At 73.2% G+C, this 55090-nt stretch carries 53 protein-coding genes (2 of these 53 running past the window's edge); 26 read left to right on the top strand and 27 right to left on the bottom strand.

The genetic code is table 11. From position 1 onward, the window contains the following. The 5 genes from ACSNOA_RS20700 to ACSNOA_RS20680 all read left to right on the top strand — a co-directional run. Positions 1-704: the 3' portion of a peptidase M23 gene (locus tag ACSNOA_RS20700; RefSeq protein ID WP_436660629.1), read on the top strand. The gene continues 472 nt to the left of window position 1, outside the view; the window shows 704 of its 1176 coding nt (coding positions 473-1176); its start codon lies beyond the left edge, outside the window; the stop codon is at positions 702-704. Positions 705-799: 95 nt separating this feature from the next. Continuing rightward, positions 800-1369, top strand: a complete 570-nt coding sequence (locus ACSNOA_RS20695) for a hypothetical protein (protein WP_436660627.1) — start codon at positions 800-802, stop codon at positions 1367-1369. Positions 1370-1472: 103 nt separating this feature from the next. Further along, entirely contained in the window at positions 1473-2369 is an 897-nt protein-coding gene (locus tag ACSNOA_RS20690; RefSeq protein ID WP_436660626.1) for a PHP domain-containing protein, read from the top strand. Positions 2370-2531: 162 nt separating this feature from the next. Then, positions 2532-3623 carry a winged helix DNA-binding domain-containing protein gene (locus ACSNOA_RS20685; RefSeq protein ID WP_436660624.1) on the top strand — a complete coding sequence of 364 codons (1092 nt, stop codon included), beginning with the start codon at positions 2532-2534 and terminating at the stop codon, positions 3621-3623. 170 nt (positions 3624-3793) lie between these two features. Then, positions 3794-3994: a DUF5708 family protein gene (locus tag ACSNOA_RS20680; protein ID WP_436660622.1), complete on the top strand. Its 201-nt coding sequence runs from the start codon at positions 3794-3796 to the stop codon at positions 3992-3994. A 124-nt stretch (positions 3995-4118) separates the two neighbouring features. On the opposite strand, the gene ACSNOA_RS20675 is transcribed toward ACSNOA_RS20680, so the two are convergent. Continuing rightward, positions 4119-4565 (bottom strand): hypothetical protein, encoded by a 447-nt coding sequence (locus tag ACSNOA_RS20675; RefSeq protein WP_436660620.1) that lies wholly within the window; start codon positions 4563-4565, stop codon positions 4119-4121. Positions 4566-4961: 396 nt separating this feature from the next. On the opposite strand from ACSNOA_RS20675, the gene ACSNOA_RS20670 reads away from it, so the two are divergent. Beyond that, on the top strand, positions 4962-6314 hold the full coding sequence (locus tag ACSNOA_RS20670) for an NAD(P)/FAD-dependent oxidoreductase (RefSeq protein WP_436660618.1): 1353 nt from the start codon (positions 4962-4964) through the stop codon (positions 6312-6314). Positions 6315-6326: 12 nt separating this feature from the next. On the opposite strand, the gene ACSNOA_RS20665 is transcribed toward ACSNOA_RS20670, so the two are convergent. The 3 genes from ACSNOA_RS20665 to ACSNOA_RS20655 form a co-directional block, all read right to left on the bottom strand. Next, on the bottom strand, positions 6327-7046 hold the full coding sequence (locus ACSNOA_RS20665; RefSeq protein ID WP_436660617.1) for a VOC family protein: 720 nt from the start codon (positions 7044-7046) through the stop codon (positions 6327-6329). Positions 7047-7270: 224 nt separating this feature from the next. Next, the gene (locus tag ACSNOA_RS20660) at positions 7271-8164 is read right to left on the bottom strand and encodes a CU044_5270 family protein (RefSeq protein WP_436662392.1); all 894 of its coding nucleotides are present in this window, start codon (positions 8162-8164) and stop codon (positions 7271-7273) included. Between the two features lie 7 nt (positions 8165-8171). After that, positions 8172-8750 carry an RNA polymerase sigma factor gene (locus ACSNOA_RS20655; RefSeq protein ID WP_436660615.1) on the bottom strand — a complete coding sequence of 193 codons (579 nt, stop codon included), beginning with the start codon at positions 8748-8750 and terminating at the stop codon, positions 8172-8174. Between the two features lie 132 nt (positions 8751-8882). On the opposite strand from ACSNOA_RS20655, the gene ACSNOA_RS20650 reads away from it, so the two are divergent. After that, positions 8883-9230 (top strand): hypothetical protein, encoded by a 348-nt coding sequence (locus tag ACSNOA_RS20650; protein WP_436660614.1) that lies wholly within the window; start codon positions 8883-8885, stop codon positions 9228-9230. 15 nt (positions 9231-9245) lie between these two features. Here ACSNOA_RS20650 and ACSNOA_RS20645 read toward each other — a convergent pair. Both ACSNOA_RS20645 and ACSNOA_RS20640 read right to left on the bottom strand, forming a co-directional pair. Beyond that, positions 9246-10111 (bottom strand): IS5 family transposase gene (locus tag ACSNOA_RS20645; RefSeq protein WP_436662391.1). Its coding sequence is split into 2 segments (ribosomal slippage): positions 9246-9778 and positions 9778-10111, totalling 867 coding nucleotides; the frame shifts between segments, so codons are not numbered across the junction. A gap of 613 nt (positions 10112-10724) precedes the next feature. Continuing rightward, positions 10725-11258: a hypothetical protein gene (locus ACSNOA_RS20640; RefSeq protein ID WP_436660612.1), complete on the bottom strand. Its 534-nt coding sequence runs from the start codon at positions 11256-11258 to the stop codon at positions 10725-10727. A 150-nt stretch (positions 11259-11408) separates the two neighbouring features. Here ACSNOA_RS20640 and ACSNOA_RS20635 point away from each other — a divergent pair, with 150 nt between their 5' ends. Beyond that, a complete protein-coding gene (locus ACSNOA_RS20635; RefSeq protein WP_436660610.1) occupies positions 11409-11876 on the top strand; it encodes a DIP1984 family protein in 468 nt (155 codons plus the stop codon). Between the two features lie 332 nt (positions 11877-12208). Here ACSNOA_RS20635 and ACSNOA_RS20630 read toward each other — a convergent pair whose 3' ends face one another. The 3 genes from ACSNOA_RS20630 to ACSNOA_RS20620 all read right to left on the bottom strand — a co-directional run bounded on the left by ACSNOA_RS20630 (position 12209) and on the right by ACSNOA_RS20620 (position 13880). Beyond that, positions 12209-13078: an AraC family transcriptional regulator gene (locus ACSNOA_RS20630; RefSeq protein ID WP_436660609.1), complete on the bottom strand. Its 870-nt coding sequence runs from the start codon at positions 13076-13078 to the stop codon at positions 12209-12211. A gap of 86 nt (positions 13079-13164) precedes the next feature. Next, on the bottom strand, positions 13165-13356 hold the full coding sequence (locus tag ACSNOA_RS20625; protein WP_436660607.1) for a DUF1737 domain-containing protein: 192 nt from the start codon (positions 13354-13356) through the stop codon (positions 13165-13167). Positions 13357-13400: 44 nt separating this feature from the next. Continuing rightward, complete coding sequence (locus tag ACSNOA_RS20620) at positions 13401-13880, bottom strand: nitroreductase family deazaflavin-dependent oxidoreductase (RefSeq protein WP_436660606.1); 480 nt, start codon at positions 13878-13880, stop codon at positions 13401-13403. A gap of 317 nt (positions 13881-14197) precedes the next feature. On the opposite strand from ACSNOA_RS20620, the gene ACSNOA_RS20615 reads away from it, so the two are divergent. Beyond that, complete coding sequence (locus ACSNOA_RS20615) at positions 14198-14785, top strand: GNAT family N-acetyltransferase (RefSeq protein ID WP_436660603.1); 588 nt, start codon at positions 14198-14200, stop codon at positions 14783-14785. Positions 14786-14789: 4 nt separating this feature from the next. Here the strand turns inward: ACSNOA_RS20615 and ACSNOA_RS20610 are convergent, their stop codons facing one another. After that, positions 14790-14972 (bottom strand): GNAT family N-acetyltransferase, encoded by a 183-nt coding sequence (locus ACSNOA_RS20610; protein WP_436660601.1) that lies wholly within the window; start codon positions 14970-14972, stop codon positions 14790-14792. Positions 14973-15207: 235 nt separating this feature from the next. Further along, positions 15208-15750 (bottom strand): dihydrofolate reductase family protein, encoded by a 543-nt coding sequence (locus ACSNOA_RS20605; protein ID WP_436660600.1) that lies wholly within the window; start codon positions 15748-15750, stop codon positions 15208-15210. Positions 15751-15942: 192 nt separating this feature from the next. Between ACSNOA_RS20605 and wrbA the strand changes: the two genes are divergently transcribed. After that, positions 15943-16548 (top strand): NAD(P)H:quinone oxidoreductase, encoded by a 606-nt coding sequence (wrbA, locus tag ACSNOA_RS20600; protein WP_436660598.1) that lies wholly within the window; start codon positions 15943-15945, stop codon positions 16546-16548. A gap of 62 nt (positions 16549-16610) precedes the next feature. Here the strand turns inward: wrbA and ACSNOA_RS20595 are convergent, their stop codons facing one another. The 3 genes from ACSNOA_RS20595 to ACSNOA_RS20585 are packed head-to-tail and all read right to left on the bottom strand — an operon-like array spanning position 16611 to position 19801. Continuing rightward, positions 16611-18353, bottom strand: a complete 1743-nt coding sequence (locus ACSNOA_RS20595; protein WP_436660597.1) for a multicopper oxidase family protein — start codon at positions 18351-18353, stop codon at positions 16611-16613. Continuing rightward, positions 18350-18802: a DUF6220 domain-containing protein gene (locus tag ACSNOA_RS20590; RefSeq protein ID WP_436660596.1), complete on the bottom strand. Its 453-nt coding sequence runs from the start codon at positions 18800-18802 to the stop codon at positions 18350-18352. The genes ACSNOA_RS20595 and ACSNOA_RS20590 overlap by 4 nt, the downstream gene beginning before the upstream one ends. Positions 18803-18811: 9 nt before the next feature. Then, the gene (locus ACSNOA_RS20585) at positions 18812-19801 is read right to left on the bottom strand and encodes a carboxymuconolactone decarboxylase family protein (RefSeq protein ID WP_436660594.1); all 990 of its coding nucleotides are present in this window, start codon (positions 19799-19801) and stop codon (positions 18812-18814) included. A 144-nt stretch (positions 19802-19945) separates the two neighbouring features. On the opposite strand from ACSNOA_RS20585, the gene ACSNOA_RS20580 reads away from it, so the two are divergent. Together ACSNOA_RS20580 and ACSNOA_RS20575 are read left to right on the top strand one after the other, a co-directional pair. After that, on the top strand, positions 19946-21076 hold the full coding sequence (locus ACSNOA_RS20580) for a sensor histidine kinase (RefSeq protein ID WP_436660592.1): 1131 nt from the start codon (positions 19946-19948) through the stop codon (positions 21074-21076). After that, positions 21073-21735, top strand: a complete 663-nt coding sequence (locus ACSNOA_RS20575; protein ID WP_436660590.1) for a response regulator — start codon at positions 21073-21075, stop codon at positions 21733-21735. Before ACSNOA_RS20580 ends, ACSNOA_RS20575 begins: the two co-directional genes overlap by 4 nt. Before the next feature lie 70 nt (positions 21736-21805). On the opposite strand, the gene ACSNOA_RS20570 is transcribed toward ACSNOA_RS20575, so the two are convergent. After that, a complete protein-coding gene (locus ACSNOA_RS20570) occupies positions 21806-22222 on the bottom strand; it encodes a DUF4259 domain-containing protein (protein ID WP_436660589.1) in 417 nt (138 codons plus the stop codon). 320 nt (positions 22223-22542) lie between these two features. Between ACSNOA_RS20570 and ACSNOA_RS20565 the strand changes: the two genes are divergently transcribed. Continuing rightward, entirely contained in the window at positions 22543-23661 is a 1119-nt protein-coding gene (locus tag ACSNOA_RS20565; protein ID WP_436660587.1) for a glycosyltransferase family 2 protein, read from the top strand. Further along, a complete protein-coding gene (locus tag ACSNOA_RS20560) occupies positions 23648-24826 on the top strand; it encodes a glycosyltransferase (protein ID WP_436660585.1) in 1179 nt (392 codons plus the stop codon). Before ACSNOA_RS20565 ends, ACSNOA_RS20560 begins: the two co-directional genes overlap by 14 nt. Here the strand turns inward: ACSNOA_RS20560 and ACSNOA_RS20555 are convergent. Both ACSNOA_RS20555 and ACSNOA_RS20550 read right to left on the bottom strand, forming a co-directional pair. After that, complete coding sequence (locus ACSNOA_RS20555) at positions 24812-26395, bottom strand: hypothetical protein (protein ID WP_436660583.1); 1584 nt, start codon at positions 26393-26395, stop codon at positions 24812-24814. The genes ACSNOA_RS20560 and ACSNOA_RS20555 overlap by 15 nt on opposite strands. Further along, positions 26392-27261 carry a hypothetical protein gene (locus ACSNOA_RS20550; RefSeq protein WP_436660582.1) on the bottom strand — a complete coding sequence of 290 codons (870 nt, stop codon included), beginning with the start codon at positions 27259-27261 and terminating at the stop codon, positions 26392-26394. The genes ACSNOA_RS20555 and ACSNOA_RS20550 overlap by 4 nt, the downstream gene beginning before the upstream one ends. Before the next feature lie 195 nt (positions 27262-27456). On the opposite strand from ACSNOA_RS20550, the gene ACSNOA_RS20545 reads away from it, so the two are divergent. Continuing rightward, entirely contained in the window at positions 27457-30795 is a 3339-nt protein-coding gene (locus ACSNOA_RS20545; RefSeq protein WP_436660581.1) for a S8 family peptidase, read from the top strand. Here ACSNOA_RS20545 and ACSNOA_RS20540 read toward each other — a convergent pair. The 3 genes from ACSNOA_RS20540 to ACSNOA_RS20530 all read right to left on the bottom strand — a co-directional run bounded on the left by ACSNOA_RS20540 (position 30773) and on the right by ACSNOA_RS20530 (position 36408). Further along, on the bottom strand, positions 30773-32827 hold the full coding sequence (locus ACSNOA_RS20540; RefSeq protein ID WP_436660580.1) for a BTAD domain-containing putative transcriptional regulator: 2055 nt from the start codon (positions 32825-32827) through the stop codon (positions 30773-30775). The genes ACSNOA_RS20545 and ACSNOA_RS20540 overlap by 23 nt on opposite strands. 130 nt (positions 32828-32957) lie before the next feature. Then, on the bottom strand, positions 32958-33482 hold the full coding sequence (locus tag ACSNOA_RS20535; RefSeq protein ID WP_436660578.1) for a sigma-70 family RNA polymerase sigma factor: 525 nt from the start codon (positions 33480-33482) through the stop codon (positions 32958-32960). Positions 33483-33594: 112 nt separating this feature from the next. Further along, positions 33595-36408 (bottom strand): BTAD domain-containing putative transcriptional regulator, encoded by a 2814-nt coding sequence (locus tag ACSNOA_RS20530; protein ID WP_436660577.1) that lies wholly within the window; start codon positions 36406-36408, stop codon positions 33595-33597. A 77-nt stretch (positions 36409-36485) separates the two neighbouring features. Between ACSNOA_RS20530 and ACSNOA_RS20525 the strand changes: the two genes are divergently transcribed. Further along, complete coding sequence (locus tag ACSNOA_RS20525) at positions 36486-37052, top strand: QsdR family transcriptional regulator (protein WP_436660576.1); 567 nt, start codon at positions 36486-36488, stop codon at positions 37050-37052. Between the two features lie 99 nt (positions 37053-37151). Beyond that, the gene (locus ACSNOA_RS20520) at positions 37152-38540 is read left to right on the top strand and encodes an alpha/beta hydrolase domain-containing protein (protein WP_436660575.1); all 1389 of its coding nucleotides are present in this window, start codon (positions 37152-37154) and stop codon (positions 38538-38540) included. 42 nt (positions 38541-38582) lie between these two features. Here ACSNOA_RS20520 and ACSNOA_RS20515 read toward each other — a convergent pair whose 3' ends face one another. Next, the gene (locus tag ACSNOA_RS20515) at positions 38583-38726 is read right to left on the bottom strand and encodes a hypothetical protein (RefSeq protein ID WP_436660574.1); all 144 of its coding nucleotides are present in this window, start codon (positions 38724-38726) and stop codon (positions 38583-38585) included. A gap of 18 nt (positions 38727-38744) precedes the next feature. Between ACSNOA_RS20515 and ACSNOA_RS20510 the strand changes: the two genes are divergently transcribed. The 3 genes from ACSNOA_RS20510 to ACSNOA_RS20500 all read left to right on the top strand — a co-directional run bounded on the left by ACSNOA_RS20510 (position 38745) and on the right by ACSNOA_RS20500 (position 41748). Continuing rightward, positions 38745-38897, top strand: coding sequence for a hypothetical protein (locus ACSNOA_RS20510; RefSeq protein ID WP_436660573.1), 153 nt, complete (start codon positions 38745-38747; stop codon positions 38895-38897). A gap of 208 nt (positions 38898-39105) precedes the next feature. Next, positions 39106-41250, top strand: a complete 2145-nt coding sequence (helR, locus tag ACSNOA_RS20505) for an RNA polymerase recycling motor ATPase HelR (RefSeq protein WP_436660571.1) — start codon at positions 39106-39108, stop codon at positions 41248-41250. A 129-nt stretch (positions 41251-41379) separates the two neighbouring features. After that, positions 41380-41748, top strand: a complete 369-nt coding sequence (locus ACSNOA_RS20500; protein WP_436660569.1) for a hypothetical protein — start codon at positions 41380-41382, stop codon at positions 41746-41748. A 45-nt stretch (positions 41749-41793) separates the two neighbouring features. Here ACSNOA_RS20500 and ACSNOA_RS20495 read toward each other — a convergent pair whose 3' ends face one another. Continuing rightward, on the bottom strand, positions 41794-42639 hold the full coding sequence (locus tag ACSNOA_RS20495; protein WP_436660568.1) for an NAD(P)H-binding protein: 846 nt from the start codon (positions 42637-42639) through the stop codon (positions 41794-41796). 214 nt (positions 42640-42853) lie between these two features. Between ACSNOA_RS20495 and ACSNOA_RS20490 the strand changes: the two genes are divergently transcribed. From ACSNOA_RS20490 to ACSNOA_RS20480, 3 genes are all read left to right on the top strand, one after another. Further along, positions 42854-43321, top strand: coding sequence for a MarR family winged helix-turn-helix transcriptional regulator (locus tag ACSNOA_RS20490; protein ID WP_436660566.1), 468 nt, complete (start codon positions 42854-42856; stop codon positions 43319-43321). 110 nt (positions 43322-43431) lie between these two features. Beyond that, entirely contained in the window at positions 43432-44583 is a 1152-nt protein-coding gene (locus ACSNOA_RS20485) for a hypothetical protein (RefSeq protein WP_436660564.1), read from the top strand. Positions 44584-44600: 17 nt separating this feature from the next. Then, positions 44601-45968 carry a pyridoxal phosphate-dependent decarboxylase family protein gene (locus tag ACSNOA_RS20480; RefSeq protein ID WP_436660562.1) on the top strand — a complete coding sequence of 456 codons (1368 nt, stop codon included), beginning with the start codon at positions 44601-44603 and terminating at the stop codon, positions 45966-45968. 73 nt (positions 45969-46041) lie between these two features. Here ACSNOA_RS20480 and ACSNOA_RS20475 read toward each other — a convergent pair whose 3' ends face one another. Continuing rightward, a complete protein-coding gene (locus ACSNOA_RS20475) occupies positions 46042-46173 on the bottom strand; it encodes a hypothetical protein (RefSeq protein WP_436660560.1) in 132 nt (43 codons plus the stop codon). Between the two features lie 367 nt (positions 46174-46540). On the opposite strand from ACSNOA_RS20475, the gene ACSNOA_RS20470 reads away from it, so the two are divergent. Next, a complete protein-coding gene (locus ACSNOA_RS20470) occupies positions 46541-49156 on the top strand; it encodes a M14 family zinc carboxypeptidase (RefSeq protein ID WP_436660559.1) in 2616 nt (871 codons plus the stop codon). A gap of 124 nt (positions 49157-49280) precedes the next feature. On the opposite strand, the gene ACSNOA_RS20465 is transcribed toward ACSNOA_RS20470, so the two are convergent. The 3 genes from ACSNOA_RS20465 to ACSNOA_RS20455 form a co-directional block, all read right to left on the bottom strand. Next, positions 49281-49898, bottom strand: a complete 618-nt coding sequence (locus ACSNOA_RS20465; RefSeq protein ID WP_436660558.1) for a hypothetical protein — start codon at positions 49896-49898, stop codon at positions 49281-49283. 65 nt (positions 49899-49963) lie between these two features. After that, a complete protein-coding gene (locus ACSNOA_RS20460; RefSeq protein ID WP_436660556.1) occupies positions 49964-50665 on the bottom strand; it encodes a hypothetical protein in 702 nt (233 codons plus the stop codon). A 251-nt stretch (positions 50666-50916) separates the two neighbouring features. Beyond that, positions 50917-51927, bottom strand: a complete 1011-nt coding sequence (locus ACSNOA_RS20455) for a hypothetical protein (RefSeq protein WP_436660555.1) — start codon at positions 51925-51927, stop codon at positions 50917-50919. A gap of 194 nt (positions 51928-52121) precedes the next feature. On the opposite strand from ACSNOA_RS20455, the gene ACSNOA_RS20450 reads away from it, so the two are divergent. After that, positions 52122-53078 (top strand): cation diffusion facilitator family transporter, encoded by a 957-nt coding sequence (locus ACSNOA_RS20450; protein WP_436660553.1) that lies wholly within the window; start codon positions 52122-52124, stop codon positions 53076-53078. Positions 53079-53288: 210 nt separating this feature from the next. After that, positions 53289-54665, top strand: a complete 1377-nt coding sequence (locus tag ACSNOA_RS20445; RefSeq protein ID WP_436660552.1) for an FAD-dependent oxidoreductase — start codon at positions 53289-53291, stop codon at positions 54663-54665. 32 nt (positions 54666-54697) lie between these two features. On the opposite strand, the gene ACSNOA_RS20440 is transcribed toward ACSNOA_RS20445, so the two are convergent. Then, positions 54698-55090: the end of an acetamidase/formamidase family protein gene (locus ACSNOA_RS20440; protein WP_436660550.1), read on the bottom strand. It continues 534 nt past the right edge of the window; the window shows 393 of its 927 coding nt (coding positions 535-927); its start codon lies off the right edge, out of view; the stop codon is at positions 54698-54700.

The raw sequence follows: 55090 nt of genomic DNA, 5'->3' as shown, positions 1-55090 counted from the left end.
AGTCGTGGTACCTCACCGGCGGCCCGCACGGCTGGGGTGGCAGCGAGAGCCCGTGGAGCGCCGTCGACCTGTCCGGTGGCGACCAGCGGGTGCTCGCGGCGCGCGGCGGCACGGCGTACACCATGTGCCAGGGCTGGATCCGGGTGATCCACGACCGTGGCTACGCCACCGACTACTACCACCTCTGGAACAACGTCAACGTCAACGGCGCCGCGGTCGGCGAAGGCGCCTACCTCGGCGACACCGGCACGGACGTGACCTGCGGCGGCGCCGCGAGCGGCCGGCACGTCCACTTCGCCCTGCGGCAGAACAACGCGTACGTGCCGGTGCACGGCCACAACCTCGGCAAGTGGGTCCTCATGCCCGGCGGCGCCACCTACCAGGGGTACGCGCTGCACGGCTCGGCGCAGGTCAACGTCGGCGGCGCGCTCTACAACCACGGCGCGCTCGGGCTCACCCAGGGGGTCGTGGACGCCAACGGCGGAGGCTCCGTGAACAAGCGCTCCGGCCCCGGCACCGGGTACGCCGTCGCCGGCTCGGTCGCCGACGGCGCGACGGTGAGCATCGCCTGCTCCGCGAACGGCACGACGCACTCGGGCCGGTGGGGCACCACCGCGCTGTGGAACCGGCTCACCGACGGCACCTGGGTGTCCGACGCCTTCCTGTGGACGGGGGTGGGCGGTGCGGTCAACGGCTACTGCTGACACCCACCAGACCGGGCATTCTCTGATTCGCCACTCAGTGGCCGGTCGCCGGGGCCCTCGCGAGGGATCCACCATCGACCGGCATCATGTCCGGCGTGAGTTCGACCGTCGCCGCTCTGCTCGGCTCCGCGATCACCGCTGTCGCCTCGCTGTCCGCGCTCACCGTGCAGGGCCGGTGGAGACGACGACAACGACGGCGGGCCGAGCTGCGGCGCGCGTACGTCCTCATGCTCTCCGGCGCCCTCCGCCTCGCGCACAAGGCCGAGGCGCTGCGGCAGGCGACGCAGTGGCGCTCCGGTGTGCGGGAGCTGGGCAACCCGCTGCTCGGCGGCCACAAGCCGCCGGACCCGATGGTGCTCCACGACTGGCTGGCCCGAGACATGTCGACGGTGGAGACCGCCTGGTCGGAGATCTGGACCAGCGGCGACCAGGACGGCATCGCCCTCGCCAACGGCCTCATGGCGGCGTTCGACGCCGTGTTGGACGCCGCCATGAGATCCGGTGGTGTGGAGGCGTTCGACGCCGCCGACGAGATGCTGGTCGCCGGCCGCCGCCTCGGCGAGGCGCGCCGGCAGCTCGCCCTGCACGCCCGCCGGGTGGCCCGGCTGGGACCCCGGGACGTGGACCTGTTCACCGCCCGCGAGTACGGCCCGCAGGCGGGCTGACGCCAGCGCGGGGCGCGCAGTTGGGCAGGCACACCGACCGCAGCCACCTTGACGTCCCATCAGGACCGATTACTTTGGGACACGTGACCGACGGGCGATTCAGGTGACCGCTCTGCCCTTCAACCGGCCCGGCCGCTTCTGGCGGGGCAATCTCCACACCCACTCCGACCGCTCCGACGGGGCCCTGTCTCCCGAGGAGATCGGACGCCGCTACCAGGAAGCCGGATACGACTTCCTGGTCATCACCGACCACTTCCGAGCCAAGTTCGGATTTCCTCTGACCGACACCCGGCCGCTGCGCACGCCCGGGTTCACCACCCTCCTGGGCGCCGAACTGCACCCTCCGCGCACGGAGTTCTCCTCCGAGTGGCACATCCTCGCGGTGGGCCTGCCACTCGACTTCCCACCACCCCGGCCCAGCGAGACCGCACCGCAGCTGGCGCGGCGGGCACGAGCCGCTGGCGCGTTCATCGGCATGGCCCATCCCGCCGCGTCCCTGCTCACTGCCGTCGATGCCGAAAGCCTGGACGCGGCCCACGCGATCGAGGTCTACAACGCACTGTCGGCACGCGAGGACCGGGGCGACAGCTGGCACCTGACCGATGTCCTGCTCAACCGGGGACGCCGGTTGAGCACCTTCGCTGCCGACGACGCCCACTTCCAGCCCCAGGACCCGCCCGGTTGCGCGGCCTGGGTCCAGGTACGCGCCGAATCCCTCGCTCCCGAGGCGCTTCTCGCCGCGTTGAAGGGTGGCCACTACTACTCGAGCACCGGCCCGGAACTGCACGACATCCAGCTCGATGACGGATTCATCACGGTGCGCTGCTCGCCCGTCCGGAAGGTGTTGATCACTGGTGGTGATCCGGGTGCGCAGGTGGTCCAGGGCGAGGCGCTGAAGGAATGCTCCCTACCGGTAGCGATGTTCAGGCGTGGCTGGTGCCGGGTCACGGTCGAGGACATGGACGGTAAGCGCGCCTGGAGCAACCCGATCTACCTGTGAGCGGGCGCTCGCCGCTTCTACGGTCCGGCAGCGTCATGACCGAACGGCGCGGTGGGCAGCCGCCCGTCCACCGTGCCACACCGGCGTCTCGCCTCGTCTCAAGCCGCCACGCCGTCGACAAGGCTCGTGGGCAATGTCGGGGGTGCTGTCTAGGGTGTCGGGATGGTCGATCCGCGCCAGGTGACACACTTCCGCGCTCGGGCCCAGCAACTCGACCGGGCCGAGGGCACGCTCGACGACACCGCCGTGCTCGACATCGGGGTGCAGGACACCGGCCCGGACGGCGGCCGGTGGGCGCTCGCCGCGCGCGGGGTCGACGTGGCGGCGTTGTCCGCCGAGCACCTGGTCCTGCTGTGGACCGTGCGGGGCGCTCCCCACCTCTACCGCCGGGCCGACGTGGGCCGGGTGGCGGCCGCCGTCGAGCCGTTCTCCGACGCGGACGCGGGCAAGCGCATCTACGACGCCGCCCGGCCGCTGAAGGCTGCCGGCATCGGCAACCTGGCCGCCCTCGACGAGGTGGCCGCGCGCATGCGCGCCATCGTCACCGAGCCGACGGTCAAGGGCGACGTCTCCGGCCGTCTGGCCGAGGTGATGCCGCAGCCCTATCTACGGTTCTGCCGGCCCTGCGACGCCACCCACCTCTACGAGATGCCGTTCCGGCTGGCCGCCGTTCGGGCCGGCCTGGAGTTGCGACTCGACACGTCGCCGCCGGTCCTGGAGCGCATCCCGGGGTTCACGAAGGCCGGCGCCCCGGGTGACGCGTTCGACCTCGTCCGCGCGTACCTCCGGCTCCTCGGCCCGGCCACCCCCAAACACGTGGCCGACTACCTCGACGCCCCGGTCAAGGACGTGAAGGCGCGCTGGCCCGACGACGCCGTCGAGGTGAGGGTCGCCGGCGAGTTCCGTTGGCTCCTAGCCGCGGACGCGCCGGCGCTGGAATCCGCCGAGGCCAAGGCGACCCGCCTGCTCGGCCCGTTCGACCTCTTCCTCCAGGCCCGGGACCGGGCGACCCTGGTGCCCGACGCGGCCCACGCCAAGGAGTTGTGGCCGGTGCTGGGTCGCCCCGGCGCGGTCCTGGTAAACGGGCAACTGGTCGGCGCCTGGCGCCCCCGCAAGTCCGGCAGGACCATGACGGTCACCGTCCGACCGTGGCAGAAGCTGTCCGCCGCCGCGCGTACCGCCATCGGCGAGCAGGCCGAACGCCTCGCCGCACACCGGGCGGCCTCCCTGGCCGGGGTCGAATTCACCGCCTGACGACCGCCCGGGCCCCCTCGGCAACCGCGCCGTTTCGGCCCGGAGCACGGGGGAGTAGGGCGAAGGATGTAGCGCGATCTCCTCAGCCGGCAGGACGCCTCAGGGCGAGGGCCTGACTAGCGTCCTTTCCGATCGAGTGCGCCTGCGTCCCCTCATCCAGGAGGTTTCTCATGGCCCCTGCCCGTAAGAGGCTGCTGACCGGTTCGATCACCTTCGTGGCCGGCCTGGCGCTCTGGCTGTTCGGCTCGGACGAGCACGTCCTCGTCCTCACGCCGTCCAAGCTCGGCGTGGTCCTGATGATCATCGGCGGTGCGGAGACCCTGTACGGCGCCTACACGAGCGTTCGCGGCCGCGACGCGACGCGCGGCTAGGACGGCCGCCCGAAGCTCCCTGAGCAGCCCGCCCGGGTCCTCGTGCCCCATCACTTGTCCCACTGGCCGTCGTCCGGGTGGTGCCGCCGACCTCGTGTCGCCCGGTCGCGCTGCTATCGGTCGATCATCCGCCGGCGGTTCCGTTCTGCGGCGGTTCGGCGCCGCGCCGTCGGCGCTGCCCGGTGTCGCGGACAAGCGTGAGAACGATGACGAGAAGGCCGAGTAGGGCGACGACGGCGTTGCCGGTCGTGAGGAACACGGCCTCGCCGACGGTGGCGTGGTCGAGGTGCGTCAGGTGGAAGAAGAAGTGCGGTATGGCGAAGGTCGAGAACGCGGCGGCCGCCGGAATGGTGAATGCGGCGCGCGGCACGGCGAGGGCGATGCCGAGGACCACGGCGAGGCCGAGGGTGGCTCCGCCGAAGTCGCGCGCGTAGTGCTCGCTGAACGGCGGGTTGAGGGTCACGGTGGGGAAGTTGTCGTAGAAGCTCCTCGGGAAGGCCTGGTTCCAGAACCCGACGAGGAGTTCGTCGAGGAAGAGGATGGCCAGGGCGATCCGGATCAGCGTCGTCACCAGAGGGCCTCGTCTGCGGTCTTTCGTGCGTCCTGCCCCGCGGTGGGCACGACGCTGCCTGCGACGCCCGTCGTGTCCGCCGGAGAAGGGGCCGGCTCGACGGACCCGTGGCGGGTGGACCGCACGGCGCCGACGACGAGTCGGCCGCTCGAGGTCGGGTGCGGGCGCGAAGAGGGTATGAACCGCTGTGCCATCACTGTCGGTCCTACCCATCGGGTCGCCCCAGCACCGGCCGGATCTCGGCAAATCGCCCAAAGGGGTAGCCGGAGATGCGAACGCACGTGGCAGAACGCACCCCTCGATCACCGGGAGTGTGTCCGATCACCATCGCGCCGCGCGTGGCACAAAGCCCGACCTCACCTGGTTGTACCGAGTAGCGGTTGGTTGGAGGTTGCCATGCGCAGGATCCTGATCGTCGGGGGCGGTTACGCCGGTTTCTACACCGCCTGGCGGTTGGAGAAGAAGCTCCGTCGCCACGAGGCCGAGGTCACCCTCGTCGACCCTCGGCCGTACATGACGTATCAGCCGTTCCTGCCCGAGGTCTCCGCCGGCTCGGTCGAGGCGCGCCACGTCGCCGTCTCGCTGCGCGGCCACCTGCGCAGGACCACCGTCATCCCCGCGAGCGTGACCGAAATCGACCACGCCCACCGGACGGCCACCATCCGGCCGCTGGACGGCCCGGACCGCCAGCTCGAGTACGACACCATCGTGGTCACGGCCGGTGCCGTGACACGCACCTTCCCTATCCCCGGGGTCACGGAAGGCGCGATCGGCCTCAAGCACGTCGAGGAGGCCGTCGCCATCCGGGACCGTCTCCTCACCGCGTTCGAGCGTGCCTCGGCCCTCCCGCCGGGCCCCGAGCGCACCCGGCTGCTCACCGTGACCGTCGTCGGCGGCGGGTTCACCGGCGTCGAGGGCTTCGGCGAACTGCTCTCGCTCGCGACGGCGCTGCTCAAGCGGTACCCCGAACTCACCTTCGCCGACCTCAACTTCCACCTCGTCGAGGCGCTGGGTCGCATCCTTCCCGAGGTCACCGACGACGTCGGTCGCTGGGTGGTGCGCCACCTCGAGGAGCGCGGCGCCCACGTCCACCTCCACACGCAGCTCGTGTCGGCCGAGAACGGGCACATCGTCCTCTCGACCGGCGAGGAGTTCGACACCGAACTGCTGATCTGGACCGCGGGCAACGGCGCCAACCCCGTCGTCGCGAGGCAGACCGACCTGCCGGTCGACGAGCGGGGCCGGCTGCTGGTGCGGGCGGATCTGCGGGTCGGCACGGCGGAAGCCGCGGTACCCGACGCCTGGGGCGCGGGCGACAACGCCGCGATCCCCGACCTCGCCTCCGGGGTGCCGGGCGCACTCACGGTGCCGAACGCGCAACACGCCGTACGACAGGGAAAGCTGCTCGCCGCGAACCTCGTCGCCGACATGCGCGGGCGTCGCGTCAAGCAGTACGTGCACCACAGCCTCGGCGTGGTGGCGACCCTCGGTCTCGGTCGCGGGGTGTTCCAGTACCGCCGCCTGGTCATCAAGGGCTTCCCGGCCTGGTTGATGCACCGGGGCTACCACGTGCTCGCGGTGCCGACCTGGGAACGCAAGATCCGCGTCCTGCTGGTCTGGCTCAGCGCCGCCGTGTTCGGCCGCGACATCATCTCGTTGCAGTCGGTGCAGCAGCCCCGGGCCGCGTTCACGGCCGGCGGCACACCCCGCCCGGCCACCGGTGGCGTGCTGCGCTGGTCGAGGGGGTAGCGAGCCCGAGAGCTAGGCGAGTGCTGCCGCGATGTCGGCCGCGCCCTGGATCGCGGCCGAGGCCCGCACGGTCTCGTCCGTGCTGAGCACGACGCGGTCGATGCGCGTCAACATCTCGGCGGCGATCTGCGGCTCGTGCAGCGCCATCGCCACCTCGGCGCGATAGGCGAGCACCTCGACCAGCGCCACCGCGTCGTCGTCGGGGCGGAGCCGAGCCAACGCGCTGTCGAGGATCCGGGCGGCCTGCCGGTGGTCGCCCCGGGAATCGCCCTGCACCACGGCGTTCGCCAGGGCCTTGGCCAACGGCCCGGACGGCGTCGGTTCGGGCGCCGGCCCGGCAGCCGCGGCGTGGACGACGCGGATCCAGTTGCCGCCCGGGTCGACGATGCTGAACCCGCTCGAACCGCCGCCGTTCCTGCGGGCCCGCGGTCGCGTCATCCGCGGCGTCCCGGAAACCAGCACCTTGCCGTACGCGGCCCGCATGCCCGCTGCGAACGCCCGGTGCAGCTCGCCGATGTCCGGTGTCAGCACCAGGCAGGAGCCGTACGACTGCTCCGGATCGAACCCGGGCATCGCGAAGAAGTGCAGCTGCAGGTCCTCCCGCTGCAACGCCACGTACGGGTTGGGCCTGCGCTGCCGGTACGTCGTCCGGAAGCCGAGCACCTCGTAGAAGGCGACGATGTCGTCGATGGACGCGCAGGGCAGCAGGGGAACGGTCACCTCGTTGGCCATGGGTCCTTCGTAGCGGCCGTCGATGGGCGCCCGCACATGGAAGTGGCCGACCATCGGCGGAGGCCGTCCGAAGGGTTGACCCCGGAGGACGACAGCCCGGACGCCCCCGGACCGGGGCGACCGCGGCTGCCGGCTCGGCCCCGCGCCGGATGTTCCGGCGCCTCTGCCGGGGCCGAGCCGACACCGCGGGTGGGAAGCCCGGTTCGCCGCGCCGGAGGAGGCGGTCAGGGCCGCTGGCCCGCCTCGTCCACGACGGCGACCTCCAGGGTGGCCGAGGTGTCGGCCGTGCCGAGGAAGGCGTAGGTGTCCCGGTCGAAGACGAGCACCCCGTCCTTGCCCTCCGACGACCAGTTGATACCGATGCCCGGCCTCCCCGCGCCGTCCTTCACGTCCGGCACGGCCCTGAGCCCGGGAATCTTGACCGCCGCCTGGAACAGCGCGGCCCGCGCCGGGGGACGGAGATACTTCTCCGCGATCAGGTCGTGGACGGTCTTCCCCATCGCGTTCGGATCGCCCGGCTCACCGCCGAGGTTCTGCTTGAGGTAGTCGAGCATCGCGTCGGCGTCGGTCGGCAGATCGGGCAGGTACGCGGGCGTCGGCGTACACGGCTCCGTCTGCCGCGGAACTACCTGGTTCCCCTTCACCACGACGGCCCGCCCCCCACGGCAACCCGGAAGCGGGGTGGTGCCCCACTCCTCGGCGGGCGTCTCCTGCAACTGCCCGTCGCGAGTGCCGTCGACCGACAGCCAGATCTCTCGCGTCATTCCGGCGGACCGGCTCTTCGTGTAGACGAACTGGTTCGGGCGTGGCTCGACATCCGGCAGTCGGAGCGCCGCGGCCGCCGCGTTGTGCAGCACCTGGGCGGCGTCCGCACTGGCGGCGGGAACCTGGCCACCGATCCGGTCGGGGGCGAGGACGAGCACGGCGGCGACCGCAGCGGCGAGGCCGGCAGCCGCCCAGCTCGCCAACACGACACGTCGCGCCGGCCGGTGACGTCGTACCACGCCTCGCTCCTCCCCGGAGTGCGCGGAGTTCATGGCTGCGAGGAGCCGAGCGCGGGCCGGTGCCAGTTCGTCGGCTGACGGGAGAGGCGTCTCTCCATTCAGCTCGCGGACCATTCGCATGTCATCCATTGCTGGGGCTCTCCTCGATCGTCGTGCTGGGATCGGTTTCACCCAGCGTTTCGCGGACCTTCCTGCGGGCTCGGTTCAGCCGGGAACGAACGGTGCCGACGGGAATGCCGAGTGCCGTGGCCACCTCCTCGTAGGTGAGCCCTTCCCAGGCGATCAGGAGCAGCACGTCCCGGTCGCCGGGCGACAACGCGGCCAGGGCCTCGGTCAGCAACCGGTGAAGGGCCTGGGCCGTCACGTCGGCGGCGACCTGATCAGCGGGGGAGGCCTCGTCCCGCTCCGCGACGAGAACCTGCCGAAGGCGGTACTCGCGCAGCTCGTCCCGCCGGTGCTGGCCGACGAGGTTGGTGGCTATCCCGTACAACCAGGGCCTGGCGTCGCGCCGCCGCGGGTCGTACTGCCGCCGTTTGCGGAACGCGGTGAGGAACGTTTCCGCCACCAGGTCGTCGGCGGCTTCCCGGCCCAGGCGGCGGGCCAGGTACCGGTGAATATGGGAAGCGTGCCGATCGAAGATGGCGGCGAACTCCTCCGGCTCCTGGGCCGACTTCCCGATGACGGTCGCGTCGTCCTCCATCTCGTCGAGGATCCTGCCTTGACCTGTCCGATTCATACGCGGCCTTTCGTGGGGCGCAGAGAGGGTCCACGCTGTTATCAGCAGGACGGCCGCGGAAGGTTCACGGCGGAGCTTCGCCCGGTGGGGAGACCGATGGAGCAGGGACTTGTGGCCACGATCGTGATCCTCGGCGTCGTGTGCCTCGTCTGGCTGGCGTACGTCTCCTTTCGCACCTTCTGCCTGGGGGCCGGCGCCGCCCTCGCGGCCTTCGGCGCGATCTACCTCGCCGGCCCACTCGGCGCCGCCCACACGCGAGCGTCCACCATGCTCGGTGTCGTGTGCGGCGAAGCGGTGTTCCTGGTCGTCTGCCCCGTCGTGGAGCGCCGGCTGCGACGGCAGGGGAGGGAACGGGCGAGGAGGTACGCCGAGGACCTTGTCGACGAGGCGAAACGCCGGAGACGTTCCCCGGATGAGATGCGTCGCTACCGGACGCCGGACTAGGGCCTGTCCTGCCGATCATGGAAGCCAGATGACAGTGGCGATGAGGACCAGGCTGGACCGGTATAGGGATGCGCGTTTGGCGTAGCGGGTGGCCAGGTCGCGCCATTGCTTGAGTCGGTTGAAGCAGCGTTCCACGACGTTGCGCTTGCGGTAGGTCGCCTTGTCGAAGGCTGGTGGTCGCCCTCCGGTGCTGCCCTTGACGGCACGGCGGGCGACCTGGTCGGACCGTTCGGGGATGACGTGCCGGATGCCGCGTTGGCGCAGGGCTCGGCGGGTGGAGTCGTGGGCGTATCCCTTGTCCGCGATCAGCACGTCGGGACGCTTGCGGGGCCGGCCGGGTCCCGGCTCGTTGACGCGGATCGCGTCCAGCAGCGCCAGGAGTTGAGGGTTGTCGCCGGCCTGACCTGGAGTGAGCAGGATCGACAACGGCCGACCCCGTCCGTCGACGGCGAGGTGGATCTTCGTGCTCAGCCCGCCGCGGGATCGGCCGATGGCCTCGCCATCTTGCGCACCAGGCGTCGCCGGACTTGTCGGGGAGCCCCCTTTTTGCGGGCGCCAGCGGCATGCTGGTGCGCCCGCACGATCGACGAGTCGATGCTGATCGTCCACTGCACCGGTGTGCCGTCGTCATGCACCTGCGCCGCGGCGAGGATCCGATCCCACGTGCCGTCGGCAGTCCACCGTCGCAGCCGCTCGTGGCAGGTCTTCCACGGCCCGAAGCGTTCCGGCAGGTCACGCCACGGCGCACCCGTACGCAGCTTCCACAGGATCCCGTTGATGACTTGACGGTGATCCCGCCACCGCCCCCGGGCACCACCCGGCTCCGGCAGCAGCGGTGCGATCACCGCCCACGCCTCATCGGTCAACTCGCCACGACGCACCACCGGCACATCGTCAACGATCAACCACTACAAGATCGGCAGGACACGCCCTAGGCGCAGTCCTGCGGATTATGGCGAGGACCGCAAGGGCCGCCGTCTTGCGCGCCACTTCATCGCGGTGCCTCCTGTGAGGAACAGCGCGGCGTGGCTCCTGCCGGTCGAGGATCACGAAGGGCGCGGCCGTCTGGCCGTGCCCTTCGTCGTCGGGGGTGCGGCGAACGGTCGCTCACAGTGAGACTAGGCCCCGCGAGAGGGAAACTTACTCTCCGTTGTCAGGATCGCCGTCGACGCCGGGTCACCCTGGCTCGCGGCCGCTGACCAGCGGGTCTCTGCCGAGGCCGGTCAAGGCCGACATACCCGCCTCTCGTCCTTTGCTCTGCACCCCTATCTGCACCGGTCACGGGCTGTGCCTGGTGCGCATGTGGGTGCAGAGCAAAAGACGCGAACGGGTGGGTCGCTCATTCGCTCGTTGGTTACGCTCAGTAGCCGATGCCGCCGGTCGGGTCGAGCCGGCCGCGGCTGTGAACCTGCTGGGCTTCGCGGCCGCGCGGCGTCCCCGCCCGGCACCGCGGGGCGGTCGTCGGCCGGGGTCAGGCGCCAGCGGCGTACGCGGTCAGGCGGTCGTTTCCGGCGGCGGGGGGAGCGTCTGCAGGCTCCGGCGGTAGGTCGCCTCGGGCGATGCGGCCGGGTTCAGCAGCAGGACGAAGTCCGGCAGCGCGTGGAGAGCCGGATCTCCCGACGGCGTCTGCGATCCCGGCTCGCTCTCCCAGTCGATGAGGTTCACGGTCACCGCGTAGCGCCCGGCGGGCGCCGTCACGCGGAGCGCCTGGTCGTCCGGTGTCGCCGACACGTGCTCCAGGCCGGTCAGGTAGAGCTTCTCGCCGGAGATGATGAGGTACGGATCCGAGGTGACGAGCAGTTGCGTCCGCTCGCGCTCGGTCAGCTCCGCGCTCTGGTCGGCGTCGCCGACCCGCACGACGAACTCGAACGCCGCGTCGCCCAGGTTGATGGGTACGAGCTGCCCGGCCACGACGTGCCGAAGGATGTCCGCGTCCTCGATCAGCGCCTCCTCCCACGAGTCGTAGTCGACCACGGAGGTGAACGGGTCGGGAGTCCAGAGCACCTGCATGCCGGCATCCGTCGCCACGCAGCCCGCTGCCTCGAACAAATCCGCCCCCCACGTCGATTGGTGCGATCCCAGCCGAGAGCGTAGGCGCGGCCAGACCGTCGGCTTCCACCCGCCGCGTACGACGAAAAGGGGAAGCCACGGTGATCTTCGTCGACGATACTGGGCGGCATGAAGCTTGCCGAGGCCCTTGCGCTGCGCGCGGACGCGGCGCGCCGCGTCGAACAACTCCGCGCCCGCGTCGCGGCGAGCGCCCGGTACCAGGAGGGCGAGGCGCCGGCCGAAGACCCGACGGCCCTCCTCACGGAGGCGGGGGAGGTGCTGGGTGAGCTGGAGGTGCTCATCCGGCGAATCAACCGCACCAACGCCGCCACCGTCGTCGACGGCGGCGGCACGCTCACCGACGCGCTCGCTCGCCGTGACGTCCTGCGGCTGCGGCATCATCTGGTCACATCCGCCGCCGACGCGGCGGCCGGAGAGGGGCAGCGTGGCTTCCGGCAGCTGCGCTCCGAGCTGAAGATGATCCCGGCGCTGCCGGTGGCCGAACTACGCGGGCAGGCCGACGACCTCTCCCGTCAGCTCCGCGAGGTCGACACGCTCGTCCAGCGCACGAACTGGGAGGTCGACCTGCTGGACTGACGGACGGGTGTGGAGCAGGTAGCCGACGTGGAGGCGTGCGCGAACCCGAGAGCCGGCGGGTGAAATCCGGTTCCCTCCTGGCGCGTCGAGGGCAGGCGCAGGGGTTCGACTCCCCAGCACACATCGCATGCCCAGCACGGCACACCAGTGAAGGCGCACAGGTAACGGCACACCACCAAGCGCAGATCCACGGCGGTGAGGGAGGGACAGGGGACCTCCACACGGCGACGGGCGGGCAGGGCCTCGCGCCCCGCGAACGGGCCGGCCCGGCCGCCCACCGGTGAGGAAGGCGGCCGGGCCGATCCGTGCTGCGTCCGGATTCCCGGGACCCGTCAGCTCGGCTCGACGGGCAGCCACAGCTCGCAGGTCGCCGTACTGAAGTCGTCGGCGCGCTCGAGGATCGCGACGATCGACGGTCCCGGCCGCAAGCGCCACGGGTTGGAGGGGAACCACTCGGTCGCCGTCGCGGCCCAGGCCGTCTGCAGGGCCTGCGGGTGGGGTCCGCTGGTGCGGAAGACCGCCCACATGCCGGCCGGCACCTCGATGGCGTCGAGGTCGTCGGGGACCGGCGTGTCCCGGGTGAGGGCGACCCCGTGCAGGTACGTCAGTTCGCTGCCCTCCGCGGCGTCGGGCTCGACGTCGTCGCAGACCTGCAGCAGCCCTCCGGGCTCGGCGTCGCCGAGGGACTTCAGCCGGGCGTGCTCCTCCTGCGGCAGCGCGGTGATGTGCCGCTGGATGTGCGGGTTGATGCCCTGGTGGATCAGCGGGACCCGGGCAGCGTGGCCGACGAGCCGGAACGCGGGGCGGTCGACGAGGCGGGTGTCCATGGGGATGCTCCCTTCGACAGTCAGGTGGAACCTGAGGTGCGGTTGTGTGCGAAGGGGGCCTCCGTCGCGCCGTACGTCGGCGGGGCTCGCGCCGTGGACGGCCCGGAACGCGCGCCCGAACGCCTCGGTCGAGCCGTATCCGTGCCGGACGGCGATGCTCAGCAGGTCGTCCTCACCCCGGACGACGTCGGCGGCGGCGACGGTCATGCGGCGTCGCCGCACGTACTCCGACAGCGGCATGCCGGCCAACGACGAGAACATCCGCCGCAGGTGGTATTCGGTCGTGCCGAGCGCAGCGGCCAACCCGCCGACGTCGAACTCCTCGGTGAGGTGCTTCTCGACAAGGTCGACAAGCCGGTTGAGTGCCGAAATCACGGAGCCCTCCCTTCGACGTCAAGCCTGGCCTGAGCATCCTCGGCCGCGCCCGACCGCTGCGGTCCGATCCGATCATGTGCCGCGGCTCACTCGTCGGCGCCCGGCCAGGTGAGGGCCTGCGCGACGATCACCCGCTCGCCGTTGTACGTGACCGCGGGACCGCCGTGGAGACGGAAGCCCAGGTCGAGGGCCGCGCTGACGCGACGGCAGAACGCTTCGTCGTCGGGCCCGGTCAGGACCCGGTAGCGAGGGAGGCCGTCGGGGGGTTGGTCGGTCATGTCGCCACCGTAGCGACACCGGTGAGCTACCTCGGCGGCCCCGTTCAGCTACCCGGGGCCGGCCGGGGCTCCAGGACCACCAGAGCGGTCTCGGACGACCGCAGCGCCGCGTGGGCGTCGAGGTCCGCCTCGATCTCGCGCCAGCGCGCCCACAGCCGCGACCGCTCGTCGCCGGTCGCGGCGCGACCGCGTACCAGCCGTTGCCCGTCGACGAGGTCGACGGTCGCCTCCGGATGCGCCTGCAGGTTGAGCCACCAGGCGGGCTCCCCCTCGCCCCAGCCGTTCATCGCCAGCGTGAACAGATTCGGCCCGTCCTCCAGGTACGCGACGATGACGGCGCGTTGCTGCCCGCTGCGGCGTCCGACGGTGGTCAGCCGCAGGGTGCCCCAACGGTCGGCGCGAGGTCGCCACAGGCCGACCCGGCCGCGGAAGACCCGGTAGATGCCCCGGTGCACCGACCAGGCGAGCCGGATGAACCAGCGTGGTGGCAGCTTCGGCTTCTTCGCGCGGTTGTCGACCGGCATGACGACCTCCCACCCGTGCGGGGGCACCGTACGCACCGGACGCTAACCGCCGCCCCGGGCCGACCACCAGAGCCGAACGGCCGGTCGATGCCGGCTGGACCACGCCGGACAGGCCCTCGCGGCGGGCCGCTACCGCTCCAGCTTGCCGTCGTGCGCTAGGCATCGACCGACATCTGTATCGCAGTTGACATCGACGTCTTTGCGCGTCAATCCCAAAGTCCTGGGAGATCCTGGGCATCCTGGCTGGGCACGCGATATTCATCCGATCTCCGCTTGGGGAGTTGACGCCGGTCCTCGGCGCCGGGAGAGGATAGGGAGTGCGGTCACCCCTCTCGACGCCACCCACCATCCCCGCCGGCGCCCTCGCGGCCGGGCCCCAACCGGTGCTGCCCGCCGAGGGTGACCTGCTCCTGCGACCGTGGGAGTCGCCGGACGCGCCCGTCTTCTTCGCCGCGTACCGGGACCCCGCGATCCGGCACTGGCACACCCGCCAGCCCGCGTCCGAGGAGCAGGTCCACGAGTGGTTCGCCCGGTACCGCGAGGCCTGGGAGCAGGAGACGGGCGCGAGTTGGGCGGTGACCCGCGACGGCGGTGAGGTGCTGGGACGCATCGCGCTGAGTGGCCTGAACCTCGACGACGGCGTCGCCGGATGCGCCTACTGGGTGCTCCCCGCCGCGCGCGGTGCGGGCGTGGCCTCCCGCGCGCTCCGCGCCTTGAGCGTCTGGGCGCTCGGCGAGGCGGGTTTCCATCGCCTCCAGTTGGACCACTCGACCCGCAACCACGCCTCCTGCCGGGTCGCCCTCGCGTCCGGCTTCCGTCTGGAGGGCACCAAACGCAGCGACGCCGTCCACTCCGACGGCCGGCACGACATGCACCTGCACGCCCGCATCCGCGGCGACGGGTGACGCCTCAGAACGTGAAGAGTCGGAACGTGCCCACGGTCTGGAAGCCCAGGCGTCGGTAGACCGGCTCACCGATCGCCGTCGAGGTGAGCGCGGCCGTTCGTACGCCCCGGTCGCGGGCCAGGTCGACTGCCGCCCTCGTCATCGCGGCGCCCACGCCCCGTCGACGATGCTCGGGTCGGGTGCCCACGTAGTAGAGCGTGATACCGGCGTCGCTGTCCGGGCCGGCTCAGCAGACCCGTGGCACGCCGTCGAGTCGGCGGCGGGCCTCGGCGAGCGCGTCCGCGGGGTCGCAATATGCCCGGTGCGCCGCGAGCAGCCTGTTGATCGACTCCACGGGCCGACCCTACCTACGCGCCCCCACAGTGACCTGCGACAACCTCCGACGGTGACATCGGCCTCGTAGACCGGATCGACGGCCGTTTTCAGGTGTCGCGTCGAGGTGCGACGTAGCGCAGGGCGAGAAACGACCCGTACTGGTGGGTCTCCGCCAGGACCCACGGCGTGTAGGCCTTGGCGTGAAGCAGTCGCGTGCCGGAGCCGACGAGGACGGGCGCGACGCCGATGTGCAGCTCGTCGACGAGGTCGGCCTCTACGAACTGGGTGGCGAGCGTCGGGCCGCCGAGGACCCAGACGTTCTTCCCCTTCGCGGCCTCGACCAGGCGCGGGTGAACGTCGGTCACGGCCTCGTCCGTGAAACGGAGGTCGGCGCCCGGGTGTCGGCGTAGCGCACGGTGCGTGAACACCCAGGTGGGTCGGTCGGCGTAGAGCCAGGGGGTGTCCTGGCGGCAGACGAACTCGTACGACCGGGCGCCCATCGCGATGGCACCCACCTCGTCGAAGAACCGCTCGTAGCGCCGCCGTTTGCCTTCCAGGCCGCTGAATGGGGAGAGCCAGTCGAGCTGTTCGTCGGGTTCGGCGATGTACCCGTCGATGCTCATGGCGACGAAGTACTGGGTCAGGGTCATGAGGGGACCCTAGGGCCCGCGTCGATCGCCGGAGGTCCGCCGCGGTACGCGTACGAGGCGCGGATCGACAAGCGTTGTCCCGCCGGGCGGCTGGCCAGGGCGGTGGTGTCGCACCGCGAATCGTCGGCTAGGCTGAGATTGTTGACGCGGCGAATATATCGCTCGCAACTACTACGCTGAGAGGACCATCCGATGGCCCAGCCCAAGCTCGCCGTCATCTACTACTCCTCCACGGGCACGATCCACGCCATGGCGCGGCGCCTCGCCGAGGCCGGCGAAAAGGCCGGCGCCGAGGTGCGGCTGCGCCAGGTTCCGGAGCTCGCCCCGGCGGAGGCCATCGCCTCCAACGCCGCGTGGAGCCAGCACTTCGACGCCACCAAGAACGAGCCGAAGGCGAGCCCCGACGACATCGTCTGGGCCGACGCCGTGCTGTTCGGCACCCCGACCCGCTACGGCAACGTCTCCAGCCAGCTCAAGCAGTTCCTCGACACCCTCGGCCCGCAGTGGAGCCAGGGCCTGCTGGCCAACAAGGTGTACGCCGGCTTCACCTCGACCATGACCGCTCACGGCGGCCAGGAGTCGACGCTCCTCGCCCTCTACAACACGATCTACCACTTCGGCGGCCTGATCGTTCCCCCCGGCTACACCGACCCGCTGAAGTTCGCCGACGGCAACCCGTACGGGGTCTCGCACGTCACCGGCGGCAGCAACGACGCCCCGCTGGGCGACGTCCAGTTCGCCGCGCTCGACCACATGGCCGAGCGGGTCGTCACGTTCGCCGGCAAGCTCAACGGCTGACCTGCCTCGCCGAGCCTGGCCGCACCACCGGCCAGGCTCGGCGGCGCCGGAGCGCCGACCCCTCACGAATACATGAGGTGCAGCCGCATCCCGGCCTCGGCGTGCGCCAGGTTGTGGCAGTGGTTCGCCCACACACCGGGATTGTCGGCGCGGAACGCCACCTCCCAGACGTCGCCCGGGCGTACGTCGAACGAGTCCCACCACAGCGGGCTCCCGCTCGCCGGCTTCCCGTTGCGCGACAACACCAGGACGTGGTGCCCGTGCAGGTGCCACGGGTGCACGACGAGTGACCGGTTCACGATCGTGAACCGCACGACGTCGCCCCGGCGTACCACCTGGGGCGGGATGTCCGGATCGGCCGCGCCGTTGACCGTGTGGGCGTACCGCGGCAGCAGCCCGCGCAGGTCGAGGCCACGGTCGAGGACGAGGGTGAACTCCTTGTCGAACCGGGACCACGGCGCCGGGGACCCCGCGCCGTAGGTGAGGGGATCCAGCGCCGGCCACCCGCGGGTCTCCGCCGACACGGGACCGGTCGAGTAGACCGCCCGTCCGTCGACGAACAGCGCCACCGGTGTGGCGGGCGCCGGGAACTCCAGGTCGTAGCGGCCTCCGGCCGGGATCAGCACGGCCGTGTCCACGAGCGGGGTGGGGCCCCGCAGGTCGTACCCGTCGATCGCGGCGACCCGGAACGGCGTCCCGGCCAGGGCGTACCGGTGCGTCGTGCTGTCGGTGTTGATCAGCCGCAGCCGCACGGGCACCCCCGCCTGGACGGGCTCCGTCCGCGGAGCGGGCAGCGGGAGACCGTCCAGCGTGTGCACCGGGACCGTCACGTCGACGCCGGTCACGGGCGCCGGGCGCACCACGAGGACCCCGTAGAGCCCGCGCCGCACGCCGATGTCGGACACCGCGTGCGTGTGGTACCAGTACGTCCCGGCCTGGTCGGCGCGGAACCGGTAGACGAACTCCTGCCCGGGCAGCACCGCAGCCTGCGTCACGTCGGGCACCCCGTCCTGGCTGTTCGGCACGTCGTAGCCGTGCCAGTGCAGGGTGACGCCCCGCGCGATGTCCCGGTTGCGCAACGTCACCTCGAGGACGTCGCCGACCGTGGCGGTCAGCTCCGGCCCGGGGACCTGGCCGTTGAACGCCCACGCCGCGACGTTACGGCCGCTCACGCTCACCGTGGCGGTCCCGGCCGTGAGGGTGAACCGCCGGGTCGGTTCGGCCGCGGTCCGCGCCGCCTCCGCATATTCATGATCATGGGGTACGGCGGGAGCGGCGCCGGGAGCGGCGAACAGCCCGGTTCCGGTCACCAGCGCGGCGACCGCCACCGCGACGGCCACCCGGGACACGGTCCGGGACGGTCGCGCGTTGAGGACGCGCCACGAGACCGCGGTGGCCGCGAGGACCCCGGCGACCGCGAGCAGTCCCGCGCCCGCCGACGCCGGGTAGCCGTGCAGGACCGTCACGAGCAGGGCGGCGCTCCCGGCGTACCCCGCGAAGAGGAGCGGGACCGCGACGGCCCGCACGTCGCGCGGCGGCCGTAGCAGCCGCGAACCGGCGACGACCACCGCCGCGAACGACAGCGGGGCGGCGATGAGGACCTTCTCCGCGGCGAACCACCAGCCGGCGCGGGCGAGCGCCGTGATCGTGGCCGCGCGAACCACCGTGGCGAGCAGCCCCACGGCGGCCAGCGCCAGCGCCAGCCGACGGCGCCGGGCCGCCGACGCGGCGCCCGCCCCCAGCCAGCCGGCGGCCGTGAGGACCGCGATGGCCAGGTCGGCGGCGAGCAGCGAGCCGACCGTCATGCCGGTTCCCCCTCCCGGATCGTCACCTGCGCGACGTCGGCCGGGACCGGCGTGGCCAGCTGCCGCGCGGCCCGCACGACGGCGACCACCACGTGCACCGCCACGATCCCGTTGACCGCGTGCAGCGCGGCGACGGTCAGACCGAACGGGGTGCTGACGCCCGAGGCGTCGGTGAGCCCGTTCGCGAACATGGCGAGGAGCGCCTGCAGGACGACGAGGCCGAGCGGCAGGACCGTCAGGCCGACGAGCCGGCCCGGCGCCTTCGCCAGCACGGCCAGCAGGATGGTGAGCAGGGTGAGAACGGGGATGACGGCCATCCCGTTGACGCTGTGCAGCCCGTAGGCGCCGTCGCCCGCGGGCTTCGTGAAGGCGCCCACGGCGGCGAAGACGAACTGGAGGGCGAACGCGACGAGCAGCAGGGTGCTGACCACGACGAGGGCCTTGCGCATGGTGACCTCCTAGAGGTGGGCCGGGGACAGGGTCTGTGCGACGTGGTCGGTGGCCGTGATCGCCCCGTACGCGACCAGCCGCACGAGGTCGGCGTCGTCCGGATGGGACAGTCGCCAGAGGGCGACGTCGCCGGGGCGGATCGCGCCGGGCGCGAACGCGGCCAGCAACGCGATCCGCGTCCCGACGCGATCCGCGCCGGGCAGGTCCCGGATCAGGTCGGCGGCCCACTCCGCGGGCCGGGCCGGGTGCCGGCCGTCCTCCCAGCGCACGGTCGCCGTGACGGTCCGGCGTGCCATCTCACCCAGGAGGTCGCCGCCCCGCAGGGCGGCGGTCCGCAACGCCGCGTACGCGACGCCGACCGGGCTGTCCCCGGCCCACGCCGGTGGCGCCGCCGCGCCGACGTCGACCAGCGACAGGCTGCGGCCCGGCTCCTTCGGCTCCCGGGCCGTCCTCGTGTAGAGACGGCCCCCGGCGGACCGCACCACGCGGGAGCGTTGCAGGCCGCCGGGCAGCAGATCCGGATCGAGTAGTGCCGAGACACCCCGGTTGACGAAGTGGAAGGCGAGCGCCGTCCCGGTGACCTCCGGGCCGTACGGGCTTGCCCAGTCGGCGGCCTCGGGGGTGCGGCTGGCCTCCGCCCACGCGACGAGGGCGGCGTAGCGCGGCTCCGGTGGCGTCGCGCCCCGGGCGATGACCTCGGCCAGCCCGTGCTCGCCGAGCGCGTGCAACAGCATCACGTGGGCGTCGACGCAGAACCGGCAACGGTTGGCCCGCGACACCGCCGACGCGACCACCTCGCGGTCGACCCGGGACGCGTCCCCGGCGAGCAGGGCCTCGCGTATCAGCGCCCAGGTCGCGGCCAGCAACTCCGGCACGGGCGAGAGCGCCTGGAACGTGGGCAGCGGGCCGAGGAAGTCCTCCCGTAACTGCCGGTACACCTCCGCGGTGAGACCGGTCGCCGCCTTCGCGTTCGTGGGGGTGAAGAAGCGGTATGTCATGGACTCGATGCTCGTCCGGGCGGGTGGGGAAAACGTCGTGCCGCCGCAGGCATCTGCCCGACCGCCGGTACCGCGTCCGCAGTACGCGTCAGCTACCGCGTTCGTGGGATGTGCCCTCGACGGCGGTCGTTCTACAGTGCGCTCATGCGCCGTGATCTGCCGTACGTCCTCAGCGGCCTCGCCCTCGGCGTCCTCCTGCTCGGCAACGCCGCGCTGGCGCCGGACGCCACCCCGGTGCGGGCGCTGGACGTCGCCCTGGTCGCCGTCATGGCCGTGGCCCTCGCGGCGTGCCGGCGCCACCCGGTCGTGGCGCTGGTGGCGGTGACCGCCGCCATGCTGGCTCTCCACGTCCGGGTGCACCCCGGGGTGTCCGCCGCGTTCCCCGTCCTCGGCGTCGTCTACGTCACCGCCTGGCGGGGTTACCGGTCGGCCGCCGCCGTGGCCAGCGTCGTCTTCCTCGGCGGCTTCCTGGCCCGCGACATCTCGGTCGCGCCCGCCGACCGGCCCGGCCAGCTGATCGCCGAGCGGACCTCGCTGCTGCTGGGCTGGTTCGTGGCGGCAAACGTCGCCGGGTTGGTGTCGCGGCAGCGCCGGGCGTACCTGGAGCAGGTCGAGCAGCGGGCGGTCGAGGCCGAACGCACCCGCGAGGAGATGGCGTTGCGCCGCGCCGGGGAGGAGCGGCTGCGCATCGCCCGGGACCTGCACGACTCGCTCACCCACGCCATCTCCGTGATCAAGGTGCAGGCCGGGATCGCCGTGCACCTGGCCCGCAAGCACGGCGAGGAACCGTCGGCCGCGCTGCTGGCCATCCAGGAGGCGAGCGGCGCCGCGATGCGCGAGCTGCGGGGGACGCTGGAGGTCCTGCGCTCACCCGCCGACGCCGACCGTGTGGGGCTGACCCGGGTGGGCGAACTCGCGGAGCGGACCCGGGCAGCGGGCGTGCCGGTGCAGCTCACCGTCACCGGTCAGCCCCGGGACGTGCCCGTCGAGGTCGACCAGGCGGGCTACCGGGTCGTCCAGGAGGCCCTCACCAACGTGACCCGCCACGCCGGCGCCGCCACCGCGCAGATCCACGTCGAGTACGCGCCGACGCGGCTGACCGTCTCGGTGACCGACGACGGCGAGGCGTCGTCGGTCCGGCCGGTGACGCCGGGGGTGGGGCTGCGCGGCATGCGGGAGCGGGTCAGCGGGCTGGGCGGCACGCTGGACGCCGCCGCCCGCGACGACGGCGGGTTCGCGGTACGCGCGACGTTCCCGCTGCACGGACCGGCATGACCCGGGTCCTGCTCGCCGACGACCAGGCCCTGATGCGGGCCGGCTTCCGGGCACTGCTCGACGCCGAGGACGACCTCGATGTCGTCGGCGAGGCCGCCGACGGCGCCTCGGCCGTCCACCTGTCCCGACGTCTCCGGCCGGACGTCGTGCTCATGGACGTGCAGATGCCGGGGCTCGACGGCATCGAAGCCACCCGCCGCATCGCCGCCGATCCCGCCCTCGCGGCCGTCCGCGTCCTCATCCTCACCAACTACGGGCTCGACTCGTACGTCTTCGCCGCGCTCCGCGCGGGCGCGAGCGGATTCCTCCTCAAGGACGCCGACCCCGCCGACCTGTTGCAGGCCATCGCCGTCGTGGCGCGCGGCGACGCGCTGCTCGCGCCGGCGGTCGCCCGTACGCTCATCAGCGAGTTCGTCGCCGGCCCGCCGCAGGCCGACCCGATGGCCGGCCGGGACGTGCTGACCGCCCGCGAACAGGAGATCGTCCACCTCGTGGCCCGCGGGTTGAGCAACGACGAGATCGCCGAGCGCATGGTGATCAGCCCGTTGACCGCCAAGACACACGTCAACCGGGCGATGACCAAACTGCACTGCCGTGACCGCGCCCAACTGGTCGTGTGGGCGTACGAGTCGGGGCTCCTCACACCGCGCCGCCGGTGACAGTCCGTCGTCGTGTGCGGGTCGCCCACGGCGTCGAACTGCCCGGCGAGGAGCTGTTCTGCTCCCGGAACTATGACGGGGTCAGGACCGACCGGATGAGCGCGAGCTCCCGGAGCGCCTGGTCGTAGTCGTCGCTCTCCTCCCACAGGTCGCGCCACTCGGAGTCGTCGCCGACGACCCGGTCGAGGGCGCGCAGCGCGAGATCGTCGAGCCGACGGGGGAGGGCCAACCGCTCGCCCGCCAGCAGGAAGTCCGGCGCGTACGGGGAATCGATCGGGCGGCCGCCGGGCCGGTGGGCGGCGAGGATCGCGGCCGCGGCGATCGCCTCGACGGCCAGACCGCTGTCCAGGTAGCCCGGTTCCGCCAGGACCGCGGTGAGTGCCGCCTCCACCAGCGCCGGCCTCTGCCCCGGCGCGGCCTCGTCGAGGTCTCCGCACCAGTCCGCGGCCTCGTCGTTGTCGAAGGCCCCGACGTCCCACGTGCCCACACGATCTCCTCACGTGCCATCGACGGCGGCCCCTGCGCCGTCGCACGGCACGCTAACCGAGCGGTGTGACATACCGCCGATCCTCACCATGCCGGCGATGCGGCGGTGTCCGGCACGTCGGGATGCCGCCACATCGGCGAAACGTCATGCCGCGGCGGCTGGCCCGGTGATATGTCGGACTGTCGACCCGCCCGCTTCATCGCCCGACAGCGTCGCCACTTCCGTTGTGCGTCTGCGCGCCGGATTCCATTCATCGGCCTGAAGGATTGGGACCGTAGCGTCGCCGGCTGACAATTCGTCCCGGCCGGTGAGTGGTGATCATGTCATCTGCACCTGAGGTAAGCGTCGTCATCCCCACGTTCGCCCGTCCCGACCTGGTCACCCGGGCCGTCCGTAGCGCGCTGGCCCAGACGGTCACCGACATCGAGGTCATCGTCGTGGTCGACGGGCCGGACCCGGCGACCCGGGACGCCCTCACCCGGATCGCGGATCCCCGCCTGCGGCTCGTGGAACTCCCGGGGAAGGGCGGCGCGCCGAACGCGCGCAACGTCGGCGTGCGGGAGGCCCGGGCGCCGTGGACGGCTCTGCTCGACGACGACGACGAGTGGCTTCCGGAGAAGCTCGCGGTGCAGTTGGCGCACGCCCGGACGGCCACGGTCGCCGCGCCCATCGTCGCCAGCCGGCTCATCAACAAGACGCCGCGGGCCGAGTTCGTCATGCCCCGCCGCCTGCCGGCCGACGGCGAGCCCGTGTGCGAGTACCTCACCGTCCGGCGGGGCCTGTTCCACGGCGACGGGTTCATCCAGACCTCGACGATCATGGCGCCCACGGCGCTGCTGCGTCGCGTCCCGTTCACCGTCGGCCTGCGCCGCCAGCAGGAGCTCGACTGGACGCTGCGGGCCCTGGACCACGACGACGTCGCCCTCGTCATCGCCCCCGAACCGCTGGTGCTGTGGCACCAGGACGAGGACCGGCCACGGATCAGCCTGAACTCGCCGTGGGAGGCGCAGTGGGAGTGGGTGCGGACAATGCGCCCGCTGCTGACCCGGAAGGCGTACGCGGCGATCGTCATGAGCATCATCAGTTCGATGGCGGCGCCCACCCGGAGCTTCCGGGTCTTCCGGATGCTGCTCGCCGACGCGCGGCGGCACGGCCGCCCGGGCGGCATCGACTACCTGACGTTCCTCCAGATCTGGCTGATCCCACCGCAGTTGCGGCACACCCTGCGCGACCGCGTCCTCGGCGGCCGTCGCCCGGCCGCAGAACCGGCCGCTGCCGCGCCGGCCGCTGCCGCGCCGGCCGCTGCCGCGCCGGCCGCTGCCGCGCCGGCCGCTGCCGCGCCGGCGCCGTCCGCGCACGGGACCCTTGGCGCGACACCGATCGTCGCGCTGCCGGTCCCGCCCGTGCCGGCCAGCCCGGGCAACGATGTCCACGCCTAGGGTCGCCGTCATCTGGCGGAGCCTCATGCTGCCGGTGTCCGAGACGTTCATCCGCAACCAGGGCGACGCCCTGCCGTCGTGGCGGCCGGTCTACCTCGGCGCCAGGAAGATCGCCTCACCGATCGCCGCCGACAGCGACGTCATCGTCTATCCGGACACGGCGGCCGGCCGTCGCGGCTGGCACCTGCTGCGCCTGACCGGCGGCTCCGCGCGGCTGCGCCGGCTGCTCACCCGGCTCAACCCGGCCGTGGTGCACGCCCACTTCGGCGGCGACGGCTGGCTGATCAGCCGTGCGACGCGGCAGGTGGGCGTGCCGCTAATTCTCACCCTGCACGGCGTCGACGTGACCCGGCAGCCCGCCGTTCCCGGCCCGCGCGGCGCGCGGCACCGCCGCAAGCTGCGCGCCGCGTTCGACCAGGCCGCCCTCATCGTCGCCGTGTCGGGCTTCATCCGCGACCGGGCCGTGGAGTTGGGCGCCGACCCGGCGAAGGTACGCGTGCACTACACCGGTGTGCCGATCCCGGCGGAGCCACCGGCGGCGTCGAAGATTTGGGACGTGGTCTTCGTGGGCCGGTTCGTCGACAAGAAGGGCGTCGACGACCTCGTGGAGGCGCTCGGACTGGTCGCCGAGCTGCGACCCCGCGCCCTCTTCGTCGGCACCGGACCGCTGGAGGCGTCGGCGCGGAGGCGGGCGGTGGAGCTGGGCGTGGACGCCACGTTCCTCGGTGCGCAGCCGCCCGAGGTGGTCATGCGGCACATGGCGCAGGCCCGGATGCTGGCCGCGCCGTCGCGGACAGCGTCGGACGGCGACTGCGAGGGGCTGCCCACGACCGTCCTGGAGGCCGCGAGTCTCGGCCTGCCGGTGGTCGCCACCCGCCACAGCGGCATCCCGGAGGCGGTCCGGCACGAGGAGACCGGCCTGCTGTGCGCGGAACGGGACCGGGCGGCGCTGGCCGGGAACATCCGGCGGCTGCTCACCGACGAGCCGCTGCGCGAACGCCTCGGCCGGGCCGCGCGCCAGCTCGCCGAGACGACCTTCGACCTGCGCCGGCAGACGCGACTGCTCGAGGAGCTGTACGAGAGTGTGGCCTCGTCCGGCGCCGACCCGCGGGGCCGGACCCAGCCCGGTCACGTCGAGACGGATCCCGCGTCAGTCGTGGGGTAGGACGCGTCGTACGACGGCGCCGGCGGTCCGGCGGGCGCGCCGGGCGCCGGCCAGGACGAGCTTGCCCGCCCGGGCCGTCGGTGTCCCGCTGAGCAGCGCGACGAGGCCGCGCGCCCGGCGCAGCTCCGCCTCGCGCTCGGCGAGGGTCCTCTCGTACCACGCCTCCCGCGCGCGGGCCTCGGCCAACTCCCGTGCCAGCCGGTCGCGGCTCACCGCCAGCTCCCGGAAGCCCGCCGCGTCCGGCCGGTCCGGCCCGGCGACGGCGGGACCGACGGGCTCGGTGGACCGCCCCGCCAGCGCCGCCAGTGTCAGCGCCAGCTCGGCCGGATCCGCGGGCGACGGCCAGAGGTGCGCGAGTCCGGCGTCGAGCATGCGGACGGCGAGGCGGCGCAGCGCGGCGTCCGGCGGCCCCGCCGGCACGAGCGGAGCGAGATCTCGGTCGGGCGTGACGACGACCTGGTCGGCGGGGACCCCGGCGTGCGCGCCGGCCTGCCACCGGCCCAGCAGCTTCCGCACGGTCGGCAGGTCCCGGCGCAGGGCCGCGACGATCACCAGCTGTTCGAGGAGGTGGCCGGCCGGTAGCGGCCGCGTGCCGCCGTCGGGGTGGCGCAGGAGCAGCCCACCTCCGGGGCGGCGTACGACCTCGACGGGCGGGCCGTCGACCGTGATCAGCGCCTCGGGCGGGGCTCCGGTGGCGGACGGGGCCACGGCGGTCACCTCGGGCTCCGGCCGGGCGGCGGGGGCGACGGACGCGTCCGGCTCGGGGGCGACCCGCGCGGCCTCCAGGATCCACGCCGGCGCGAGCGCCGTCGCGGCGCCGTGGCGCAACGCCGTGGCGGCCAACCGTCCCGGGTCGGTGAGCACCGCGTTCCGCGGTCCGCCGGCCCGGGCGAGCAGGGCCGCGAGGAAGGCCGTCGCGTCCTCGTCGGCCAGCAGCTCCGGCGACACGAGCGCGGTCGGCGCGATCGGCGTCGGCCAGGCGGTGTAGGTGCGGCGCACCGCCAGCCCGGCGGCGGCGAGCCGGGCCCGCAGCCGGTCCAGGCCGGCCGGTCGGTCGGTGTCGTACTCACCGGCGCCGGCCCAGTCCGAGTCGGTGACCTCGGGCGGCAGCGCCACGAGCCGGTGCACGCCCAGGTGGTTCTCCACGGCGAGGAGCAGCCGCCCGCCCGGGCGCAACGCGGCCACCAGCAGCGCGAGCGTGTCCGCCCAGGTCAGGTCGGCGCCCTCGGTCGAGCCGAGCCGCTCCGTCCCGTCGAGCGCCACGACCGTGTCGTACGCGGGCTCGGTCGCGAGCTTCTCCGGGCTGCCGCACAGCACGGTGACGCCGGGCCGGTCGGCCAGGCGGGCGGCGAGCGCCTCGGCGTCGGGCAGCCCCCGCACCAGCAGCGTCGCGTCGCCCGCCGGCAGCGCGTCGAGCAGGGCCGGGTCGAGCGGCCCGACGACGAGGACCCGCCCGGTGGCGGCGGCCAGTAGCGGCGCCAGAGCCTCCCCGCGCACCGGGCCGGGCCCGTGCCGGCCGTCCAGGTCCGACCACACCTGCATCTCCCCGCCGATCAGTCGTACGTTCACCGGGTTCCCTCGGGCAGGTCGGCCTCCGCGGCAGCGGACGGCGGCAGCGGATCGGGCCAGTGGAACAAGCGCCGCAGCACGGCGGCCGGAAGCAGGCGGTCGGCGCCCAGTTCGGCGACCGCGACGCCCCGCGCCACCGCCGCGTCGACCTGCGGGCCGTGCAGCTCCGCCCACTGCCGGCGGATCCGCGGTTGCCCGCCCCAGAGCGGCACCTCACCGGCCAGGTGCATCGGGTCGCCGTACACGGCGGGCTCGCAGCCGGCGAGGACGGCGTAGAGGACGGCGGTGCAGAGCCGGTTCGACGCGACGCGGCGGTGCCGGCGCTGCTCGACCAGCTGCCGGCGCAGGAAGTCCGGGTCCAGGCTGTCCCACCTGCCGCCGCGGTAGCCGTGGCAAATGACGCGGAAGCCGGCCCGCTCGTAGCGCTCACGCACCGGCCTCGTGCGGTACTCCTGCCAGTAGAGGCAGACGGTCACCGGGCCGGGTTCGGTGGCCTTGATCTCCGCGATCAGCCGGTCGTGGTCGCCCACCACGTGCTGGCCCTCCCAGCCGTGGAACGGGTACCAGATGGTGCCCTCGCGCGGCGGGGGGCCGTCGGGCTCCGGCTCCATAGCGAGCAGGTACGCCCAGGGCGCGCCGACGGCGTACGCCTGCCGCCGTCCCAGCGACCAGGCCCGCCGGCGGGTCCGCTCCGACCAGACGAACAGCGGCAGACCGGGTACGAACTCGTGGTCGGCGGCCATCCCGTCGCCGATGTTCCAGCCGTGCTGGAGATAGCCGCGGATGCGCTGAGGGCTCCGGTCGTCCAGCCCGCAGTAGCGGGCCAGCACGTGCGAGTGGCCGTAGTAGTGGTTGGCGTGGTGCACGGCGGCGACGACCGTCCCTGGTCCGCTGGTAGGAGCGCGAGTGGGAACCGTAGTCAGCCGACGTGAATACCGCGCCACGGGGACATGGCCGCGGGGCGACGGCTGCGCCGTGTGATCCGGGTCACTCCGAATGAACTTTCACCCGCCGGCCACGTCCGGTGCGCCTGGACAACTTTCGCCGCACAGAGGAGAACGATGCGTTCAGCTCGCACACTATCGACGCTGGCACTGCTGGTGCTCGGCGTCTCGGCGGTGGCTCCGGGCGGTACACCCGCCTCGGCCCAGCCCCGGGCCGCGAAGCCGGCGACCACACCCCCGGTCGCGTCCACGTCCCGGACGGTCACGCTGCTCACCGGCGACACCGTCCACGTCGGCACCGTCGACGGCCAGACGGCCGTCGACGTCGTCCCGGGCCGGGGACGGGAGCGGATCCCGTTCATCACGCACAGCGCCGGCGAGGACGTGCGCGTCATCCCCGCCGACGCCGTCGGCCTGCTCAACCGTGGCAAGCTCGACGAGCGGCTCTTCGACGTGTCGACGCTGCTCCGCTTCGGCTACGACGACACCCGCGCCACCCTGCCGCTCATCGTCGAGCACGGCGGCGCCGCCCCCGCCGGCCTCACCGGCGCCCGGACCACCCGGGAGCTTCCCGAGGCGAGCGCCGTCGCGGAGAGCCGCGCGGACGCGGTGGCCTTCTGGAACAGCGTCACGTCCACGGCGGGCGGCGCCGAGCGGCGGCTGCGGGCCGGGTTCGACAAGATCTGGCTCGACGGGCTGCGCCAGCCCACCCTCGACGTCAGCGTCCCGCTGACCGGCGCGCCGGAGGCGTGGAAGGCCGGCTGGACGGGAGCCGGGGTGAAGGTCGGCGTGATCGACACCGGCATCGACGAGACCCACCCCGACCTGGCCGGCCGCGTCGCCGCCGCCGAGAACTTCACCGCCGACCCGGACACCCTCGACCGGGTGGGCCACGGCACCCACGTCGCCTCCACCATCGCCGGCACCGCGGCCGCGTCGCAGGGCCGGTACAAGGGCATGGCGCCCGGTGCGACGCTCTACAGCGCCAAGGTCTGCGTCGAGGAGGGCTGCCCCGAGTCGGCGATCCTGGCCGGCATGACCTGGGCGGCGCAGCAGGGCGTCAAGGTCGCCAACATGAGCCTCGGCGGCACGGACAGCCCGGAGACCGACCCGATCGAGGCCGCGCTGACCGACCTCACCCACCGCTACGGCGTGCTCTTCGTCGTGGCCGCGGGCAACAGTGGCGAGGCCGGCGAGTCCACGGTGAACTCGCCCGGCGGCGTGGCGGAGGCGCTGACCGTGGGCGCCGTGACCAAGACGGGCGAGCTGGCCTCCTTCTCGAGCCGTGGTCCGCGCGCGGGCGACGCCGGCATCAAGCCGGACATCACCGCGCCCGGCGTCGACATCGTGGCCGCCCGCAGCTCCACCTCCGACCTGGCGCCGGCCGAGAACCCGCGGTACGCGAGCCTCAACGGCACCTCGATGGCGACCCCGCACGTGGCCGGGGCGGCGGCGATCCTGGCCCAACAGCACCCGGACTGGACGCCGGAGCGGATCAAGTCGACGTTGATGGCCGCGGCGAAGCCGAGCGCCACCATCGGTGTCTACGAGCAGGGCGCGGGCTTCCTCGACGTCGCCCGGGCGACCCGGCAGACCGTCACGGCGAGCCCGGTCAGCGTCGCCTTCGAGCGGACCGGCGCCGCGCAGCAGCGCACGATCACGTACGCGAACGCCGGTTCCTCCACGCTCACCCTGGCCGTCTCCCTCGACGCCAGGGACGCCGACGGCGCGCCCGCGCCGGCCGGCCTGTTCGGTCTCAGCGCCTCCTCCGTGACGGTCCCGGCCGGCGGCACGGCCACCGTCACCGTCACCGTGCGGGCCGGCGCCGACCTGCCCGACCGCTACGTCGGCGGTGAGGTGACCGCCACCGGCGGCGGGGCGCAGGTGCAGACCCCGGTGGCCCTCGACATCGCCCGCAGCCGGCTCACCCTCGCACTCGTCGGGCCGGACGGCGGGGCGCCCACGCCCGACCAGGGCTGGGCGACCGTCCTGACCGACCTCGACCGGCAGACCGTGCAGGTGCTCAGCAACCCGGCGACCACCACGTACCGGATCCGCGCGGGCCGCTACCTGGTCCAGACCTACCTGGAGAGCGGCGACCCGGACTTCCCGCAGGTCACGTCGTTGGTGCGGCCAAGCCTCGACCTGACCCGGGACCAGACGCTCACCATGGACACCCGCCTCGCGAAGCCGGTCGCGGTCTCCGTGCCGAACCCGAAGGCCAGCATGGTCTTCCCGGAGGCCGGCTGGACGATCCGGACCGAGCAGCCGCAGATCTGGGGCAGCAACGACCCGTACGGCGTGCTGATGAACCTTCCCTTCGACCATCTGCGGACGGCGCAGATCGGGGCGGGCAGGACGCCCGGCTTCGTCTCCTACGTCAACGGGATGTGGGGCCAGGTGGCCGCGGACGGCAGCCTGCACAACAGCCCGTACGTCTACCGGGTCTACCTGTACGAGCCGGAGAAGATGATGACCGGGCTGACCCGCAGGCTGCGGGACGGCGACTTCGCGACCGTGCGCTCCCAGATCAGCGCGGACGTGGCCGGCGTGCCGGTGTCACGGCTCGCGGTCGCGCACGCGCCGGGCAACTCCCCGATCACCCGGTCGACCGACGGGCGGCAGGCCCCACCGAGCTTCACCTACGACGCGCCGAGCACCATCACCGAGTACTACAACCAGGACAAGTCGGCGGTGTGGCAGTCGACCTCGGCCCAGCAGGGGTACACGTACTACGAGTCCGCGTGGACCAGCTTCAAGCCCGGGCGCACGTACACGGTGAAGTGGGCCAACGCGGTGGCCGGACCGGTGTTCCCCGAACCGAAGTTCGGCCAGCAGTTCGCCACCCGCTACTGGGGCGACACCATCGGCGGGCCGGGACCGCTGCACGGCGACGGCGCCGGGCACATGGGCTTCCGGCACGTCGTCGGCGGAAGCGCGCAGGTGGACCTCTACCGCGACGGGGTCAAGATCGGCGACGCGAACCAGGTGCCGTGGACGTGGGACGTGCCCGCGGAGAAGGGTGACTACCGGCTGACGGCGAGCTTCCACAGTGACCCGGCGTTCACCCTGTCGACGGTCGTCGACGCGGAGTGGACGTTCACGTCCGGGCACGTGGGCGACGGCGAGCTGGTGAAGCTGCCGTTGACGGCGATCCGGTACACCCCGGACCTCGACATCGACAACCGAGCCCCGGCCGGCCGCCTGTTCCCGATCCCGGTCTCGCTCGACCGTCAGGTCGGGGCGGCGCCGGGCCGGACCAGGACCCTGACCGTCGAGGCGTCCTTCGACGACGGCCGGACCTGGCGGAAGCTGCCCGTGCTGCGCACCGGCGAGAAGGCGGTCGCCTGGGTGCACAACCCGACCGGCGCCGGCTTCGTATCGCTGCGGGCCGCCGCCACGGACACCGGCGGCAACACGGTCAAGCAGACCATCATCCGCGCCTACCGGTACTGATCGGTGGGCCCCCGGACGCGGCGCCCCACGGCGCCGCGTCCGGGTCACCGTGCCGGAGCAGCCGGTCGCGGAGACGCGAACCGCCGCCGCGCGCCGCGTGCGCGCTGAGCTGGTAGTGGTCGGACACCCGCGCGACGGCGGCGGCCCGCTCGGCCGTGTCGTCGTGCTCCTCCCCGAGGTCCACGGCGTAGGCGTGCAGCAGGTCGTGCGTCCGCCACCGGTCGTCCTCGTGCCGCACCAGCATCTGCGCCGCGAGTTCGGCCAGCAGGCCCCGGGCGGCGCGCGGCGGCAGGCCGCCCAACGCGGCGGCCGCCTCCGTGCTCAGCTCCCGGACCGGGGCCAGGGGGAGCAGCCGGAAGAGCCGCGCCGCCGCGGGCGTGAGGGCCCGGTAGGACCAGGAGAAGCTCGCCTCCAGGTCCGCGTGTGCGTCGCCGAAGCCGGCCAGCCGGCCGCCGCCCTCGGCCAGCTCACGGGCGACCGCGGGCAGGCCGAGCCCGGGCCGGCCGACGCCGCGGGTGGCGACCAGCGCCAGGGCCAGCGGCAGCCGGCCGCACCGCGCGATGATCTCGTCGACGGCGGCCGGGTGGACGGCCGCCGCGTCGCCGAGCCGGCGCTCCAGCAGCTCGCGGGCCTCCGCGTCGGTCAGCGGGTCGAGATGCAGCGGGTGTGCGCCCGCACCGGCCAGGCCGCTGATCCGGCGGCGGCTGGTGGCGATGACGAGACTGTCACCGGTGCCGGGCAGCAGGTGCCGGATCTGCTCCCAGTCACGGCAGTTGTCGAGCAGGACGAGCATCCGGCGCTCGGCCAGGATGCTGCGGTAGAGGCCGGCCTGGGCGTGCAGCTCGGCCGGGATGGCGGTCGACGGGACCCCGAGGGACCACAGGAAGCCGCGCAGCGCCTCCGCCGGTGCCATGACGGCGTCGCCCGCGTCGAAACCGCGCAGGTCCGCGTGCAACTGCCCGTCGGGGTAGCGGGCGGCCAGCCGGTGGGCCAGGTGCACCGCGAGGGTCGTCTTCCCGACACCGGCCATCCCGTCGATGAGCAGCGCCGTGGTCCGACCGTCTCCGGCCAGCGCCGCCTCGGCCGCGGCCACGACGTCCCGCCGACCCGCGAAGTAGGGGTGGTCGGCCGGCAACTGCGCCGGCGCCTCGGCCGAGGTCGGCCGCGACGCCTCCGGCCCGCCTGACGGCCACGCCTCGGCGTCTCCGCCGGCGGGTGGCGCTTCGGGCCGGAGGACGGCCGGTCCGGCGCCGCGCCGCGACGGGGATCCGCCGCCCGGGGAACCGCGACCGAGCAGGGCGTGCCGGGCCGCACGCAGCTCGACGCCGGGCTGGATCCCGAGTTCGTCGGCGAGCCGGTGTTCGATGTCGGCATAGGCCGCAAGTGCCTCCCCGCGCCGGCCGTCCGCGGCGAGCGCGAGCAGCAGCCGCGCCTGCAGTGCCTCGTCCCACGGCTCGTGCTCGGCGGCGAGCCGGATCGCGGGCAGCACCCGGTGGACGCGGCCGGCCCGCAGGGCGACGTCGGCCGCCGCCCGGACGGCCGCGAACCGCTCACCGTCGACGGCCACGAAATCCGGGTGGGGCCGGCCACCGGACTGCAGGCCGGAGGCGCACCGGTCACGCCACAGCGCCAGCGCCTCCCGGTAGAACTCGACGGCCGGCTCGCCCGAGCTGTCGGCGGCCCGGGCGACCAGGCGCCGGAAGCGCAGCAGGTCGAGCGACTCCTCGTCGATCTTCATCCGGTACGCGGCGCCGTCACGGATCAGCACCGAACCCGCCGCCCGCGTCGCGAGGCCCGGCTCGAAGCGCCGCCGGAGCATCCCGACGTGCCGGTGCACCACGTTGACCGCGCTGGGTGGCGGGTCGGACTCCCACAGCAGGTCGACGAGGTCGGCGACGCTGACCGCGGCGCCGGCCCGGGCGAGCAGCAACGCCAGGATCAGCCGCTGCTGCCGGGTGCCCAGGTCGATGTCGGACTGGCCGCGCCAGGCCCGCACCGGGCCGAGGACGGCGAACGAGAGTGGGCTGGTCATGCTGGTGCGATCCGTACGGAGCTGGTGGGCAGATTCGCCACAGCATGGCAGGGCCCGCGGCCGTTCGGTCCCACGTCGTGCCTGTGAACTTCGACTCAGGCCGGATCGCCGGCCGGGCAGTCCGTCCTGGTCAGGCGGCCTCGAGGCCGGTACGCAGAGCCCGCAGCGCATGGTGGGTCCGCGACTTCACCGTGCCGACGGGCACCCCCAACCGGCCCGCGACCTCCTTCGGTGACCGCCCCACGAGGTAGACCTCGGAGAGCAGGGCGCGCTGCGCCGGGCTCAGCCGACCAAGCGCGCGCCGGATCGCGTGCGACGCGAGCGCCGCGCCGGTGGTGTCGTCGCCGGCCGGAACCCAGGTCATGTCGACGAGGTGGACCTCGGTCGGGCGGCCCCGCCGCAGCCGGACGCCGTCGATGACGAGCCGCCGGGCGACGGTGAGGAGCCACCGGCGGGCGGCGTCGGGCTCGGTCGGCACCGCGTCGAGGTGCCGCCAGGCCCGCAGCATCGTCTCCTGCAACAGATCCTCGGCGGTCTGCCGCTGGTCGCGGGTCAGCAGGAGCAGGAGCCGCAGCACGGCACGGGCGTGGTCGGCGTGCAGCGCGGTCATGCGCGCGGCCCGGCCGGCCGGTGGTTCGTCGGATGCCCGGAGCACGGTCCACCCCACAGACAGGAGCAACGGCGAGTGAGGCACGAGCCTAGGGACGGGCGATGCGTTTGGACTGACGTGTGAGTGCGAATCGAGTGCCGTCGCCGACCGTGGTCGGTCACGGACCCGACGTGACCGTCGCGAGCCGGCCAGCCAGCCGCCGGCCGGTCTGCGTCTGCCCGTACGGGATCAGCGACAGCGCCTCCCGCCACGCCCGCACCGCGGCGTCCCGCTCGCCGGCGGCGGCGAGCACGTCGCCGAGCAGCGCCAACACCTCCGCGGCCGGCGCCGGCGCGGACGCCTCCTGGTAGGCGACGGCCGCCTCGCGCCAGCAGTCGACAGCCGTGCCGAGCTCCCGTCGGGCGGAATGAGCGCGGCCGAGCACCTCCCACGCCTCGGCGACGCCCAGCCTGTACCGCGCCGCGCGCGACAGCGCCATCGCCTGTTCGGCGTGGCGGACGGCCTCGTCCGCCCGGCCCAGCTCGGCGTTGCTCCCCGCGATGATCACCAGGGCGTCGGCGAGCAGCCGCTCGTCCCCGACCGCCCGGGCCGGCTCCAGCGCCTCGGAAACCGTCCGCACGACCTCCCCGTGTCGCCCCTGGGCGCCCAGGACCATCGCCCGGTTGATCCTGGCCCGGGTCAGCTCGCCGGGCAGGCCGAGCCGGGCGAGCAGCTCGACCGCCCGGTCGAGGTGCGCGACCGCGGTCTCGTGCTCGTGCCGGAAGTAGGCCGCCCCCGCCAGGCTGCGGTGCATCCGGGCCTGCCCGACCAGGTCGCCGCCGGCCCGTGCGGCAGCGAGGGCGACCTCGCCGGTCGTCGTCCAGTCGACCCACCGACCGCTGCGGTCGAAGAAGTGCTGCATGCCCAGGGCGAGTTGCCACGCCTCGGCGTGCCGGCCCTGCCGGGCGGCCCGGCCGACCAGCGCGATGAGGACCTGCCGCTCGGCGGTGAACCAGGCCATGGCGTCGACGTGGTCGGCGAAGCGCAGCGGGGTCTCGCCGGGCCCCGGCTCGATCATCGGCTGGTACTCGGAGGTCAGCAGCCGCCGGTCCGCCTCGTAGCTCGTCGCCCGGTAGAACTGGAGGCAGCGCAGCTCCGCGGCGGCCCGCGCGGCCGGGCTGTCGTGCTCCTCGCCGAGCTCCGTGGCGTAGGCCAGCAGCAGGTCGTGGGTGCGGTAGCGGCCCGGACGATCCTCGACGACCAGGTGCGCGCGGCTCAGCTCGCCGAGCAGCGCACGACCGGTCCGCAGCGGGACGCCGGCCAGGCCCGCCGCGCCGGCGACCGAGATGTCCGGGCCGGGATGGATCGGCAGCAGACGGAAGAGCCGGGCGGCCGACGCGGACAGTTCCCGGTAGGACCAGGAGAAGACGGCCCGCAGGCCGGCCTGCGGGCCGTCGCCGTCGAAGCCGTCGAGGCTGCCGGGCGCGTGAGCCAGGTCGGCGGCGATCTGCGCCGGTGGCGTCCCCGGCAGGCCCGCCGCGCGGGCGGCCACGAGGGCCAGCGCGAGCGGCAGCCGCCCGCACGCGTCGATGATGGCGTCGATGGCCGCCGGGTCCGCGGCCACACGGGCGGCGCCGAGCAGCCGTACGAACGCCGCGCGGGCCTCGTCGACGCTCGGCAGGCCGACCGGCAACGGGTACGCGCCGGCGGTGGTGAGCAGGGTGCTGAGCCGACTGCGGCTCGTGACGATGACGAGGCAGCCGGGGCTGCCCGGCAGCAGGTGCCGGATCTGCTCGGCGTCCCGGCAGTTGTCGAGCACGACGAGCAGCCGCCGCCCGGCGAGCCTGCTGCGGTACATGCCCGCCTGGGCGTGCAGCTCGGCGGGAATGCCCTCCTGGGGCACCCCGAGCGAGCCGAGGAAGCCGCGCAGCGCCTCCGAGGCACTCATCGCCGGCTCGCGCCCGTCGTATCCGCGCAGGTCGACGTACAGCTGCCCGTCCGGGTAGCCGGCGGCCAAGCCGTGGGCGAGGTGGACGGCGAGGGCCGTCTTGCCGACCCCGGGCATGCCGTCGATCGCGAGCACCGCCGACCCGTCCGGGCCCGCGACCGCCGCGCGGGCCTCGGCGACGAGGTCGTCCCGGCCGGTGAAGAAGGACAGGTCCGGCGGCAGCTGCGCGGGTCGGGGGAGTGGCGGCGGCGACGCGGCACGCGGGCGGGTGCGCTGGTGCAGCAACCGGTCGTACGCCTCCCGCAGCTCCTCTCCCGGGTCGATGCCCAGGTCGTCGGCGAGCCGGCGGCGCACCACCCGGTACGTCTCGACGGCCTCCGCCTGGCGGCCGTCGGCGGCGAGCGCGAGCAGCAGCCGGCTCTGCAACGACTCGTCGAGCGGGTGCTGCTCGGCGGCCTGCCGCAGCGGCGCCAGCACCGCGCTCAGCCGGCCGCACTGCTCGGCGGCGTCGGCGGCCTCGCGCACGGCCTGGGCACGTTCGCCCTCCACGGCGAGGAACGCGGGGTGCTCTCGGGACACCGGTTCCAGGCCGGCGGCGCACCGGCCGCGCCACAGCCGCAGCCCGTCGAGGGAGTGCCTCAACGCCGACTCCGGGTCGCCGGCCCGCAGGCACCGGCGCGCCAGCCCGCTCAGCGACCGGAACCGCAGCAGGTCGAGGGATTCGTCGTCGGTGTGCAGCCGATAGCCCGAGAGTTCCCGCACGATGTACCGGCCCGCCGACCGGACGGGCAGGTCGGGCTCGAACAGCCGCCGCAGCATCCCGACGTGCCGATGCACGACGTTCGCGGCGCTGACGGGCGCCCGCTCGCCCCAGATCAGGTCGACCAGGTCGGCCAGGGGAACCGGTGCGCCGGCCCGGGCCAGCAGCAGCGCGAGCACCAGGCACTGCTGGCGCGCGCCCAGGCGCAGCTCGGCGTCGGCGCGGACGACCCGGACGGGACCCAGCACCGAGAAGCCGATGGTCCCGCCCGTCTCCGCCCGCACGCCGGCAACGGTAACCGGCGGGCCGTCACCCGGAAGCGTGCCCCCGAACAGGGAAAGTCGGCGTTATCGTCGGGGGCATGGCGGTGCCGTCGCGGCGGGTGGTCAGCCCGGAGCGCGTCGTCCAGGCCGGCTGCGCGTTCTTCCTCCGCCACGCCACGGTCGACATGGACGCCCTCGCCGGCAACCTCGCGGTCAGCCGGGCCACGCTCTACCGGGTGGTGCACAGCCGCGACCGGCTGCTCGGCGACGTGCTCTGGCGCCTCGCGGACCGGCTACTCGCCCGTGCCCGCGCGGACACCTTCACGACCGGCGTCGACGGGGTGCTGGAGACCACCCGCCGGTTCGCCGTGGCCGTGCGGCAGGCCCAACCGTTCCGGGCCTTCCTGCGCGCCGAGCCGGCAACGGCGGCGCGGGTGCTGTTCACGCCGGCCGGCGGCGTGCACGTCCGGGTCGTCGAGGCGCAGAAGGCCATCCTCGCCGCCGCTGCCGCCGATCCCGCCTGGTCGCCGGACGACCTCGACGGCGCCGCCTTCCTGTACGTGCGCATCGTCGAGTCCATGTTGTACGCGGAGCTGATCAGCGGGCGGCGGACCGACCCGGCCACCGCCGAGCGGGCCGCCCGGGCCGTGCTCGAAGCCTGCTGAAGGCGGCTGCGACAGCCGTCTCAGCTTCCCGCCGACCGATTCCGCCTCCATCGACGACCGCTTATGGTACGGCCAGGAGCCCGTCGTGAAGGAGTCGCCATGACACGTCCACGGCGCACCGCCGTCCTCGCCGCCGGCCTGGTCGCCGGCCTGGCCGCCACGCTGCTCGCCCCGGCGCCCGGGCACGCCGCCGCGGCCGGGGAGCGCGAGCCGATCGCCCGCGCCGCGGTCCACGGCCCGATCCCTGGGACGGTGCCGGGCGACCGGCTCGCCGAGCGGCTGGCCGACACGTACCCCTTCTTCTCGACGCCGGACGACCTGGCCGCCAGGGGCTACGTCGAGGAGGAGTTCTACCTCTCCGGCGTGGCCGACGGTTGGGACACCGCCGGCAACCGGGTCGCCACGGACGTGGCGTACGAGACGCGACTGATCGTGCGACGGCCGGCCGACCCGCGCCGGTTCAGCGGCGTCGCGCTGGTCGAGTGGCAGAACGTCACCGCCGGATACGACCTCGACGCGCTGTGGAACGCGGAGTCCACGACCCGTGCCGGCGACGCCTGGATCGGTGTCTCGGCCCAGCGGGTCGGCGTCGACCAGCTCCGCGGCTGGAGCCCGACCCGGTACGGCCGGCTCGACGTCACCGGCGGCGGCCGGTACGTCGCCGACGAACTCTCCTACGACATCTTCGCCCAGGCCGGGAAGGCCGTCGCCGACCCGCGCGGCGTCTCCCCGCTGGGCCGGCTGCGGGCCCGCACCGTGCTGGCCATCGGCGCCTCGCAGTCGGCCAGCCGGATGACCGTCTACTACGACCGGGTGCTGCCCCAGGTGCGGCCGGTGTTCGACGGGTACGCCTTCGTCGTGGGCTCGGCGCCCGCCCGGGTCGGCGACGAACCCGTGTTCCAGGTGCTGTCCGAGACCGACGTCCGCACGCCCGTCCGCCCGGCCGACACCGACCGGTTCCGCCGGTGGGAGGTGGCCGGCGCCGCGCACAGCGGCTACAACGGCCTGGTCTACCGGGCGCCCATGCAGGAACGCGACCTGGGCGGCGCGCCCGTGTACACCTGCGCCCAGCCGCCGTTCAGCCGGGTGCCGATGCACCACGTGACCGCCGCCGCGTACGCCCACCTGGTGCGCTGGGTCGAACGGGGGACCCCGCCGCCCACCGCGCCGCCGCTGGTGTTCAACCCCGACGGCACGAAGGCCCGTGACGCCAACGGTCTGGCGCGGGGCGGGATCCGGCTGTCGCAGGTGGCCGTCCCGACCGCGCTGAACACCGGCGACAACGCCGGCGAGTCGTTCTGCCGGCTGTTCGGCACCTACCAGCCGTTCGACGAGGCCACCCTGGACCGGCTGTACCCGAGCCACGCCGGGTACGTCGGCCGTGTGGTGGCCACCGACGTCCGTAACGTCGCCGCCGGCTACCTCCAGCCGGCCGACGCCGTCGAGAACCTCCGCGAGGCGGTCCGGTCCGGGGTGGGGCGCCACTGACCGGTCCTGTCGGCCGACGCGGCGGCGCTCCTGGCGCCACCGTTAGGGCCGGTAGCATCTGATCAGGTAGAGCACGCAGGGCAGCCCCACGACGACCACCACGGCGAAGATGATGCCGACCCACAACGGCCCCGGCGTGGCTTTGGGGGCGGCGAGAACGGCGTCGAGCGCGCGGTACCCCGGCATCGTCGGCTGGCCGAGGGGTTGTCCAACCACGCCATCGGCCGCCGCCTCTTCCGGAGCGAATGCGCCATCAGCAAGGACACGACCTCGCTGTTCGGCAAGCTCGGAATCGTCGACGACAACGACAGGAAACGTCGTGTCCTCGCCGTCCTCACCTACCTGAACAGGCTGTAGCCGGCGATCTCTCTGAACGGCCGCGTCCGCGGAACGCGCACGTTCCGTGGCACGCAGGTAGGCAACAGAAAGCGGTGGGCAATAAAAAAGGGAGGGAAACTCCCTCCCACTTTTAACTTATAGCGCACCGGGGGGCTTGCGGCAAGACCCGGGTCGTACCGCAAAATCGTCGGCCGAGGCCCGGACCTGCAGAAATGAGATTCACGAATTGACCACCAGTGTGTTTCACCTTCCCGATCACCTCACCGCCAAGGCGGACCCGGGGCTGACCGCCGGCGACGAGCAGCATTTCGTGGCCATCGCGGAGAGCCTCGAACATTCGATCGCGGACGTGTCCGACCGCCTCGCCGCCGCGCGCAGGGCGGCCGCCGGGAAGGGCCAGCGGGCGTCGGACCGGGACCAGGAGGTCCGCCGGCTGACCGCGCGACTGCGGGGGCTGCGGCGTTTCGGTCTGGACCTGTGCCTCGGGCGCATGGTCGGCGCGGACGGCTCCGCGCCCGTGTACGTCGGCCGGTTCGGCCTCCGGGACAGCGCGGGCCGTCAGTTGTTGCTCGACTGGCGTTCACCCGCGGCCGAGCCGTTCTTCGGGGCGACGCACGCCAACCCGATGGGCCTCGCGAGCCGCCGCAGGTACCGCTGGACCCGCGGCCGGATCACCGACTACTGGGACGAGGTGTTCACCCCGGACGGCTGGGAAGGGCACGCCGCGCTCGACGACCAGTCCGCCTTCATTGCCACGCTGGGCAGCAGCCGGTCGGCGCGGATGCGGGACGTGCTCGGCACCATCCAGGCCGACCAGGACGCGATCATCCGCGCGGGGTCGAGCGGCGCGCTCGTCGTGGACGGCGGGCCGGGCACCGGCAAGACCGTCGTCGCCCTGCACCGCACCGCCTACCTGCTCTACGCCGACCCCCGCCTCAACCAGCGCCGCGGCGGCGTGCTGTTCGTCGGCCCGCACCAGCCCTACCTCGCCTACGTCGCCGACGTCCTTCCCAGCCTCGGCGAGGAGGACGTGCAGACCTGCACCCTGCGGGATCTCGTCCCGGAGGGCGCCGCCGCGACCGTCGACACCGACCCCGAGGTGGCCCGCCTGAAGTCGTCCGCGGACCTCGTGAAGGCGATCGAGGCGGCCGTCCGGTTCTACGAGGAGCCGCCGGCCGAGGGGATGACGGTCACGACCGACGACGCCGGCATCTGGCTGGGCGCCGAGGACTGGGCCGAGGCGTTCGAGGCGCCGGGGCCCGGCACCCCGCACAACGAGGCGCGCGACGAGATCTGGGAGGAACTGCTCACGATCCTGATGGACAGGTACGACGGCGACGAGCCGGACGACCTGGTCCGCCGGTCGCTGTCGCGGAACAGGGAGCTGCTCACCGCCTTCCACCGTGCCTGGCCGCTGCTCGACGCGGCCGACGTCGTCGCCGACCTGTGGTCGGTCCCCGCCTACCTCCGGAAATGCGCTCCCTGGCTCGGCGCCGACGAGATCCGGACGCTCCAGCGCGGCGACGCCCGCGCCTGGACGGTGTCCGACCTGCCGCTCCTGGACGCGGCACGGCAGCGGCTCGGAGACGCGGAGACGTCCCGGGGCCGACGCCGGCGCGACGCGGCCGTGGCGGTCCAGCGCGAGCACATGGCCCGGGTCGTCGACGACCTGATCGCGTCCGCGGCGTACGACGACGGCGAAGGCCTCATGACGATGCTGCGCCAGCAGGACCTGCGGGACGTCCTGGTCGACGAGACCGGGCTGCCCGACGCCGATCCGGACCGGCTCGCCGGCCCGTTCGCGCACATCGTCGTGGACGAGGCGCAGGAGCTGACCGACGCCGAGTGGCAGATGTTGCTGCTGCGCTGCCCGTCCCGCAGCTTCACCGTCGTGGGCGACCGCGCCCAGGCCCGGCACGGGTTCACCGAGTCGTGGCAGGAGCGGCTCGAACGGGTCGGGCTCGACCGGATCACCCTGGCCTCGCTGCGCATCAACTACCGGACGCCCCGGAAGGTGATGGCGGAGGCCGAGCCGGTCATCCGGGCCGTGCTCCCGGACGCCAACGTGCCGACCTCCATCCGCGGCAACGACCTCCCCGTCGTACACGGATCCGCCGCCGATCTGCACGCGATCCTCGACACGTGGCTCGCCGCGCACGCCGAGGGCACGGCGTGCGTCATCGGCGATCCCGCGTTCCGGGCGACGCCCCGCGTCCGGTCGCTGCCGCCGGAGCTGTCGAAGGGGCTGGAGTTCGACCTCGTCGTCCTCGTCGACCCGCAGGCGTTCGGCGACGGCGTCGAAGGGGCCGTCGACCGCTACGTGGCGATGACCCGGGCCACGCAGCAACTCGTCGTCCTCACGACCCCCTGACGGCGTCCCGGTCCGGCGGGCCGCGTGCGGCGTGCCGGGCCTCGCGCGGCAGGAAAACCGGCGCGAGGTCCGACACGCTGCGGCGGGCCGCCGTAACCTGACGTCACACCGCACCGGGAGGAGCCGTCCATGATCGAGCTGGCCGACATCCGCCGCTACGCGATGGCGCTGCCGGGCGTCGTGGAGCAGCCGCACTTCCGGCTGCCCGGCTTCCGCGTCGCGGACCGGCTCCTCACTCACCTGGAGAGGGGCGACGCGCACGCGATCGTGTGCGTCGGGCAGGCGGAGGCCGAGAGCGCGGCCCGGGACGAGCCCGACGTCTACGAGGAGGTGTGGCGCAGCGGCCGCATCTTCGTGGGCCTCCGCGTCGACCTCGCCAGGGTCACGCACGAGCGCATGCGGGAGCTCATCGCGCACGCCTGGCGCAACCGGGCGCCGAAGCGCCTGGTCGCCCAGCACGACGGTCGCGGTGACGCGCACGTCGCCACTCCAGCCTGAGGGGGCTTGCTTCGCCGAAGGGCGCGTCCGGAAGCCGCCGTCGGGTCAGGCGTTGGCCAACTGCTCGCGGTGGTCGCGAATGAACTCCGCGACGCTGCGCGGCGACCGGCCGATGACGCTCGCGACGTCGTCGTTGGTGAAGTCGCCCCACCCGGAGCCGTAGGCCACCCGGTACTCGGTCAGGACCTCCGCCGTCCACCGGTCGAGCCCCGCCTCGAGCAGGCCGGCGAGTGTCTGGTCCGGGCTCTGCGGCACGTAGCTCACCGGCCGTCCCAGCGCGCGGCTGAACTCCTCGGCCACCTCGTAAAGGGAGACGCTCTCCGGGCCGGTGGGGGTGTAGATCTTGCCCTCGTGTCGGGTCGGGTTGGCGAGGATCTCGGCCCCCATGGCGGCGATGTCGCGTACGTCGATGACCCCGGCCCGTGCCTCGCCGAGGACCCCGTACAGGTGCTCCCCGGCCAGGGTGCCGAGCAGGTTCTGCATGAAGTGGCTCGGTCGCAGGATCGTCCAGGCGATGCCCGAGTGCTGGAGTTCGGCGTCGGAGAGCGCGTGCAGGCGGCCGTTGCGGGTGGGCGCGTCGTGCGCGGCGCCGATGGCCGAGAGCCGGACGATGTGCCGCACCCCGGCCTGGCGGGCGGCCCACACCGCGTTCATGCTCTGGCTCGGTGCGAGCGGGCCCATGGGCGTCAGCAGCCACAGCGTGGTCACGCCGTCGAACGCCGGCGCCAGCGTGGAGGGCAGGTCCAGGTCGCCGACGACGTAGTCGACGCCGTCGAGGTCGGGTGCGCGCGAGATGTCCCGGACGAGGGCGCGTACCGGCTGCTTGCCGGCGAGTTCCCGCAGGACCTCCGTCGACACGGTGCCGGTCGTCCCGGTGATCAAGATGGTCATGTCGCTTTCCTTCGGGTCGTGCCGGGCCGTGTTCGGGCCGCGGCTGGTCCATGTCGTGCGGTGGGGCCGACCGCGCCGGGCCGACGGCCCGGCCGCGGGGGCGGGCGTCACGCCCACTCGTCCGCGGTCGGCCTACTGTCATGCAGGTCCGGGCGGTGGTGCCGTCACGACGATATAGTCCAAGAATGTGACAGTCCAATGATTGGACCAAAATATGAAGCGCAGCACACGCAAGGAGCAGGAACCCGACCTCGGGATCCTCGCCGTCCAGCTCTCCGCGGGGGTCCAGCGGGAGATCTTCACGCGGGCGGCGCAGCAGGGCTTCGCGGACGTCCGGCCGCGTCACGGCGCGGTGCTCGCGTACCTCGACCCGGAGGGCACCCGCCCGGGCGAACTGGCCCGCCTGGCCGGGCGGAATAAGCAGACGATGGGCGCGATCCTCGACGAGCTGGAGCGACTGGGCTACGTCCGGCGCGTCCCCGACCCGGCCGACCGCCGGGCCAAGCTGGTCGTCCCCACGGACCGGGGCCGCACGTTCATGGAGGTCTCCGACCGCCTCGTGGGCCTGATCGAGCAGAACCTCGCGAGCACGCTCGGCCCGGACCTCTACCGGGACTTCCGGGAGGCGCTGCGTCGCGGCGTGGCGAGCCTGCCGGCGACCGGCCACGACGCCGAGGGCTGAGGCCGTCGGGCGCCCGCCCTCGGTGCTGGCCGATCTTGACGTATCGGTACGACCGTGGAAATCTCGGAACGATCTTGGCGACATCCTGGACGTCCTGATCGGGAGGGAACATGCGCCGGAGCCGATTCTGTGGAGGACTCGTCGCGCTGCTCGTCGGCTCGACGGCGGCGGTGGCCGGGCCGACGGCCCCGGCGAGCGCTGGTGCCGCCTGCGAGCCGGTCGTGACCGGCGCCCGCCCGGCCGTCGGGCTCCAGCAGAAGTGGGCGCACTTCGGGGACCGCGCCGGCGCGGGGGAGTGGGCCGGCGGTGACGGCACCTACTCGACGCCGCTGCCGGACGGTCGCACGGCGTGGCTGTTCAACGACACGTTCGTGGGCCCCGTGGGGCCCGGCCGCGGCATCACGCCGCAGGCGCCGGTGCACAACACGATCGTGACGGCGCACGGCGGCAGCGGCCGGCCGAGCGAGACCGTCGTGCGGGGGACCGCGGAGAACCCGCTGCCGATCGTCGGCCCGGCCGGCACGGACGAGCCGTGGTACTGGAACGGCGACGGCATCGTCGACGACGGCAAGCTGTACGTCTTCGAGTTCCAGCAGCGGGCGGCCGGCGAGGGCCACTTCGGCTTCGAGTGGATCGGGACCGACCTCGCCACCCTGTCGTTGCCCGACCTGCGGCTGCGCGCCGTCACCCCGACCTACGACGGGCACGGGATCCAGTGGGGCGTGGAGCTGCTCCGCGCGGGCGACTACATCTACATCTACGGTGTGGGATCGACCCAGTGGCCCGGCAAGCAGGCGCACGTCGCGCGCGCCCGGGTCGGCCACCTCGACGACGCCTGGGAGTTCTACACGGGCAGTGGCTGGTCCCCGGACGAGGGCGACGCCGCCGTGATCCTGGAAGAGGTCGGATCCTCGTACGGTGTCGCCCAGGTCCAGGGCCACTACGTGCTGGTCACCACGGACAGCTACCTCGGCTCCGAGATCTACGTCCACACGGCGTCGACGCCGTTCGGCTTCGCCGGCTCCGAGCGTGTGCCGGTGTACGACACGCCCGAGGGGCAGCCGGAGTTCGACGCCGACGCGGCCGGTGACATCTACACGTACAACGTGGCCGTGCACCCGACGCTGAGCGGCCGGGACGACCTCGTCGTGTCCTACAACGTGAACAGCACGAGCATCGCGGACCTGTACCGGGACATCAGCAACAACCGGGCCCGGTACCTGGACCTGCGGTTCGCGCCCGCCGGCCGCGGCTGCCGGTAGTCCTCCGGGAGCGGACCGTGGAGGACCTGAGTCGACTGTTCCGCCTGGCCGCGGAGCACGCGGCCGACTACCGACGCTCGTTGCGGGACCGGCCGGTCGGGGTGCCCGTCGACCGGACGGCGCTGGCCGAGGGGTTCGGCGGTCCGCTGCCCGCCGGGCCGACCGCCCCGAAGCGGGTGCTTGCTGACCTGCTCGCCGCGGCCGGGCCCGGCCTCGTGGCGAGCGCCGGTCCGCGGTACTTCGGCTTCGTGGTCGGCGGCGCGCTGCCGGCGGCAACCGCGGCCGACATCCTCGCCGCCGGTTGGGACCAGCTCGCCACCAACGCCGTCACGTCGCCGGCCGCCGTTGCGGCCGAGGCGGCCGCCGGTGTCTGGCTGAAGGACCTGCTGGGGATTCCCTCCGCGGCGTCGGTCGGCTTCGTGACGGGCTGCCAGGCGGCCAACACGGTCGGGCTCGCCGCCGCCCGGCAGCACGTGCTGGCGGACGCGGGTTGGGATGTGGAACGGCGCGGGCTGCCCGGGGCGCCGCCGATCCGGGTGATCGCCGGGGAGGAGCGGCACGCGACCATCGACCGGTCGCTGCGCCTGCTCGGCCTCGGGGCGGACGTGGTGGAGCCGGTCGCCGCCGGGCCGAACGGGGCCATCGACCTCGGGTGTCTGCGCGACGTGCTGCGAGCCAAGCCAACGGGCCCCACCATCGTGTGCCTTCAGGCCGGCAACGTGAACACCGGCGCCTGCGACCAGCTGCGGGAGGCGTGCGACCTGGCCCGCCGCCATGGTGCGTGGGTTCACGTCGACGGAGCCTTCGGCCTGTGGGCCGCGGCGAGCCCCGACACCCGGCCCCTGGTCGACGGTCTGGACCTGGCCGACTCGTGGGCATGTGACGGCCACAAGTGGCTCAACCTGCCGTACGACTCGGCCTTCGCGTTCTGTGCCAGGCCCGAGGCGCACGCCGCCGCGATGTCGTACTCCGCCGCGTATCTGGTCGGTTCCGGCGGCGCGTCGGCCGGCGCGGATCTCACCGCCGAGTCGTCGCGCCGGGCGCGCGGCTTCGCCGTGTGGGCCGGGCTACGGGAACTGGGTCGCGACGGGGTCGCGGCCCTGGTCGACCGCTGCTGCGCGCTGGCCCGCCGGTTCGCCGAGGGGCTGGCCGCGGCCGGGTTCGACGTGGCGAACGAGGTGGTGCTCAACCAGGTGCTGGTCGGCTTCGGCGACGACGCGCGTACCGAGCGGGTGGTGGCGGCGGTGCAGGCGGACGGCACCTGCTGGGCCGGTGGCACGACGTGGCGGGGCCGGCGACTGATGCGGATCTCGGTCTCGAACGCGACCACGACGGAGGAGGACGTGGATCGGTCGGTGGCTGCCATCACCCGCCTCGCCGCCTGAATCCGCCGCCGCGAGCGTGCGACCGCCGAACGCGTCCCGCGGTCGCATGCTCCCGTGCGGTGTCTCGTACGCGTCAGTGGACCACGCCGATGCCGGTGAACGACCGGTCGTACTCGGTGAACGACTGGTTGTTGTACGGCGCGTAGATCCAAGGTGCGCAGCGAGTTCGCCGCCGTGTCTGGATCTTCTGAATCGCACCGCTCATCCTTCCTCGACGGCATACGCCCGAGTGCCGGGCACGTGCATCGTATGGACGATCGGCACGACGTACGTGAATGTTCCGAGGACACTTCGGATACCCGAGTTGTACTCCTCGCGTCCGGCGCCGGTCCGGCCACGCCTCGCCAACGGCCGCACGGGAGCCATCGAGCGGCATCTCAGGTAATGCCCCAGATATTGACCCATCCTTACGCATCCTGATATTTCTATGTGTCGAAGGACGGTGGAAGCTCGTCGGTTCCCGGAGCGGTCGACCCTGCCCGGAATTCGACACCCGTCGGAACTCCCACCTACTGGCCCACTCCCGGAATCGACATCCGTCCAGAATGCCGGCCAGCCCAAGGAGAATGTCCATGCGCATGTGGAAAAGGAGAGGCCTGCTGCCCGCGGCCGCTCTCCTTGCACTCACCCTGCCCCTGAGCGGCAGCCTCGTCCCGGACACGGCCGCCACCGCGGCGCCGCGCATCACCACCCCCGAGCGGTTCTTCGGCTTCCCCCTCGGCGCCGAAGGCAGGCTCGCCCGCTGGGACGACCTGGTGCGGTACTACAAGTTCGTCGCGGACCGGTCCGACAAGGTGGTCTACCAGGAGATCGGCAGGTCGGCGGCGGGGCTGCCGTTCCCGCTCCTCACGGTCAGCTCCCGGGACAACCTTCGCAACCTCGACCGGATCAAGCAGGCCAACCGGCGACTGGCCGACCCGCGGGGCCTCACCGAGGCGGAGGCCAGGAGGCTCGCCGCGCAGAGCAAGCCGGTCTTCCTGCTGGAGGCCGCGATCCACTCGACCGAGGTGGGCACCGCGCAGGTCATCCCGAACATTCTCCACCGGCTCGCCGACGAGAAGTCGACCACGATTTCGGAGATCCTCGACAACGTGGTGCTGCTCATCATTCCGGCGCAGAGCCCGGACGGCACGAAGTGGGTGGGCGACTACTTCAACTACACGGCGGGAACGAACTACGCCCGCACCTATCCCGACCTCTACCAGAAATACATCGGGCACGACGACAACCGTGACTGGTTCATGTTCACGCAGCCCGAGACGCAGATCAGCGTCGCTCTCCAGAACGAGTGGAAGCCGCAGGTCGTCCAGAACCTGCACCAGATGGGCAACGCCCGGGGCCGGATCTTCGTCCCGCCGTACCTGTCGCCGAACGACCCGAACATCGACCCCATCACCGTCCAGCAGACCAACTCCCTCGGCATGGAGATCTCCCGCAGCCTCACGGCCGAGGGCAAGAAGGGTGTGAACTGGGGCTCGACGTACGACTACTGGACGCCGTCGCGCCAGTACATGACCTACCACGGCGCGCCACGCATCCTCGTCGAGGCGGCGAGCGCGCAGGACCTCGCCTACACCTACCGGAGCAGCGACGGCGGCCCGATCGGCCCGCAGGAGCCGGACACCAACTTCATCGAGCCGTACGACAAGTCCACCTGGACGCTCGCGCAGATCGTGGACTACCTCGACACGTCCGTGTTCGGCGCGCTGAGCAACGTCGCCAAGTACCGGACCGAGTGGCTCTACAACTTCTACCGTACGCAGCGCAACGCGGTCGAGCCGAGCGCCGACAAACCGTTCGCCTACGTGGCTCCGGCCGGGCAACGGGACCCGTTCGCGACGTACGAGCTGCTCAGGACCCTGCAGACCGGCGAGGTCGAGATCGAGCAGGCGACGTCGGCCTTCACGGCGAACGGCAAGCGGTACGAGGCCGGTTCCTGGGTCATCCGGTACGCGCAGCCCTACGGCCGGTTCGCCAAGACCCTGCTGGAGAAGCAGCACTACCCGGACCTGCGCGAGTACCCCGGTGGCCCGCCGCAGAACCCGTACGACGTGACGGCGCAGACCCTGCCGATGCTCCTGGGCGTCCAGGTCGACACCGTGGCGGACCCCTTCACGGCCTCGACGGTACGGGTGAAAAAGGTGCAGCCGGCCAACCCGGCGTTCCCCGGCGACCCGGGACGCGGCGGCGCGTACCTGGTCGGTCCGGAGTCCTACGGCACCGCCATGATGATCGCCGCGTTGCAGAAGGCCGGCGTCGAGACCTTCCGGGCGAGCGCCGAGTTCTCGGCCGCCGGGCGGACGTACGCCCCCGGCACCCTGATCGTGGAGCCGACGGCGGCGGCGCGGGCCGCCCTGCAGGGCGTCTCCCGGAAGACCGGTATCCCCGTCTCCGCTGTCGGCCAGGCGCCGCGGGTGGCGGCGGAGCGGCTCAAGGACCACACCCGCGTCGGCCTCTTCCGGGGTGTCAACAACATCCCGGGCGGCTGGATGAAGTGGCTGTTCGAGCAGTACGACATCGGCTTCACCGAGGTCGTCGCCGGCGACTTCGCGGGCGACCTCAACGCGAAGTTCGACACCATCGTGCTGCCGGCGGGGATCAGCCGGTCGGACATCGTCTCGGGCCTGAGCCGGGACCGTTACCCGGCCGAGTGGTCCTGGGCGTACGGCGTCGGCGAGGCCGGCTGGGCGAAGCTGCGCGCGTTCGTCGAGAAGGGCGGGACGCTGCTGGCGATCGGCGACTCGGTGGCCACGGCACGGCAGCTCGCGTCGCTGCCGATCACCCCGGCGCTCCCCACCGACGAGCACGTCTTCTTCTCGCCCGGCAGCATCCTCAGTCAGCGGTTCGACACGTCGGACCCGGTGGCCTGGGGGATGCGCCCGGACACGCCGGTGTGGTTCGGTGAGGACGACCAGGCGTACGACGTGGCCGGCGGCGACGTGGTCTCCTCGTTCCCGGAGTCCGGTGAGCAGTTGCAGAGCGGCTGGCTCATTGGCGGGGAACACCTCAACGGCAAGGCCAACATCGTCAAGCACCAGGTGGGCGAGGGTCTCATCGTGACGTTCGGGAGCGAGCCGACCTTCCGCACCTGGTCCCGCGACCCGAGCAAGCTGCTGTTCAACGCGATCTACCACGGTCCGTCGACCACCGTGGACGCGGCGGCGCTGCCGGGCCAGCTGCGCGGCTAGCCGGAGCGTCGAGGCGAGGCCACGCACGATCTGCGGACCTCGAGGGGGCCGCGTCCCGCCGGACGCGGCCCCCTCCTCGTCCACGTGCCGGCCCCGGGACGCGGAAGGTCGCCGGCGGGTGGTCTCAGTACACGAACGGGACCCAGGCCGCGGCGATCGCGGCGGCGTCCTGTGCGGAGGTGAGACGGTCGGTCGGGTGGGTCACGGCCCGCCCGTCGACGGGCTGCGGACCCACGCCGTACACGGCGAGGACGCGACCCTGGTCGATGGCGGTGGTGGTCCAGACGGGCGCGACGTCCGTGACGCCGCGCGCGAACGACTGCCCCGTCGGGTCGTGCAGGGCGAGCCCCATGGGGTGCAGTCGTACCGCCCACGTGCGGATGTCCGGCGGTGCCGTGCCAGGCGACCAGCGGGGCAGACCCAGCATCGCGGCGGACTCCACGTGCGCCTCGCACTGCCGCCCGTCAAGGGTGCGCACCAGGGCGGCCGCGACCGGTTCGAACCAGGCGACGGCGACCGCCGAGGCGCCCGTCGGCCGGGGAGCGCTGTCGTGGCGGTCCGGTGCGGACAACGCGTGCAGGGCCGCGTCGCTCATGAGCCACGCGTGCAGACGTTCCTGGCCGTGGGCCTTCGCCTCGTCGACGACGGCGAGCATCCAGGCGTCGCTCACCTCGTCCCGCTCCGGGCCGGTGGTCACGAACCGCGCGGGTGGCACCTGCCCGTCGGCGCCCACATCGTCCACGGGAAACAATCTAGCCCCCGCCGACCGGGATGGAAGCGTTTTCAGTCGTGCCGCGGGCGTCCCGGCTACGGGTGGTCGTCGCGGCCCGCGCGCGAGCGCGGCGGCCACCTGGCCATCTCTGCGCCGGGCGTCGAATCGCCCCCGGCCGCCGAGCGGGAACCCCGGTTCCGCGCTGTGGACGTGCGGCGACCGGGATCGCGCCACATCGGGTAGGCCGTGCTGCCGTCGGGAAGCACGAAGGGTTCGCGGGGCAGGTAGCCGTGCCGGGCGTAGAGGTCCCGGTCGGCGGTGGTGGTGGCCTCGGTGTAGGTGGGCAGCGACGTCTGCCCCATCCGGGCGTTGCTCACGGCGAGCAGCGCGGCGGCCCCGCCGGTGCGGGGCCGCCGGGACGAGACGGTGAAGAACGTCAGGTGGTTGTGGGGAGCCGTGGGGCGGTGCGCGCTGAGGACGCCGTCCAGGAGGAGGAATCGGTTCACCAGATCGCCGCACACGGTGGCGAGCCGTTCCCCGTACTCGGGCAGCGCGGGCACCGGGCCGTAGCGGTGCAGCCACACCGCGACGGCGGAGCGGTCCGCGAGGACGTAGGCCTCGCCGAACAGCAGGGCCTGTTCGGTCCAGATGCGGGTGACCTGCTCGAGGATGCGGCGCCTGCGGTCGTCGGGGACGAGCCAGGCGCCGATGACACTGCCGGCGAGCGAGTGGGTGATGAGGTCCACCATGTCCGCGATGTCGCACCACCGGGCGCGAACGACCTGGGACGGTTTCATGGGGGCTCCCTTCTACGACGGGGTGCGTGAATCTCGGTGGCGACGAAGCGACGGGGAACTGCCGGCACGACGGGCACGTGTCGACCGCGTGTCTGAGGCGTGTGACGCGGCGCTGGGCGCGTGGGGCGGCGGTCCGGCACCTGCGCGCACGGCTGGCCCCGCTCGTGCGCGAGCAGGAAGCGGTGTGGTCCCGGACCGTGTGTCACCCCGGGCGTCGTGGTGTCGCCCCGCGCGCGTCTGCGGCCGCGGGGCTAGGCCGGTCTGGTGCCCGGCCGCCCGGGCCGAGCCGGCGGCGTGTCGACCGCCGTCACCGGGCGGATCTCGGACGGCTGAGGGGGCGCGCCCACGTACGCCGCCGCGTCGTCGGCCAGGTCCGTCCCACCCGCGTGACCGGCGCCGGCCGTGCTCTCGTCCCCGGAGGGAATGAGGTCGCGGTGGAGCGACCGCTCCGGGTGCCCGCCGGCGGGAGCCGCCGTGGCGGCGACCGTCGAACGGTCACGAGACGGTGGCGTTTTCCATCGCGGCGCGGATGGCGCGGCCGACGCGGTGACGTGCTGCGCGGCCGGGACGGCCCGAGGCGTGTCGTCGGGAGGCGACGGGACCGGAAGGTGCGCGGGCCCGGTCGCTGCGGGGTGACCGGACCCGGCGGGAGGAGCCGCGGGTGAGGCCGGGGGATCGATGACGGGGTCCTGCCCGTCGGGCACGGGGTCCTGTTCGTCGGGCACGGGGTCCGGCCCGTCGGGCACGGGGCGGACCGGTGCCAGGACGTCCGTCAGCGGGTCCGTCACCGGGCGGACGACCGCCTCGACCGTCGAGGTGACGGGCTGCCGTACGACGGCCACCACCGCGGTGACCACCGGCTCGGCGGTCTTCACGACCGTGCCCAGGCCGGCCTCGAGCGCCGCGTCCACCGCCTCGACGACGGGCGTCGCGGGTCGCGGAGTGCCCGCCGGAGGTGGCGCGACCCCGCGGACCGGGGGTCGGGACGGGCGCCGCACGTCCGTCTCCGCACGGCGGTCGGGCGACGTGTCCGTCCCCGGACGGTGGTCGGGCGACGTGTCCGTCGTACGGGGGTCGCGCGGCGTCGCCGGGTCGACCGCACGTTCGGTCCCGAGGTCGCCGGGACCGGACACGCCGACGAGGGCCGTGGCGCGGGTGAGGAGGTCGTCCACGGGGCAGGAGCGGCACGGCGGGGCCGCGGAGGCCCGGTCACCGTCGACCGCGTCGCACAGGGCCCACGCGCCGAGGACACCGCCGATCAAGAGAACCGCGTGCAGCGTCGCCCGTGCCAGTCGGCCACGGCACCACGCCACGGTCACCTCCCGGGTCCTCGCCCTGTCGGCACCGCCATGGTGCCATCGGGTGGGCGCCGAACCCGGTTCCGACACGCGACCGCCGTCCGGGTCGTGCCCGTCGTCCGCGCCGGCCCGGCCAGTACGGGCAATAAAGTACGGATATGCCCCAGACGCGCGTAGTCGGAGGAAGTGCCTTCACGGTCGTCCTGGCCGGTGGGGTCAACCTCGCCGTCGGGGTGCTGAAGGCCCTCGTGGGGTTCCTCTCCGGCTCGGCCGCGATGCTGGCCGAGGCCATGCACTCCCTGGCCGACACCACCACCGAGGTGCTCCTCTTCGTCGGCCTGCGTCGCGGGTCCCGGCAGCCGACCGAGGAGCGGCCCTTCGGGTACGGCGGGGAGACGTTCGTCTGGGCCCTGCTCGCCGCGCTGGCCACCTTCCTCATCGGCGCCGGCCTGTCGATCGAGGAGGGCATCGAATCCATCCGGTCGCCCGACCCGCGACCGCTCAACCCTCTCTACGCGTACCTCGTGCTCCTGGTCGCGGCCATCCTGGAGTCCATCTCGCTGGCGCGCTCGGTCCGGCAGATCAGGGCCCGGGCCCGACGCTTCACGGTCGACCCCCTGGCCGTGGTACGCCGGACCCCGGACACGCCGGTCCGGGCCGTCTTCTTCGAGGACTCCGCCGCCCTGGTTGGGCTCGCGCTGGCCGCCGCGGGGGTGGCGCTCACCAACATGACGGGCAACCAGGTCTGGGACGGCCTCGCGTCCATCGCCATCGGTGTGCTGCTGCTGGGCGTGGCCGCCACCCTGGGCTACAGCAACGTCAGCCTGCTGATCGGCCGGTCGGTGCCCGACCACGGCCGGGGCCTCATCCGGCAGGAGCTGGTCGCCGTGCCGACCGTCCAGCACGTCCGGCAACTGCTCACCCTCTACCTGGGGCCCAACACCATCCTCGTCGCCGCGAAGATCGACTTCGATCCCGCGGCGAGCAGCACCGACGTCGAGGTCGCGGCCGACGAGGCCGAGCGACGGCTCGTCGCCCTCTTCCCGACGATCCGGTACGTCTTCCTGGACCCCACGGGGAGCCGGGCGCCCGACGCCCCGGCCACCTCGGAGTGAGATCGTCGGGCGGTACTCACGTTCGGGCCGCCCGCGACCTCGCTCCGGGCAGCACCGCGCCGAGGGCGTCGGGACGCCGCGACGGCGTGAGCGGTTGCGGCAACGTGCGACGATCGTGCGCGTAGTGCGTCCGTCCGTCCTGCCGCGTGTGCCCGTCGGTGGCGCCGGCAGCGTCGGTGCGGCCCAGGCTGTACCCCCTTGGAGGGCACCATGTCCCGCTCCGCCGTCCGGGTCTTCGCCGAGCTGAACGCCGTGCGGCTGCCCGAGCAGCCGTCCCCGGTCCTGGGCAAGGCCGTCGTGATCGGTGGCAGTGTGGCCGGGTTGCTGGCCGCCCGGGTGCTCGCCGACCATGCGGCGAGCGTCGTCATCCTCGACCGGGACGACCTGCACGGGACGGGCGCGCGGCCCGGCGTGCCGCAGGGCACGCAACTGCACGCGCTGCTGCCGGGCGGGTTCCTCCAGCTCGAGCGCCTGTTCCCGGGCTTTCGCGAGCAGGCCCTGGCGCAGGGCGCGATCGAGGCCCCGCCGGCGAGCCGGCGGAACTACCTCGACGGCCGGCGGAAGGTCGTCGTGCCCGACGACGCCGACAGCCTCACCGGCAGCCGGCCGCTTCTGGAGGGGCTCATCCGCCAACAGGTGCTGCGGCTGCCCAACGTCAAGACCATGACCGCCCGTGCGACCGGTCTCGTGTTCGACGGTGCGGCGACCACCGGCGTCCGCTGCGAGGGCGACGGGATGTCCGGCGTGGAGAGCGCCGACTTCGTGGTGGACGCCATGGGACGGTCGAGCAGGGCGTCCGACTGGCTGGAGCGGGCCGGCTGGGACCGGCCCGTCACCCGGCGGATGACCGTCGGCCTCAACTACGCCACGGCCTTCTTCCGGCGTGGCGAGCCGGAGCCGGAGCAGACGATCGTCCTGGCGCTGCACAGCCCGGGTGGCACGGCCGACGTGGCCGGCGCCGCGTTCTTCGCGGTCGAGGACGGCCGGTGGATGGCCATGATGGCCGGTTACGGCGACAACCGACCGGGACGCACCGCCGACGACTTCGTCCGCCGGCTGCGCGAGCAGTTCCCGCCCGAGTTCGGGGCCGTCGCCGCCAACGAGATGCTCGGCGACGTGCAGACGTACCGCCACGCCGACAGCCGGCGGCGGGACTTCCACGCGGTGAAGCGGTTCCCGGCCGGTTTCGTGAGCGTCGGCGACGCGGTGGCGTCCTTCAACCCGGTCTACGGGCAGGGCATGACCGCGGCGGCCCTGCACGCGGCCGCCCTCTCGACGTACCTGCGCGCGGAACCGGACCTGGCGGCGCCCGCGCGCCGGTTCTTCGCCCTTCAGAAGGTGGTGGTGGACGCCGCCTGGTCGATGTCGACCTCCGCCGACCTGGCGCTGCCGCACGTGGACGGTCCCTATCCACGCGGGTACCGCTTTTCCCGGTGGGCCAGCAACCAGATCGTCCGGGCCACGATCACGGACGTCGGGGTCGCCCGGCGGTTCAACCAGGTCGTCTCCATGCGCGAGCACCCGAAGTCGCTCGCCACACCCAAAATGATCCTGGGCGCCCTGCGCGCCAACCGGCGCGCGCAATGACCGAGCCGGGCCCGTGAGCCGCCCGCGGCGGCTCAGCGCAGCGCGCCGTCCCGGAGCACCGCATGCGCGCCGACGGTCTGGTTGACGATCTGCGTCACCCGTACGTCGACGGCCACGCTCGCGAGCGCCACCGCGTCCGGGCGGGTCATGCCGTACGACCGTTCCATGAGCGTGAGCATCGAGTCGAGGGCCATGAACGTGGCGTCGTCGAGGGTGGCGCCGACGCCGAGCGTCAGCCAGGCGTCCGCGGTACGGGCCACCGGGCCGGTCACCGGGAAGTCGTCGCGGACGTCGAAGGTGAGGGTCACCTCGTCCATGGGGCACTCGATGGCGGTGCCGCCGACCTCGCCGTCCCCCTGCGCGGCGTGGCCGTCGCCGACGGAGAACAGCGCCCCGTCGACCGGGATCGGCAGCAGCAGGGTGCT

Source organism: Micromonospora sp. URMC 103 (genome assembly GCF_051386435.1).
In the GTDB taxonomy this organism is placed as follows: Bacteria; Actinomycetota; Actinomycetes; order Mycobacteriales; family Micromonosporaceae; genus Micromonospora.
This window is presented reverse-complemented; position numbering and strand designations above follow the sequence as displayed.

Excerpts from the sequence above, each read along its gene's own strand:
- ACSNOA_RS20650 (WP_436660614.1), top strand. The coding sequence starts at position 8,883 with ATGGAGCAGGGACTTGTGGCCACGATCGTGATCCTCGGCGTCGTGTGC.
- ACSNOA_RS20660 (WP_436662392.1), bottom strand. The coding sequence starts at position 8,164 with ATGGTCCGCGAGCTGAATGGAGAGACGCCTCTCCCGTCAGCCGACGAA.
- ACSNOA_RS20540 (WP_436660580.1), bottom strand. The coding sequence starts at position 32,827 with ATGACCAGCCCACTCTCGTTCGCCGTCCTCGGCCCGGTGCGGGCCTGG.
- ACSNOA_RS20685 (WP_436660624.1), top strand. The coding sequence starts at position 2,532 with ATGGTCGATCCGCGCCAGGTGACACACTTCCGCGCTCGGGCCCAGCAA.
- ACSNOA_RS20680 (WP_436660622.1), top strand. The coding sequence starts at position 3,794 with ATGGCCCCTGCCCGTAAGAGGCTGCTGACCGGTTCGATCACCTTCGTG.
- ACSNOA_RS20545 (WP_436660581.1), top strand. The coding sequence starts at position 27,457 with ATGCGTTCAGCTCGCACACTATCGACGCTGGCACTGCTGGTGCTCGGC.
- ACSNOA_RS20515 (WP_436660574.1), bottom strand. The coding sequence starts at position 38,726 with ATGCCGGGGTACCGCGCGCTCGACGCCGTTCTCGCCGCCCCCAAAGCC.
- ACSNOA_RS20495 (WP_436660568.1), bottom strand. The coding sequence starts at position 42,639 with ATGACCATCTTGATCACCGGGACGACCGGCACCGTGTCGACGGAGGTC.
- ACSNOA_RS20665 (WP_436660617.1), bottom strand. The coding sequence starts at position 7,046 with ATGGCCAACGAGGTGACCGTTCCCCTGCTGCCCTGCGCGTCCATCGAC.
- ACSNOA_RS20560 (WP_436660585.1), top strand. The coding sequence starts at position 23,648 with ATGTCCACGCCTAGGGTCGCCGTCATCTGGCGGAGCCTCATGCTGCCG.
- ACSNOA_RS20575 (WP_436660590.1), top strand. The coding sequence starts at position 21,073 with ATGACCCGGGTCCTGCTCGCCGACGACCAGGCCCTGATGCGGGCCGGC.
- wrbA (WP_436660598.1), top strand. The coding sequence starts at position 15,943 with ATGGCCCAGCCCAAGCTCGCCGTCATCTACTACTCCTCCACGGGCACG.
- ACSNOA_RS20595 (WP_436660597.1), bottom strand. The coding sequence starts at position 18,353 with ATGACGGTCGGCTCGCTGCTCGCCGCCGACCTGGCCATCGCGGTCCTC.
- ACSNOA_RS20500 (WP_436660569.1), top strand. The coding sequence starts at position 41,380 with ATGATCGAGCTGGCCGACATCCGCCGCTACGCGATGGCGCTGCCGGGC.
- ACSNOA_RS20565 (WP_436660587.1), top strand. The coding sequence starts at position 22,543 with ATGTCATCTGCACCTGAGGTAAGCGTCGTCATCCCCACGTTCGCCCGT.
- ACSNOA_RS20520 (WP_436660575.1), top strand. The coding sequence starts at position 37,152 with ATGACACGTCCACGGCGCACCGCCGTCCTCGCCGCCGGCCTGGTCGCC.
- ACSNOA_RS20485 (WP_436660564.1), top strand. The coding sequence starts at position 43,432 with ATGCGCCGGAGCCGATTCTGTGGAGGACTCGTCGCGCTGCTCGTCGGC.
- ACSNOA_RS20450 (WP_436660553.1), top strand. The coding sequence starts at position 52,122 with ATGCCCCAGACGCGCGTAGTCGGAGGAAGTGCCTTCACGGTCGTCCTG.
- ACSNOA_RS20620 (WP_436660606.1), bottom strand. The coding sequence starts at position 13,880 with ATGCCGGTCGACAACCGCGCGAAGAAGCCGAAGCTGCCACCACGCTGG.
- ACSNOA_RS20670 (WP_436660618.1), top strand. The coding sequence starts at position 4,962 with ATGCGCAGGATCCTGATCGTCGGGGGCGGTTACGCCGGTTTCTACACC.
- ACSNOA_RS20460 (WP_436660556.1), bottom strand. The coding sequence starts at position 50,665 with ATGAAACCGTCCCAGGTCGTTCGCGCCCGGTGGTGCGACATCGCGGAC.
- ACSNOA_RS20635 (WP_436660610.1), top strand. The coding sequence starts at position 11,409 with ATGAAGCTTGCCGAGGCCCTTGCGCTGCGCGCGGACGCGGCGCGCCGC.
- ACSNOA_RS20490 (WP_436660566.1), top strand. The coding sequence starts at position 42,854 with ATGAAGCGCAGCACACGCAAGGAGCAGGAACCCGACCTCGGGATCCTC.
- ACSNOA_RS20605 (WP_436660600.1), bottom strand. The coding sequence starts at position 15,750 with ATGACCCTGACCCAGTACTTCGTCGCCATGAGCATCGACGGGTACATC.
- ACSNOA_RS20475 (WP_436660560.1), bottom strand. The coding sequence starts at position 46,173 with ATGAGCGGTGCGATTCAGAAGATCCAGACACGGCGGCGAACTCGCTGC.
- ACSNOA_RS20470 (WP_436660559.1), top strand. The coding sequence starts at position 46,541 with ATGCGCATGTGGAAAAGGAGAGGCCTGCTGCCCGCGGCCGCTCTCCTT.
- ACSNOA_RS20625 (WP_436660607.1), bottom strand. The coding sequence starts at position 13,356 with ATGACCGACCAACCCCCCGACGGCCTCCCTCGCTACCGGGTCCTGACC.
- ACSNOA_RS20445 (WP_436660552.1), top strand. The coding sequence starts at position 53,289 with ATGTCCCGCTCCGCCGTCCGGGTCTTCGCCGAGCTGAACGCCGTGCGG.
- ACSNOA_RS20525 (WP_436660576.1), top strand. The coding sequence starts at position 36,486 with ATGGCGGTGCCGTCGCGGCGGGTGGTCAGCCCGGAGCGCGTCGTCCAG.
- ACSNOA_RS20590 (WP_436660596.1), bottom strand. The coding sequence starts at position 18,802 with ATGCGCAAGGCCCTCGTCGTGGTCAGCACCCTGCTGCTCGTCGCGTTC.
- ACSNOA_RS20585 (WP_436660594.1), bottom strand. The coding sequence starts at position 19,801 with ATGACATACCGCTTCTTCACCCCCACGAACGCGAAGGCGGCGACCGGT.
- ACSNOA_RS20655 (WP_436660615.1), bottom strand. The coding sequence starts at position 8,750 with ATGGAGGACGACGCGACCGTCATCGGGAAGTCGGCCCAGGAGCCGGAG.
- ACSNOA_RS20580 (WP_436660592.1), top strand. The coding sequence starts at position 19,946 with ATGCGCCGTGATCTGCCGTACGTCCTCAGCGGCCTCGCCCTCGGCGTC.